At 64.4% G+C, this 56064-nt stretch carries 59 protein-coding genes (1 of these 59 only partly in view); 16 read left to right on the plus strand and 43 right to left on the minus strand.

Going from position 1 to position 56064, the window contains the following annotated elements; all coding sequences use genetic code 11:
- Positions 1 to 101: 101 nt before the first annotated feature.
- From Q0877_RS12860 to dacB, 16 genes are all read right to left on the minus strand, one after another.
- On the minus strand, positions 102 to 284 hold the full coding sequence (locus Q0877_RS12860; RefSeq protein WP_299168397.1) for a hypothetical protein: 183 nt from the start codon (positions 282 to 284) through the stop codon (positions 102 to 104).
- Positions 285 to 287: 3 nt separating this feature from the next.
- Positions 288 to 1742, minus strand: coding sequence for a lysine--tRNA ligase (gene lysS, locus Q0877_RS12865; protein WP_299168541.1), 1455 nt, complete (start codon positions 1740 to 1742; stop codon positions 288 to 290).
- Positions 1743 to 1806: 64 nt separating this feature from the next.
- A complete protein-coding gene (gene panC, locus Q0877_RS12870; protein WP_299168399.1) occupies positions 1807 to 2718 on the minus strand; it encodes a pantoate--beta-alanine ligase in 912 nt (303 codons plus the stop codon).
- Positions 2715 to 3653 (minus strand): Rossmann-like and DUF2520 domain-containing protein, encoded by a 939-nt coding sequence (locus Q0877_RS12875; protein ID WP_299168401.1) that lies wholly within the window; start codon positions 3651 to 3653, stop codon positions 2715 to 2717. The genes panC and Q0877_RS12875 overlap by 4 nt, the downstream gene beginning before the upstream one ends.
- Complete coding sequence (locus Q0877_RS12880; RefSeq protein WP_299168403.1) at positions 3640 to 5178, minus strand: PH domain-containing protein; 1539 nt, start codon at positions 5176 to 5178, stop codon at positions 3640 to 3642. The genes Q0877_RS12875 and Q0877_RS12880 overlap by 14 nt, the downstream gene beginning before the upstream one ends.
- Complete coding sequence (locus Q0877_RS12885) at positions 5175 to 5687, minus strand: PH domain-containing protein (RefSeq protein ID WP_299168406.1); 513 nt, start codon at positions 5685 to 5687, stop codon at positions 5175 to 5177. The genes Q0877_RS12880 and Q0877_RS12885 overlap by 4 nt, the downstream gene beginning before the upstream one ends.
- Positions 5680 to 6171, minus strand: a complete 492-nt coding sequence (locus Q0877_RS12890) for a DUF3180 domain-containing protein (RefSeq protein ID WP_299168408.1) — start codon at positions 6169 to 6171, stop codon at positions 5680 to 5682. The genes Q0877_RS12885 and Q0877_RS12890 overlap by 8 nt, the downstream gene beginning before the upstream one ends.
- Before the next feature lie 7 nt (positions 6172 to 6178).
- Positions 6179 to 6673 carry a 2-amino-4-hydroxy-6-hydroxymethyldihydropteridine diphosphokinase gene (gene folK / locus Q0877_RS12895; RefSeq protein WP_299168410.1) on the minus strand — a complete coding sequence of 165 codons (495 nt, stop codon included), beginning with the start codon at positions 6671 to 6673 and terminating at the stop codon, positions 6179 to 6181.
- Complete coding sequence (gene folB, locus Q0877_RS12900) at positions 6670 to 7053, minus strand: dihydroneopterin aldolase (protein WP_299168412.1); 384 nt, start codon at positions 7051 to 7053, stop codon at positions 6670 to 6672. Before folB ends, folK begins: the two co-directional genes overlap by 4 nt.
- 7 nt (positions 7054 to 7060) lie before the next feature.
- A complete protein-coding gene (gene folP, locus Q0877_RS12905) occupies positions 7061 to 7969 on the minus strand; it encodes a dihydropteroate synthase (RefSeq protein ID WP_299168414.1) in 909 nt (302 codons plus the stop codon).
- Between the two features lie 15 nt (positions 7970 to 7984).
- Positions 7985 to 8602 (minus strand): GTP cyclohydrolase I FolE, encoded by a 618-nt coding sequence (gene folE, locus Q0877_RS12910; protein ID WP_299168416.1) that lies wholly within the window; start codon positions 8600 to 8602, stop codon positions 7985 to 7987.
- Between the two features lie 50 nt (positions 8603 to 8652).
- On the minus strand, positions 8653 to 10758 hold the full coding sequence (gene ftsH, locus Q0877_RS12915) for an ATP-dependent zinc metalloprotease FtsH (RefSeq protein WP_299168420.1): 2106 nt from the start codon (positions 10756 to 10758) through the stop codon (positions 8653 to 8655).
- A 196-nt stretch (positions 10759 to 10954) separates the two neighbouring features.
- Complete coding sequence (hpt, locus tag Q0877_RS12920; protein ID WP_299168423.1) at positions 10955 to 11506, minus strand: hypoxanthine phosphoribosyltransferase; 552 nt, start codon at positions 11504 to 11506, stop codon at positions 10955 to 10957.
- 15 nt (positions 11507 to 11521) lie between these two features.
- Entirely contained in the window at positions 11522 to 12625 is a 1104-nt protein-coding gene (tilS, locus tag Q0877_RS12925; RefSeq protein WP_299168427.1) for a tRNA lysidine(34) synthetase TilS, read from the minus strand.
- Entirely contained in the window at positions 12622 to 13752 is a 1131-nt protein-coding gene (locus Q0877_RS12930) for a zinc-dependent metalloprotease (protein WP_299168432.1), read from the minus strand. Before Q0877_RS12930 ends, tilS begins: the two co-directional genes overlap by 4 nt.
- An 89-nt stretch (positions 13753 to 13841) precedes the next feature.
- Positions 13842 to 15269 carry a D-alanyl-D-alanine carboxypeptidase/D-alanyl-D-alanine-endopeptidase gene (gene dacB / locus Q0877_RS12935; protein WP_299168435.1) on the minus strand — a complete coding sequence of 476 codons (1428 nt, stop codon included), beginning with the start codon at positions 15267 to 15269 and terminating at the stop codon, positions 13842 to 13844.
- 212 nt (positions 15270 to 15481) lie between these two features.
- Here dacB and Q0877_RS12940 point away from each other — a divergent pair, with 212 nt between their 5' ends.
- Together Q0877_RS12940 and Q0877_RS12945 are read left to right on the plus strand one after the other, a co-directional pair.
- Positions 15482 to 16048, plus strand: coding sequence for an inorganic diphosphatase (locus Q0877_RS12940; protein WP_299168544.1), 567 nt, complete (start codon positions 15482 to 15484; stop codon positions 16046 to 16048).
- Positions 16049 to 16148: 100 nt separating this feature from the next.
- Positions 16149 to 16775: a hypothetical protein gene (locus tag Q0877_RS12945; RefSeq protein WP_299168547.1), complete on the plus strand. Its 627-nt coding sequence runs from the start codon at positions 16149 to 16151 to the stop codon at positions 16773 to 16775.
- On the opposite strand, the gene Q0877_RS12950 is transcribed toward Q0877_RS12945, so the two are convergent.
- Entirely contained in the window at positions 16772 to 17629 is an 858-nt protein-coding gene (locus Q0877_RS12950) for an HAD family hydrolase (protein ID WP_299168438.1), read from the minus strand. The two genes, Q0877_RS12945 and Q0877_RS12950, sit on opposite strands and share 4 nt — an antisense overlap.
- 83 nt (positions 17630 to 17712) lie before the next feature.
- On the opposite strand from Q0877_RS12950, the gene Q0877_RS12955 reads away from it, so the two are divergent.
- On the plus strand, positions 17713 to 18726 hold the full coding sequence (locus Q0877_RS12955; protein ID WP_299168440.1) for a serine hydrolase: 1014 nt from the start codon (positions 17713 to 17715) through the stop codon (positions 18724 to 18726).
- A gap of 8 nt (positions 18727 to 18734) precedes the next feature.
- Here the strand turns inward: Q0877_RS12955 and serS are convergent, their stop codons facing one another.
- A complete protein-coding gene (gene serS / locus Q0877_RS12960; protein WP_299168443.1) occupies positions 18735 to 20000 on the minus strand; it encodes a serine--tRNA ligase in 1266 nt (421 codons plus the stop codon).
- Between the two features lie 67 nt (positions 20001 to 20067).
- On the opposite strand from serS, the gene Q0877_RS12965 reads away from it, so the two are divergent.
- Entirely contained in the window at positions 20068 to 21171 is a 1104-nt protein-coding gene (locus Q0877_RS12965; RefSeq protein ID WP_299168445.1) for a diacylglycerol kinase family protein, read from the plus strand.
- An 8-nt stretch (positions 21172 to 21179) separates the two neighbouring features.
- Here the strand turns inward: Q0877_RS12965 and Q0877_RS12970 are convergent, their stop codons facing one another.
- The 4 genes from Q0877_RS12970 to Q0877_RS12985 form a co-directional block, all read right to left on the minus strand.
- Positions 21180 to 21563, minus strand: coding sequence for a hypothetical protein (locus Q0877_RS12970; protein ID WP_299168449.1), 384 nt, complete (start codon positions 21561 to 21563; stop codon positions 21180 to 21182).
- 85 nt (positions 21564 to 21648) lie between these two features.
- Positions 21649 to 22620: a DNA topoisomerase IB gene (locus Q0877_RS12975; RefSeq protein ID WP_299168452.1), complete on the minus strand. Its 972-nt coding sequence runs from the start codon at positions 22618 to 22620 to the stop codon at positions 21649 to 21651.
- Between the two features lie 33 nt (positions 22621 to 22653).
- The gene (gene pheA / locus Q0877_RS12980; protein WP_299168455.1) at positions 22654 to 23601 is read right to left on the minus strand and encodes a prephenate dehydratase; all 948 of its coding nucleotides are present in this window, start codon (positions 23599 to 23601) and stop codon (positions 22654 to 22656) included.
- Positions 23598 to 23924: a rhodanese-like domain-containing protein gene (locus tag Q0877_RS12985; RefSeq protein WP_299168458.1), complete on the minus strand. Its 327-nt coding sequence runs from the start codon at positions 23922 to 23924 to the stop codon at positions 23598 to 23600. The genes pheA and Q0877_RS12985 overlap by 4 nt, the downstream gene beginning before the upstream one ends.
- Positions 23925 to 24019: 95 nt before the next feature.
- Here Q0877_RS12985 and Q0877_RS12990 point away from each other — a divergent pair, with 95 nt between their 5' ends.
- Complete coding sequence (locus Q0877_RS12990) at positions 24020 to 25429, plus strand: amidase (RefSeq protein ID WP_299168460.1); 1410 nt, start codon at positions 24020 to 24022, stop codon at positions 25427 to 25429.
- 57 nt (positions 25430 to 25486) lie between these two features.
- Positions 25487 to 26953, plus strand: a complete 1467-nt coding sequence (locus Q0877_RS12995) for a peptide MFS transporter (RefSeq protein ID WP_299168463.1) — start codon at positions 25487 to 25489, stop codon at positions 26951 to 26953.
- Between the two features lie 63 nt (positions 26954 to 27016).
- Here Q0877_RS12995 and Q0877_RS13000 read toward each other — a convergent pair whose 3' ends face one another.
- Positions 27017 to 27187 (minus strand): hypothetical protein, encoded by a 171-nt coding sequence (locus Q0877_RS13000; protein ID WP_299168465.1) that lies wholly within the window; start codon positions 27185 to 27187, stop codon positions 27017 to 27019.
- A gap of 264 nt (positions 27188 to 27451) precedes the next feature.
- On the opposite strand from Q0877_RS13000, the gene Q0877_RS13005 reads away from it, so the two are divergent.
- Complete coding sequence (locus Q0877_RS13005) at positions 27452 to 27796, plus strand: hypothetical protein (RefSeq protein ID WP_299168467.1); 345 nt, start codon at positions 27452 to 27454, stop codon at positions 27794 to 27796.
- Between the two features lie 88 nt (positions 27797 to 27884).
- On the opposite strand, the gene Q0877_RS13010 is transcribed toward Q0877_RS13005, so the two are convergent.
- Positions 27885 to 28835: an endonuclease domain-containing protein gene (locus Q0877_RS13010; RefSeq protein ID WP_299168469.1), complete on the minus strand. Its 951-nt coding sequence runs from the start codon at positions 28833 to 28835 to the stop codon at positions 27885 to 27887.
- Between the two features lie 214 nt (positions 28836 to 29049).
- Between Q0877_RS13010 and Q0877_RS13015 the strand changes: the two genes are divergently transcribed.
- Entirely contained in the window at positions 29050 to 30069 is a 1020-nt protein-coding gene (locus Q0877_RS13015; RefSeq protein WP_299168471.1) for a LacI family DNA-binding transcriptional regulator, read from the plus strand.
- On the opposite strand, the gene Q0877_RS13020 is transcribed toward Q0877_RS13015, so the two are convergent.
- From Q0877_RS13020 to Q0877_RS13040, 5 genes are all read right to left on the minus strand, one after another.
- Positions 30070 to 31431 (minus strand): CoA transferase, encoded by a 1362-nt coding sequence (locus Q0877_RS13020; protein WP_299168473.1) that lies wholly within the window; start codon positions 31429 to 31431, stop codon positions 30070 to 30072.
- Between the two features lie 33 nt (positions 31432 to 31464).
- Positions 31465 to 32757 (minus strand): glycoside hydrolase family 32 protein, encoded by a 1293-nt coding sequence (locus tag Q0877_RS13025; protein ID WP_299168476.1) that lies wholly within the window; start codon positions 32755 to 32757, stop codon positions 31465 to 31467.
- Between the two features lie 27 nt (positions 32758 to 32784).
- Positions 32785 to 33603, minus strand: a complete 819-nt coding sequence (locus Q0877_RS13030) for a carbohydrate ABC transporter permease (RefSeq protein WP_299168549.1) — start codon at positions 33601 to 33603, stop codon at positions 32785 to 32787.
- A gap of 44 nt (positions 33604 to 33647) precedes the next feature.
- On the minus strand, positions 33648 to 34517 hold the full coding sequence (locus tag Q0877_RS13035) for a carbohydrate ABC transporter permease (protein WP_299168552.1): 870 nt from the start codon (positions 34515 to 34517) through the stop codon (positions 33648 to 33650).
- A gap of 83 nt (positions 34518 to 34600) precedes the next feature.
- The gene (locus Q0877_RS13040) at positions 34601 to 36046 is read right to left on the minus strand and encodes an extracellular solute-binding protein (RefSeq protein WP_299168479.1); all 1446 of its coding nucleotides are present in this window, start codon (positions 36044 to 36046) and stop codon (positions 34601 to 34603) included.
- A gap of 177 nt (positions 36047 to 36223) precedes the next feature.
- On the opposite strand from Q0877_RS13040, the gene pgm reads away from it, so the two are divergent.
- From pgm to Q0877_RS13065, 5 genes are all read left to right on the plus strand, one after another.
- Positions 36224 to 37855 carry a phosphoglucomutase (alpha-D-glucose-1,6-bisphosphate-dependent) gene (pgm, locus tag Q0877_RS13045; RefSeq protein ID WP_299168481.1) on the plus strand — a complete coding sequence of 544 codons (1632 nt, stop codon included), beginning with the start codon at positions 36224 to 36226 and terminating at the stop codon, positions 37853 to 37855.
- Between the two features lie 65 nt (positions 37856 to 37920).
- The gene (locus tag Q0877_RS13050; RefSeq protein ID WP_299168483.1) at positions 37921 to 39249 is read left to right on the plus strand and encodes a uracil-xanthine permease family protein; all 1329 of its coding nucleotides are present in this window, start codon (positions 37921 to 37923) and stop codon (positions 39247 to 39249) included.
- Positions 39250 to 39292: 43 nt separating this feature from the next.
- Positions 39293 to 39985, plus strand: coding sequence for an aspartate/glutamate racemase family protein (locus Q0877_RS13055; RefSeq protein ID WP_299168484.1), 693 nt, complete (start codon positions 39293 to 39295; stop codon positions 39983 to 39985).
- Positions 39986 to 40093: 108 nt separating this feature from the next.
- Entirely contained in the window at positions 40094 to 41260 is a 1167-nt protein-coding gene (locus Q0877_RS13060; RefSeq protein ID WP_299168485.1) for a thermonuclease family protein, read from the plus strand.
- Between the two features lie 55 nt (positions 41261 to 41315).
- Positions 41316 to 42326, plus strand: a complete 1011-nt coding sequence (locus Q0877_RS13065) for a phosphotransferase (protein ID WP_299168486.1) — start codon at positions 41316 to 41318, stop codon at positions 42324 to 42326.
- A gap of 3 nt (positions 42327 to 42329) precedes the next feature.
- Here Q0877_RS13065 and Q0877_RS13070 read toward each other — a convergent pair whose 3' ends face one another.
- From Q0877_RS13070 to Q0877_RS13085, 4 genes are all read right to left on the minus strand, one after another.
- Positions 42330 to 42776: a MarR family winged helix-turn-helix transcriptional regulator gene (locus Q0877_RS13070; RefSeq protein WP_299168488.1), complete on the minus strand. Its 447-nt coding sequence runs from the start codon at positions 42774 to 42776 to the stop codon at positions 42330 to 42332.
- A gap of 23 nt (positions 42777 to 42799) precedes the next feature.
- The gene (locus tag Q0877_RS13075; RefSeq protein ID WP_299168490.1) at positions 42800 to 43018 is read right to left on the minus strand and encodes a hypothetical protein; all 219 of its coding nucleotides are present in this window, start codon (positions 43016 to 43018) and stop codon (positions 42800 to 42802) included.
- 71 nt (positions 43019 to 43089) lie between these two features.
- Positions 43090 to 43857 carry a glycerophosphodiester phosphodiesterase gene (locus Q0877_RS13080; RefSeq protein WP_299168491.1) on the minus strand — a complete coding sequence of 256 codons (768 nt, stop codon included), beginning with the start codon at positions 43855 to 43857 and terminating at the stop codon, positions 43090 to 43092.
- Positions 43858 to 43863: 6 nt separating this feature from the next.
- Positions 43864 to 44670: an HAD family hydrolase gene (locus tag Q0877_RS13085; protein ID WP_299168493.1), complete on the minus strand. Its 807-nt coding sequence runs from the start codon at positions 44668 to 44670 to the stop codon at positions 43864 to 43866.
- A gap of 286 nt (positions 44671 to 44956) precedes the next feature.
- On the opposite strand from Q0877_RS13085, the gene Q0877_RS13090 reads away from it, so the two are divergent.
- Together Q0877_RS13090 and Q0877_RS13095 are read left to right on the plus strand one after the other, a co-directional pair.
- Positions 44957 to 46057 carry an acyl-CoA desaturase gene (locus tag Q0877_RS13090; RefSeq protein ID WP_299168496.1) on the plus strand — a complete coding sequence of 367 codons (1101 nt, stop codon included), beginning with the start codon at positions 44957 to 44959 and terminating at the stop codon, positions 46055 to 46057.
- A 127-nt stretch (positions 46058 to 46184) separates the two neighbouring features.
- Positions 46185 to 46430: a hypothetical protein gene (locus tag Q0877_RS13095; RefSeq protein WP_299168498.1), complete on the plus strand. Its 246-nt coding sequence runs from the start codon at positions 46185 to 46187 to the stop codon at positions 46428 to 46430.
- A gap of 83 nt (positions 46431 to 46513) precedes the next feature.
- On the opposite strand, the gene Q0877_RS13100 is transcribed toward Q0877_RS13095, so the two are convergent.
- The 8 genes from Q0877_RS13100 to Q0877_RS13135 form a co-directional block, all read right to left on the minus strand.
- Complete coding sequence (locus Q0877_RS13100; RefSeq protein WP_299168500.1) at positions 46514 to 47227, minus strand: GAF and ANTAR domain-containing protein; 714 nt, start codon at positions 47225 to 47227, stop codon at positions 46514 to 46516.
- Positions 47228 to 47236: 9 nt separating this feature from the next.
- On the minus strand, positions 47237 to 47923 hold the full coding sequence (locus Q0877_RS13105) for a GAF and ANTAR domain-containing protein (protein WP_299168502.1): 687 nt from the start codon (positions 47921 to 47923) through the stop codon (positions 47237 to 47239).
- 292 nt (positions 47924 to 48215) lie between these two features.
- Positions 48216 to 49952: an alpha/beta fold hydrolase gene (locus Q0877_RS13110; protein ID WP_299168504.1), complete on the minus strand. Its 1737-nt coding sequence runs from the start codon at positions 49950 to 49952 to the stop codon at positions 48216 to 48218.
- Positions 49953 to 50126: 174 nt separating this feature from the next.
- Complete coding sequence (locus Q0877_RS13115; RefSeq protein ID WP_299168506.1) at positions 50127 to 50354, minus strand: zinc-ribbon domain-containing protein; 228 nt, start codon at positions 50352 to 50354, stop codon at positions 50127 to 50129.
- A gap of 30 nt (positions 50355 to 50384) precedes the next feature.
- A complete protein-coding gene (locus tag Q0877_RS13120) occupies positions 50385 to 50912 on the minus strand; it encodes a YbhB/YbcL family Raf kinase inhibitor-like protein (protein WP_299168508.1) in 528 nt (175 codons plus the stop codon).
- Entirely contained in the window at positions 50909 to 51838 is a 930-nt protein-coding gene (locus tag Q0877_RS13125; RefSeq protein WP_299168510.1) for a carbohydrate kinase, read from the minus strand. The genes Q0877_RS13120 and Q0877_RS13125 overlap by 4 nt, the downstream gene beginning before the upstream one ends.
- 42 nt (positions 51839 to 51880) lie before the next feature.
- Entirely contained in the window at positions 51881 to 52315 is a 435-nt protein-coding gene (locus Q0877_RS13130; RefSeq protein ID WP_299168513.1) for a PGPGW domain-containing protein, read from the minus strand.
- Positions 52316 to 52358: 43 nt separating this feature from the next.
- Positions 52359 to 53123: an alpha/beta hydrolase gene (locus tag Q0877_RS13135; protein ID WP_299168515.1), complete on the minus strand. Its 765-nt coding sequence runs from the start codon at positions 53121 to 53123 to the stop codon at positions 52359 to 52361.
- 43 nt (positions 53124 to 53166) lie between these two features.
- Between Q0877_RS13135 and Q0877_RS13140 the strand changes: the two genes are divergently transcribed.
- Positions 53167 to 54252, plus strand: a complete 1086-nt coding sequence (locus Q0877_RS13140) for a GTP pyrophosphokinase family protein (protein ID WP_299168555.1) — start codon at positions 53167 to 53169, stop codon at positions 54250 to 54252.
- Positions 54253 to 54264: 12 nt separating this feature from the next.
- Here the strand turns inward: Q0877_RS13140 and Q0877_RS13145 are convergent, their stop codons facing one another.
- The gene (locus Q0877_RS13145; protein WP_299168518.1) at positions 54265 to 55917 is read right to left on the minus strand and encodes a cytochrome b/b6 domain-containing protein; all 1653 of its coding nucleotides are present in this window, start codon (positions 55915 to 55917) and stop codon (positions 54265 to 54267) included.
- 3 nt (positions 55918 to 55920) lie between these two features.
- Positions 55921 to 56064, minus strand: partial view of an electron transfer flavoprotein subunit alpha/FixB family protein gene (locus Q0877_RS13150; protein WP_299168520.1) — the 3' portion only. Its footprint extends 843 nt past the window's final position; 144 of the gene's 987 nt are visible here — the last part of the coding sequence; the start codon falls outside the window, past its right edge — the gene reads right to left on this strand; the stop codon is at positions 55921 to 55923.

Here is a 56064-nt window from a genome sequence, read left to right on the forward strand (position 1 = left end):
CAGGCTAACCCATTCGCGGGCATTCCTACCTGAGGCACCGATCAACTTTCACGGGCATATTGACTTGAGGCACTACGAGAACGAAAACCATACTGAACGATTTACTGCTCCCGCGGCGCCTCATCGGAAGGCGGTTGCGGTTTTGCTATTGCATTGTCACGGTTGCTTCGTTCTGCGGACTCAGCTTCACGCTCGGCGCGGTCGGCGTTGAAGATCGACTTCATAACGAAGTAGAAGATAAGCCCCACCGCAACGGAGGGCAGAAGAACGGCCAGATACTCCATGAATTAACCAAGCTCCGGCTTCAGCAGCGGAAATAGGATCGTTTCCCTGATTCCGGCGGAGGTGAAAAGCATCACCAGGCGGTCGATACCCAGACCGATTCCTCCCATCGGCGGTGCACCGTATTCAAGTGCCCGCAGGAAGTCCTCGTCCAGCTGCATCGCTTCCTCGTCTCCGGCAGCCGCTTTCTGTGACTGCTCAGTAAGGCGTTCACGCTGAATCACCGGATCAATCAGTTCGGAGAAGGCGGTCCCCCGCTCCATGCCGCCGATGATGAGGTCCCAGGCCTCAATCAGCTGCGGTTGATCGCGGTGCTGGCGGGCCAGGGGCTGTGCCGACGGCGGATAGTCATAGACGAAGGTGGGCTGCAACAAAGTGGGCTCGACGATTTCCCCGAAAAGCTCCAGGACAAGCTTTTCCGCGTCCCACCCGGGATCCACCGAGATATCCCGTTCTTCGGCGATTGCCAGCAGGATTTCCCTGTCAGTATCCGGAGTGATTTCACGGCCGACGGCTTCCGAGAGTCCGGGATAAACTCCGAGCCAACGCCATTCGCCGTCAAGGTCGATGGTCCCCGCCTCGGTTTCAATCTGTCGTGAGCCGAGGAGATCAGCACAATTGAGGATGATCTCCTTCATTCGCTCGGCCATCACGAACTGGTCGGCATAAGCCTCGTAGCACTCAAGCATGGTGAATTCAGGACTGTGGGTTGAATCCACACCCTCGTTGCGGAAAATACGCCCGATTTCATAGACCCGGTCGATTCCACCCACAACTGCGCGCTTCAGATAGAGCTCCAACGCGATCCGGAGTGTCATTTTCTGGTCAAACGCATTGACGTGGGTTTCGAATGGACGCGCCGCGGCACCGCCGTGGACAAGCTGGAGAATAGGTGTTTCCACCTCGATGTAATCGCGGGCGTGGAGCGTCTCGCGGATGCTGCGGGTAATCATCGCCCGGGTTCGGACCATCTGCCGCGCTTCCTCACGCACGAGCAGGTCAACGTAGCGCTGGCGGACCCGGGTCTCCTCATTCACGCCTGCATGCAGCGTGGGCAAGGGACGCAGCGCTTTCGACGCCATCGACCACCCCGAGGCCATGACGGAAAGCTCGCCGCGGCGCGAGCTGATAACCTCGCCCGCAATCTGCACGTGGTCACCGAGGTCGACTGTCGCCTTCCACTCCGCCAGCGACTCCTCGCCCACGGCGGCCAGGCTCAGCATGGCCTGCAGACGCGTCCCGTCACCCTCCTGCAGGGTGGCGAAGCACAGTTTGCCGGTGTTCCGGAGGAAAACCACCCGGCCGACAACGCTGACGTTTTCGCCGGTTGAGCCACCCGCTTCCAGATCCGGGAAGCGTTCGCGGATCGCGGCCAGGGACGAGGTGCGCTCCGGCTTGACCGGGTAGGGTTCCTCACCGCGCTCCAGCAGGCGTGCGCGCTTTTCCATGCGGATGCGCATCTGCTCGTTGAATTCTTCAGTGGAGAGGGCTGGCTCAGTGGTCACGATATCCAAGGTTACCGGTTCAACCTTGCGGGCCGGCCGGGTCCGCTTTCAGCGGTTGATTGTCAATGAGCCTCACGCTGCCGACCCGCGCGGCAATGAGCGCCAACCCTTCCCCGCTGAATGGAGTCTCACGGCAGTTGAAGCCGAGCGGCTCCAGGGTCTCATGATCGACCACCTCGAAGTACTCCAGCTCTACAAGCGGCTGGCTTTTGACCAGCGCGACGGCGGAGTCCAGGTCGAGCGGTTCGCAGCGGGAAGCCTGCCCCGCCAGAAGGCGCAGTGCGCGGGACAGGACGAGGGCAGCCTCCGATTCCTCCTCATTCAGAAACCGGTTCCGGCTCGAAAGGGCAAGCCCTTCGGGCGAGCGGACCGTGGGCACTGCGCGGATTTCGGCTGCAAAGCTGAGGTCGCTGACCATCCGGCGGATCAGTGCCAGCTGCTGCACGTCCTTCTGCCCGAAGTAAGCCCGGTACGAGGCATCGGTTGCGGGCCAGGCGAGGTGCAGCAGTTTGGCTACGACGGTGAGCATGCCGTCGAAGTGGCCGGGCCGGAACTCACCCTCAAACTTCTCGCCGAGGCGGCCGGCGGAGAGCCGGATCAGCGGTTCGCCGCCTGGATAGACCTCGTCCCGGGACGGAGCAAACACCAGGTCGACGCCGCACTGCCCCAGCATTTCCACGTCCGCTTCCAGCGTCCGCGGATAACGTTCGAGGTCCGTCGGGTCGCCGAACTGCAGCGGATTCACAAAGATGGTGGCAACAACGACGTCGTTCTCTCCCCTGGCTGCGCGGGCGAGCGCAGCGTGGCCCTCATGCAGGGCACCCATGGTGGGGACCAGCCCAAGACTTGCCCGGCCGGAGTCCAGCGCGCCCAGCAGTTCAGTGGTTGCCGCACGGAGTTCGGCGGCGGTGGTGACAACCCGGGGGCTCATTCGCTTCCTTCCTGCTCGGACGCCGTGAGTGCGTCGAGAATGGCGCGTGCCTGTTCGGGGGTGAGCACTCCGCGCTGCACAGCGCGGCGTGCGGTCACACCTGCGAGCCGGGTGTAGGCATCATGGATATCCTCCGGGGCGTCAGCAAGCGCCCCCGCGTGCGCTGCGACCGTTCCCGCATCGCCGCGGGCAACGGGTCCGGTGAGGGCGCCCTCGCCGGCGGCAAGCGCGTTCTCGAGCGAGGCACGCATCAGTGGCCCCAACAACCGGTCGGGCCGCTCCACGCCGATGCTCCCGAGCAGCTGGGTGGACTGCGCTGCCAGCGTCACCAGATGGTTCGAGGCATGCGCCAGCGCCGCGTGGTACAGCACCCGGTCCTCCTCCTCGATGACGACCGGCTCGGCGCCCATCTCGACCACCAGCGCCTGTGCCACGGGCAGGACGGCGGGGGGCGCAGTGACACCGAACATGCTGTCCGGCAGGCGCGTCAGGTCCAGACTCATGCCGGTAAAGGTCATCGCGGGATGGAGCGCGAGCGGGATGGCTCCGAGCTTCCGCGCAGGTTCGAGCACAGTCGTTCCGAACCGGCCGGAGGTGTGCGCGACAAGCTGCCCGGGCTGCCAGGCACCCACGGTCGCGAGGCCGGACACCAGGTCCGGGAGGGCGTCGTCGGGCACTGCCAGCAGCACCAGCTCCGCGCGCTCCACGATCTGCGGGATTTCAAGCACCGGCACTCCGGGCAGGAGGTTCTCGGCGCGTTCCCTGCTGGCTTCGGAGACAGCCGAAACTCCGACAACGGCGTGTTCAGCAGCGCGCAGCGCAGCTCCGAGCACAGCACCGACCCTGCCTGCGCCGATCACACCGACCCCCAGCCTGCCGGGCTTCCTGCGCGAACTTTCAGTCCGCGGGCGCGCCGGGAACTCAGGAACGCTCATGAGCGGGCCCTTCCAGGTAGGACGGCGGTGCGGGCATCACGGCGTTCTCGGGCAATGCACCCGGTTCTTCAGCCGCCCCCTCGACCGGTACGGGACGCATCCACTGCTCGGGGCCGCTGCGTCGTCGGGCGTCGGCGGCCCGTTCGGCCTGCTCGGAGAAGAGCCGCCAGGCGTCCTGCTCCGGGATCTGGCGTACACGGGGCGACACCGGCCCGGGAGTTGTGTGGAAGATAAGGTCGGCCACTCCGAACCTTTTCGCCAATGGCCCCTCGTGCAGCGCCAGTGACTGGGTCCGCTCGTGGGGTACGACGGCGAGCTGGCGCCACCATGCACCGGAGCGGGCCAACAGGGCGGTGCCGGTTACGGCCACCCCGTTACGACGCCAGGCCATTGGGGCAATCAACCGAGCGCGGCGCGGGGTGGTGATGAAACCGGCGTCGGAATCGCGCCCGGCAAGGCCCGCGGAGAACACCTCGAGCGGCTTATCCGTTCCGGGATCAGGCAGTACCAGTGCGATCACCTTGAGAACCTCATCGAGCGTTCCGACCGGGAGGAGCGTTGCGCGGGCCTGTGCCTCACCGCTCGCGGAGGCGCCGTAGCCGGCGACATTCACGGTGACCTTGTACCAGCCCTTCAGCCGCCAGAGCGGCGACTGGATGACACCGACCGCCTGCACCCGGCCCGGCGGTACCGTCTGGGTCCGCGTGTCCAGGAGGCCGTAGCGGATCCGAATCCCGTCGGGGGAAATGGCTGCTCGGAAGTTGAATCCCGTGTTGAGAACGTTCCAGTAACCGCTGACCACGCCGATCAGGATGGGCACGAAAGCGGCAAGCAGCGCGCCCGTGTCCAGGACGAAGGCGAAGACGACAACGCCGATGGAACCAAGTACGACGGCCACGGTGTTGCCGGACAGCGCTGCCGCACCGATAACGCGGGCGGGGGCGAGGGCCAGGACTTCGCGCTCGGGCGCCTCGGGAATGTCCTGGGGGTGCTCGGGGTCGACAGCGACGCCGGCAGCACGGGCGAGGATTGTTGCACGCAGCTTTTGCGCCTCCCCGAGTTTCAGGAAGGAGAGCCGCACCGCTGATTCGCCGGCGTCAGCCACGTCGAACTTCAGTTCCGCAAGCTCGAACACCCGCGCGAGGAAGGGCTGCACAACGTCGATGGCCTGCACGCGGTCCAGCCGTGCCTGCCGGTGCTGCCGGAAGATCACCCCTGAGTTGACCCGGACGTGCTCCTCGGTGACCTGGTAGCGCGTGTAGTACCAGGAAAGAAAGAACCCGCCCGCGATGAGCAGCACGACGCCGACGATGATTGCGATGGCGATCGGCAGATTGCTCACTGCTTCCCCACGGAAGCCGCCGGGGTTTCCGGTCAGGAGCCCCTCGAACCAGTCGCGGCCGCCGAAGAAGATCAGCGCCGCAATGGCAATCCAGCCGCGGACCAGCGGTGAGATGATGTGGACGCGCTTCCACTCGCCGGGGGAGGCGGACAGCAGCGCCGGGTCAGGTGCGGATTCGGTCACAGCCCCGCCAGCTTCGCTTCACCGCGTGCCGAGAGCTGTTCACGCAGACGCGCTCCCTCGCTGGAAGGAAGTCCGGGGATTTCAGCGTTGGTGCCCGGCGAGGCCGTGTGCAGCTTGAGGGTGCATAGGCCTAGGGCGCGCTCAATGGGCCCTACCGCCACGTCGACATACTGCATCCGGCCGTACGGCACCACCATGGTGCGCTGGAAGAAGATGCCGTGACGGACCAGCAGGTCTTCGTTGCGTTCGGCATAGCCGATTGCCCGCACCTGGCGGGGAAGCAGGAGTCCGCGCCACCCCGCGAAAACAACGACGACGGCGGGCAGCAGCCACGCGAGCAGCGACGGGAAGCGCGGCAGGACACCGGTCAGCAGCAGCACGAGCGGCACCGAGAAGATGATGAGGAAGATCAGACTGCCGATCGCCCAGCCCGCCAGGCGGACCTTGAGATACTTCGGTGACACGCGGGTCCATTCGATACCCGCCGGATCTATCGGTTCCCTACGCATACTCCCCCTCGCCGCTCTCCCGCGGCCTGTCAGCGCCGCCCTCGTCATCCGGTGGAAGCTTGCAGAAACTCTCCACGATCAATCCGGTTGCAATCATGACTATGCCACCAGCTATCACCGCCAGCGAACCCCAGATCGGGCCAAGGTTGCTGCGCACTCCGAGCAGGGTTAACTGATCCGCGAGAATCCCCACGTGCCAGCCCGTTGTCAACGCACCGGCATAGGCGGTGGCCTGCGCCAGAACGACCGTTCGTGCCGCGAGGATGGGGTCCAGAACCCGCTTGCGGCTGCCGGCGCGCCAGCGTTTCACCCGGAGCCCGAAAACAAGCGTCACGGCGACGACGGCGACGATGGTCAGCAGCGAGCTGAGCGGCAAGGCAGGAGTGGGATAGCCGTTACGCGTAACCCACCAGTTGATCAGCCACCCGGCGGCGCCGAACACCAGCCCGATGAGAACGAGCCAGCTTATCCGGATGGTTCCCACGGGCCTGCTAGACCCCCTCGAACGGTACGAGCCCGGGGAGGTCTTCTGCCTGTTGGACAAGTTCGGCGACCGGTCTGCCGGCCAGGGTGGCAGAGCCGTCCATCCAGGCCCACGGCTGCAGGACAAATGCGCGCGTTGCGGCACGGGGGTGCGGCAACGTCAGCTTCTCGTCGTCCGAAACGAGGTCGCCGTACGTGATGATGTCGACGTCGAGGGTGCGTGGTCCCCACCGCACCTCGCGCACCCGGTGATGCTTGTTCTCCACACCCTGGCAGTGTTCGAGCAGCTCATACGGGCCGAGGTCCGTGTCGATCTCGATCACCATGTTCAGGTAGTCCGGCTGTTCCGGTCCGCCAACGGCTTTCGTCTGAACAATCGGCGAGACTTCCCGCAGCCTGACATTCGGCGAATCGACCAGGTCCGCCACTGCCAGGGACAGGGTGTCGCGGCTCTCGCCGAGGTTGCTGCCCAGTGCGAGGACGACGCGCACAGTACCGCTCATGTGCGCTCCCGGAAGATCGACACCGCAACGTCGCCAAACGGAACCCCGATGGGCGCCTTCGGCTTGTGCACGGTTACCTCTACGGCCGTCACAGCGAAGGAGGAAAGGATTGAGGAGGCTATCCGCTCAGCGAGTGCCTCGATCAGGTTCAGCGGTTCGCCTGCAATGAGTTCCGCGACCTGTTCGGCGAGTTCCCCGTAGTGCGCGGTTTGGGTGAGGTCATCGCTTCTGCCTGCCGGCCGCAGGTCAAGGTGCAGCACCACGTCGACGATGAATGGCTGGCCATCGCGCCGCTCGTGTTCGAAAACGCCATGGTGGCCGACGGCGGTGATCCCCGTGAGGGTGATCGTGTCCTGCCGCGCCGGGAGACTGGAGCCCATGATCTGCCTACGTCGTCTTCCAGGCTGCGGCAACCTTGACCGCATCCAGGTTGGAAGCGACATCGTGTACCCGCACGCACCAGACGCCGCTGGCAGCAGCGAGGGCGGAGACGGCGACGCTGGCGTCACTGCGTTCGGCGGGAGCTGCTGCTTTGCCCGCGGTACTGAGCAGCGTTCCCAGGAACCGCTTGCGGGAGGCGCCGATCAGAACGCGGTTACCAAGATCGTTGAAGCGCTCCAGTGAACGCAGCAGGGCCCAGTTGTGGGCTTCCGTCTTGGCGAATCCGATGCCGGGGTCGAGGATGATCTGTTCCGGAGCTACCCCGGCCGCGCAAAACGTGTCCCGGATGCCGGTGAGTTCGGAGATCACGTCTTCAACGACGTCGTCGTAGTCCGCAAGAGAATCCATTGTCTGCGGATTGCCGCGCTGGTGCATCAGGACGTAGTGGACGCCGCGTTCGGCGATCAGCGCCGGCATGGCGGGATCGAAGTCCAGTCCGGAAACGTCGTTGACGATCGCGGCGCCTGCATCGATCGCTTTGGCGGCCGTGGAGGCGTGCATGGTGTCGACGCTGACCAGCGCACCGGCCTTCACCAGGGTCTCCACAACGGGGATGATTCGCTTTTGCTCCTCCTCCACCGAAATGCGGTCGGCGTTGGGACGGGTGGATTCACCGCCCACGTCGACAATGTCCGCTCCCGCGTAGTGCATCCGGAGCCCCTCGGCGATGGCGTCATCCGCTGTGGCGAACCTGCCGCCGTCGCTGAAGGAATCAGGGGTAACGTTCAGGATTCCCATCACCAGCGCCCGGTCGGTGGGCAGGTCTGAGAAGGACTTGCGCACCCGGGTTGGCCGCAGGACGGGAATGGGAGAGGTCGCCGGTCCGGTTCCTGGGGCTGCCGCGAGTGAATCCATAAAAGTTGCTGTGTCCTATCTTCCGAGTATCAGGCTCATGGCCTCGGCGCGCGTGGCGGCGTCCCGCACCTGTCCGCGTACCGCCGAGGTGACCGTTTTTGCTCCTGGTTTGCGGATGCCGCGCATCGACATGCACATGTGCTCACATTCGATGACCACAATGGCTCCCTTTGGCTGCAGATGTTCCATCATCGCATCGACGATCTGCGTGGTCAGGCGTTCCTGTACCTGCGGGCGCCGGGCGAAGATCTCCACCAGCCGCGCGAGTTTGCTCAGGCCGGTGATCTTCCCGTCGTCAGAGGGAATGTACCCGATATGCGCTGATCCGTGAAACGGTACGAGGTGGTGCTCGCACGTTGAGTAGAACGGGATGTCCTTGACCAGCACCAGCTCTTCGTGGTCCAGGTCAAAGGTGGTCGAGAGGACATCCTTCGGGTCCTGGTGGAGGCCGGCGAAGAATTCCGCGTACGCCCTGGCCACGCGCTTGGGGGTCTCCAGCAGGCCGTCCCTGTCCGGATCCTCGCCGATGGCGGCAAGAATCTCGCGGACTGCCCGCTCGATTCTCGGCTGGTCCACCGTTGAACCGCTGGCCGCCAGGGCCGCATCAACCATCTGATCGTCAAAATCGGTCACGCCAAGAATCCTATCCCGGCCCCTGTGGCCGCCCTGCTGGTCGTTACGACCTAGTCGTTACGACGCCGGCCATGCCCGTCCTGGTCATTGCTTCCGGATGTTCCGGTTGTTCCGCCCTTGTCATCAGGCTCGGTTTCCGGCTCCGGCAGGCTGTCACCCTTCACATCGAAGTCACTCGGCAGGTTGGCATCAGCGATCTGATCCTGTGGCGAGACCTCGTCCGGGTCCGGTTGTCCTGCTGCTCCGGCCTCTTGACGTTCCTTGTCCGTGACCACGGGCGGCAGCGAATGCACTGGCCTGCTGTCCTTTGAAAGCCAGATGCTGCGCGCATCGCGCTTTCGGATGTCGGTGAAAACCTCAGCGATCTCGGCCTGGTTCAGCGTCTCGCGCTCAAGCAGTTCGAGAGCCAGCCGGTCCAGCACGTTCCGGTTCTCCGTAAGAATCGCGTATGCCTCATCATGGGCGTTGTCGACGAGCCGCCGAACTTCCTCATCGACGATGTAGGCAATGTGGTCGGAGTAGTTGCGCTCATGTCCCATGTCGCGTCCGAGGAACGGTTCACCGCCCCCCTGGCCAAGCTTCACAGCGCCGATCCGCTCGCTCATGCCGTACTGCGTCACCATCTTCCGGGCGGTCGCCGTCGCCTTCTCGATGTCGTTGGACGCTCCGGTGGAGGGATCGTGGAAGACGATTTCCTCCGCCACACGGCCGCCCATGGCGTACGCCAACTGGTCGAGCAACTCATTGCGCGTGATGGAGTACTTGTCATCAGCGGGCAGCACCATGGTGTATCCCAGGGCCCGCCCACGCGGAAGGATGGTGACCTTGGTGACCGGGTCGGTGTTGCGCAGCGCAGCGGCAACCAGGGCGTGACCACCCTCGTGGTAGGCGGTGATTTTCCGCTCCAGCTCCTTCATGACCCGGCTGCGTTTCTGCGGTCCGGCAATGACGCGATCAATCGCCTCATCCAGTGCGCGGTCATCAATGAGCTGGGCGTTGGAGCGCGCGGTGAGCAGCGCCGCCTCGTTCAGGACGTTCGCGAGGTCAGCACCGGTGAATCCCGGGGTCTTCTTGGCGACCGACTCGAGGTCCACACCGGGAGCCATCGGCTTGCCCTTCGAGTGAACCTGCAGGATGCGGTTGCGGCCGCCCATGTCCGGTGCCTCGACGCCGATCTGGCGGTCGAAGCGGCCGGGACGCAGCAGTGCCGGGTCAAGGACGTCGGGACGGTTGGTCGCAGCGATGAGGATGACGTTGGTGTTCGCGTCGAACCCGTCCATCTCCACCAGGAGCTGGTTGAGGGTCTGCTCGCGCTCGTCATTGCCGCCGCCCACGCCAGCGCCGCGGTGGCGGCCTACGGCGTCGATCTCGTCAACGAAGATGATTGCGGGAGCGTTGGACTTGGCCTGCTCGAACAGGTCACGGACACGGGAGGCGCCGACGCCGACGAACATCTCGACGAAGTCGGAGCCGGAGATCGAATAGAACGGCACACCGGCCTCACCGGCCACGGCACGGGCGAGGAGGGTCTTACCGGTTCCGGGAGGGCCGTAGAGGAGGACACCCTTCGGGATTTTGGCGCCGAGTGCCTGAAATTTGGCCGGCTCCTGCAGGAATTCCTTGATTTCGTGGAGTTCCTCCACGGCTTCGTCAGCACCGGCGACGTCGTTGAACGTCACCTGGGGCATGTCCTTGTTGATGAGCTTGGCCTTGGACTTGCCGAACTGCATCACCTTTGAGCCGCCGCCCTGCATGCGGCTGAGCAGGAACCAGAAGATCACGCCGAGGATCAGGATGGGCAGGATCAGGCCGAGGATACTGGTGAACCAGTTGTTCTCGACCGGCTGGTCTGTGAAGCCATCGACGTCCGAGCTGTTGATGGCATCGACGACGCCCTCGGCACGCGCGGCGCTGAAGAAGAATGAGACGCTGCGGCCGAGGTCTTCATAGTCCTCGCGCAGCGTGAGATCAACGCGTTGTTCGCCGTCGTAGATCTTTGCCTGCTCTACCTGGTTGTCCGCAAGGAGCTCCAGGCCGATGTTCGTGTCCACGCGGGCACCGCTGGTGTTGAACACGGAGGGCAGAATGACCAGAAGTGCGGCTACCGCCAGCACGATCCAGAAAATGGGCCCTCTGAAAATGCTCTTCAATTTCATTCAACTCAGGGCTGAATGCCCTGTCCCTCCTGATTAACTGCCAATTGGCCCTGGTCCACATAACTGCGGAATGCCCGATGCGCCCCAACCTGCTACCAGCTTTACATTCCCTGCAGAATCCACGCACACGCTCGGCCGAAAGTTCCCTCTGGGCGTACAGGTGAGCAGGCAGGGCGGGCTGACCAACCTGCGGCGGTTACTCGTAGACGTGCGGAGCCAGCGTTCCGATGAAGTCGAGGTTGCGGTACTTCTCCGCGAAGTCCAGGCCGTAACCGACAACGAACTCGTTGGGAATGTCATAGCCGACGTACTTCACGTCGATGGCGACCTTCGCGGCGTCAGGCTTGCGCAGCAGCGTGCAGATTTCAACCGATGCCGGTCCACGGGAGAGGAGATTGGCCTTGAGCCAGGACAGGGTGAGCCCTGAGTCGATGATGTCTTCGACAATGAGGACGTGCTTGCCCATGAGGTCCGTTTCGAGGTCCTTCAGGATCCGCACTACACCCGACGACTGCGTACCCGAGCCGTAGGAGGAGACGGCCATCCAGTCCATGGTGACGTGCGAGTGCATTGCTCGGGCAAGGTCTGCCATGACCATGACGGCACCCTTGAGCACGCCCACAATCAGCACGTCCCGGTCAGCATAGTCGCGGTCGATTTCCGCGGCCAGTTCCTGCACCCGTTGCTGGATCTCTTCCTTGGTGTAGAGAACGTGCTTGAGGTCGGACTGGACGTCGTGTGAATCCACCTATTACTCCCGGATTTAGAGGTTCTTTCCAAGGACAAGACTGCCATAGCTTGGGTCGCCTTGGGGAACCCGGGCACCCCTTACCTGCCGGTAGGCGCTCACGTTGCCGCCGAGCTGCACAGGACCGGCTGATCCGGTGCGTCGAAGCAGGTTCTCGGCGGCGAGCAGCCGCTCGAAGCTGGGCTGCACCCCTCCCAGTTCGACGACGGCGAGTGCCAGGACCCGTTGCCGAAGAGCAGGCGGCAGGGCACGCAGGGCATCCTCGGACAGGAGGATGCGCGCAACGCCGTCGTGCCTTCCGCTGCCCGGCTGCCCGCTGTTGTCTGCCTCGATATTGTCCGCCTCTGTGCTGCCGACCGGCTGTCTCAACCTGCCGTACTCCGCGGAGGCGAGCTCCTCGAGGTACGCCGCATCCTGCGCGAGGATGCGCGAGGTCCGGTGAAGGGACTCCGCGATACCGGGGCCCAGTGCGTCCTCGAGGTACGGCAGCACCTGGGTGCGCACGCGGGAGCGGGTGAGCGAAGGATCGGCGTTTGTCGGATCATGCCATGCGTCGAGGCCGCTGAACCGGCAGATCTCTTCGGTCTCCGCCCGTCGCAGTGCAAGGAAGGGCCGCAGGTAGATCCCCCGGCGGGACGGCATGCCGCTCAGTGATCGGGTGCCGGAACCGCGGGCGAGACCAAGAAGGACCTGTTCGGCCTGGTCATCGAGGGTGTGGCCGAGCAGGACTGCGCCGGCGGCGTGGCCGTGAACGGCGGCATCGATCGCTTCGTATCGGGCAGTCCGGGCGGCGGCCTCGGGACCCATTCCGGAAGCCGCGACCTCGACCCGGCGTACGTCCACCGGCTCGAGGCCCAGCTTCACCAGCTTGGAACGCGCCGCCTCCGCTACGTCTGCGCTCTCCGGCTGCAGGCCATGGTCGACGACGACGGCTCCGACCCTGTACTGCCCGCTCTGTGCGAAGTAGGCGGCGGTCGCCGCGAGGGCGAGTGAGTCGGTTCCGCCGCTGCAGGCGACCAGGATGAGCGACCCCTGCGGCAGGCCCGCTTCATCGAGTGAAGCCCGGATCAGGTTTCTCGCCGTGCCGACCGTTGGGCTGAGCCGTGGCCGCCGGCTCACAGCCCCATCCGGCTGATCCACTCCTCGGGCGCGTGGATCTCCTTCTCCGTCGGCAGGTTCTCCGCCCGCTCCCACACCCGGTTGAAGCCCTCCATCCCGACGGCGTCAACGACCGCACGGACGAAGCGTGCTCCGTCGCTGTACTGGCGCATCTTGGCATCGAGACCCATGAGCCTGCGGATGAATTTCTCGACCGGTCCGCGGGACTTGCCGCGCGCGTTGAACCGGCGGCGGATGGTCTTCACGGTGGGGACGATACTGGAATCAACGGCGTCCATCACCACATTCGCATGCCCTTCGAGCAGGCTCATGACGGCGGTGAGATGGGAGAGCCGGGCCTTGTCTTCCGGCTCCTGGAGAAGCGAGAGGATACCGCCGTCGCTCGGGGGTACACCGTCGTCGTTCTGTTCCCTGCTGCCGCCAGCCCCATCGGTGGACTGCTGGCCTCGCGTGGGCAGCGATTTCAGCGCGTTGGTGAGACGCTCCGCGAGCGTGTCCGCCTTATCAGCGAGCCCGACGGTGAGCTGTGAGATGTGCTCCATCATGTGGTCCTTGAGCCACGGCGCCGCCGCGAACTGCACCCGGTGCGTCTGTTCGTGCAGGCATACCCACAACCGGAAATCGGCCGGCTCGACGTTGAGTTCCCGCTCGACCGACACAATGTTGGGCGCCACAAGCATGAGGCGCCCGCCCGGTCCGCGGCTGGAGGCGACGAAGGGATCATACTGGCCGAGCACTTTGCTGGAGAGGAAGGCCAGGATTGCACCCATCTGGGCGCCGGTGACCGAGCCGCCCAGTGCGGCGTTGGCTGCCTTCAGCTGCTCGGCCTTCGTCTCCATCAGGTGCTCGATGGCTGGCGCCATCAGCATCTTGAAACTCTGTGTGTTCGCTTTGGCCCACGATGCGCGGTCCACGATGATCAGTTCCGAATCCCGCAGGTCGCGGGCCGCATCGAGGCCGGTGATCCGGTGAACGTGCTCGACAGAGAGATCCGCCAGTTCACGGAGATTGCCGACGACGTCCCGAACCTCCGCGGCAGTCAGTTTGGGGCCGGGAGGCGTGAGTTTTGCCGCGCTGCTGGCGGCGAGATCCCAGTTGACGAGCTGAAGGGGGGCGTTGCTGTCCATGATGGCCATTCGACCACATTAGTCTGGGAGGCCGCTCGGCAACGCCCGTCCACAGGGACCGAGGCGAGCAAGGTGTGCCGACGCCCGGTTCAGCGGCACCCGCATGTCGCCAGGACTGCCGCTGCCGAATCGACGGCGGCGCGCGCCGGCTCGGTGGTGCCCTCGAGCCCGCTCGCGATGAACGAGAACACGAGCAGCCGACCGTCCGTCGACACCACATGGCCGGTGAGGGCGGTGACGGCGTTGAGGGTTCCGGTCTTGGCCCGGACCACGCCGGCGCCGGAGAAGGTGGGTGCGTCGCCGTCGTTATAGCGCTCAGCCAGCGTCCCTGAGAGGCCGGCCACCGGCAGTCCGTGGAGCACATGCCGCAGGGCGCGGCTGTCGGAACGGAGCAGCGTACGCACCACGTCGGTGAGCTGACGGGGAGTGACCCGGTTGCGCGGGGAAAGGCCGGAAGCGTCGCCGAGCACCATGCCCTCCGTCGGCACCCCCAGTTCCGTGATCACCTCGGCAATGGTTTCCAGGCCCCCTCCGAACGACGCCGGCCGGCCGCTGGCTTCCGCCGCCAGCCGGGCGAGGACTTCGGCAAGGTAGTTGTCCGACGTCAGGAGCATGTGCTCCACCTGCGCTTCGACGGTGGCCGATTCCACGGTCGCCAGCACCACCGCGTCCTCGCCGGCCGGCTGTCGCTCAATCCCCTCCTGCACCTGAACGCCTGCCGCTATCAGTGCCTCCCGGAAGGCAGCGGCGGTCACGAGTGCTGCGTCTGCCGCCCTGGCACCGGACCGCTTCGACTCGTCCAGCCAGGACGAGTTGATGGCGAGGGGATAGATCGGCGCAACCTCCCCCGCCTCCACGTCACCGGGCTGCCAGCTGGGATTCAGCACATCGCCGACGAAGAAGGTGTCATCGAGGACGAGGCGGTAGGAACCGCCGTCGTCGAGCTTGGCAGCTGTCTGCTCTGCGAGCGTAGCGAGGCCGGCGTGCCCGACGACGGCGTCTGGGTTCGACTGACCTGTTCCGAGCAGTACATCCCCTTCCCCCCGCAGCACCAGAACGCCGTCTGCGCCGACCCCGCCGGTAAGCACGGACGTGCTCAGGCGCTGGTCGGGGTCGAGCTTCGCCAGCGCCGCCGTGGCGGTGAGGATCTTGATGTTCGACGCCGGAAGCTGCAGTTCGCCGCCTCCCCGCTCGAAAAGCACCTCGCCGGTCAGTGCATCAAGAACGACGCCGGTCACCGGAGTTTCGCCCGGGACTTCCAGTGCAGCAGCGAGCAGCGGAGCAAGGACATCCGGTGTGGGCGTCGGCGCCTGAGCGCTCAGCTGGCTGACAAGCGTCGGTGGGGCAACGTCGTCGGGAGGTTGCTGGATCGGTGGAATTTCCGGCTCGGCTTCGTCCGGTGGAGCAGTGACCAGTTCAGCGATCTGCGGCCCGTAGTGAAGACCGAAGGGAATCGCCAGCGCTGCAAGCATCAGGGCAAGCAGCAGGGCAGTCAACACCCTGGCGCTGCGCTTCATGGTTTCCTCTTGCTGGGACTCATTGGAACTGGCTCGGTCGCCTCCGGTCAGAAATCGGTGATGACGGTCGGCGGCCTATATCTTTAACAGTAGATCGGGGCCGTGGGTGGTTCAGTCATGTCAATTGAGTCATGTCATTCCAACCTCTCCGCTGCCCACCAGGAAGTTTCACCCGCTTTCCAACCAGCTGACCGCAGGAGTTCCACATGGCCATGAAGCTCGACGTCACCATCGAGATCCCCAAGGGATCACGCGTCAAGTACGAGATCGATCACGAGACCCACCGCCTCCGCCTGGACCGAGTGCTTTTCACCTCAATGCAGTACCCCACGCACTACGGCTACTTCGAGAACACCCTTGGCGAGGACGGCGATCCGCTGGACGCGCTGGTGCTGCTGCAGGATTTCGACCTCATTCCGGGCGTTCTGGTGGAATCGCGCCCGATCGGCGTTTTCAACATGGTGGACGACGGCGGCGGCGACGCCAAGGTGCTGTGCGTTCCGGTTGACGCACGTTTCGATCACATCCAGGACCTCGGGGATGTCTCCAAGTTCCTACTGGACGAGATTGAGCACTTTTTCCGCAAGTACAAGGACCTTGAGCCCGGCAAATGGGTTGAGGCGGCTGACTGGGAGGGCCGTGAGGCTGCCGAGGCGGAGGTTGAGGCGTCACTGAAGCGCTTCGAGGCTCTGGGCGAGGCCAGTGAAGAGGACGAGCCGCAGGGCCGCTCCGTCGACGCCGACACCGACAACGCAGACATCACCCCTCAGGGCCGCTAGGCACTGAGCAGGCGCTGCCGCTAGGTACTGGGTAAACACAGCCGCCGAATCAACGTAAATCGGTTGATTCGGCGGCTCCCTCCGTCATACTGAGGTCATGCTGTTCGTGGTGACCATCAATCAGCGCGACTCCCGCGATGTGGGTGATCTGGTGCCTGAGTTACTGCGTGAGTTCCGGTTCGTCGACACCGTCATACCCTTCCAGCGATCCGTCGGAGACGAACTGCAGGGCGTCGTCGGGAGCGCGCGAGTCGCCGTTGACGTGGCGCTCAAGGCCATTCGGTTTCGCCGCTGGCACGTGGGAATCGGTGTGGGCGAAGTTCATTCGCCGATGCCGGAGCGCATCACGGACGCGGAGGGATACGGGCTGGTGTACTCACGCAGGGCGGTGAACCGGGCCCAGAAGACAGGCGAGCGCATACCGCTGGCTGTCGAGGGCCCGGACGCGGAGGTCGCCGCCGAGGCGGAAGCGGTACTGCGCCTGCTTGGGCAGATCGTATATACCCGCACCGACGCAGAGTGGAATGTGCTGGACCTGATGACGCCCGGCGCGCGCGGGCAACAGAAACTGATCGCCCAGGAGTTGGGAATCACCACGCAGGCGGTGAGCAAGGCTGTGATCCGCTCGCATTGGGTGGAAGAGTGGGCCACCCGCCCCGCAGCCGCACGGCTCCTTGACCTCGTCTACGGGCCGGTGGCCCTGCCGCCTGCAGCGCTGGCTTACTAGCGCTCCTCCTGGCCCGCGCGGGTAAGGGAACGAAGGATCTTGGCAGCGCCGTCGTCGTATACCGACGCCGTCACCTCCGAAGCAGCCGCAAGCACCTCATCCGGTGCCTGACCCATCGCAACCCCCCGTGCGGCCCAGGAGAGCATTTCGATGTCATTGCGGCCGTCACCGATGGCGACTGTCTCGGAGGGGTCAACGTCCACTCTCCGGCGCACCAGTTCGAGGGCGCTGGCCTTGGTGACGCCCGCCGCCGCAATATCCAGCCAGGCCGTCCAGCCGACCGAGTAGGTAACACCATGGAGGCCGATGGACTCGACGGCGTCGCCGAACTCCTCGGCTGTGCTGTCGGTGCTGAAGACCACCACGCGAACCGCGCGGGCACGCAGCATCCGCTCGAAATCGACGCTCTCCGCTTCAGAGCCGAAGCTCGCGTCCTGGAACCGTTCAGTGGAGAGGAAGCGGCCCTCGTCATCCTCAAGTGCGAATTTTGCCGTAGGGAGGCTCTTGCGAAGGGCGACCAGGGCCGGCTGCGGGTCAAACACGACTCGGTTGATTACCTCGTAGCCGTCCTCGAACTCGTCCACATCGATCCGGAGAGTTACGCCGCCGTTGGAGCACACGGCGTGCCCGCGGGTCAGCCCGATCTTTTCAATGATGGGCAGGGTAGCGCCGAGCGACCTGCCGGTGGCGATCACCACCTCGTGGCCGGAGTCTACGACGGCGGTAGCCGCCGCTCGGACCTCGTCCGACATTTGCCCCTCGTGATCCACCAGGGTTCCGTCAACGTCGAGTGCTATCAGTTTGCGTGTGGTCTGCTGCTGGTCATCGATGCCAGCGGGAAACGTAGTTGTCATCGTTAAAGTGAAACAGAAAACCCGGTAATCGCGGGTAGGTTTTTGATCACAACTGGGCCAACGCGCGGTTACGGAGAACAGAAATGCACGTAGACAAGCGAAGTATCGACGAAGCCATCACGGAGGGATTGTTCACCGGCGTCATCACAATCGATGTCGGAGACGTGCGCACCCTGGAGCGCTGCGAGGGCTTCATTCATCGCGCGCTGGGCGCCCCCATGACGGCCAGTACACGCATCGCGGTCGCGAGCGGCAGCAAAGCGTTCACCGCCCTCGCGGTCATGCGCCTGGTCGAGGACGGTCGTCTGCAGCTCGATCGGCGGGTACGCGCCCTGCTGGGTGACGACCTGCCGCTGATCGCCGACGACGTCACCGTAGAGCACCTGCTGTGCCACACGTCGGGCATCGGCGATTACCTGGACGAGGACGCCGGCTGGGAGGTGTCCGACCATGTGCTTACCCTGCCGGTTCATACGCTGACCACCTCGAAGGCTTTCCTGCCGATGCTCGACGGGCACCCGCAGAAGTTCCCTCCCGGCGATAGGTTCGAGTACTGTAACGGCGGCTACATGGTGCTTGCGCTGCTGCTGGAGCGGCTCACCGGACAGATCTTCCATGACGCCATCCAGCAGCTCGTGTTCCGACCGGCGGGCCTGGAGCGCACTGCCTTCCTGCCGCTGAATGACCTTCCGGCTGATGCCGCGCCCGGCTACGTCCTCGACGAGGGGAACCTCGTCAACACGTTGCACTTGCCGGTTCTCGGCAACGGCGACGGCGGGGCGTTCACGACGGCATCTGACCTGCACCGCTTCTGGCTTGCTTTCCTGGAAGGACGGATTGTCTCGCACGAAACGGCTGCGGAAATGGTCCGCCCTCGCCATGATGTACCGGCCGAGCAGATGCGGTACGGGATGGGATTCTGGGTCCACAGGGCGCACCCGGCTCTGATTCTCGAGGGGTACGACGCGGGCGCATCTTTCCGGTCAACGCACATCCCGGAGACTCAAACCACCGTCACCGTCCTCGGCAACAGCTCAGAGGGTGCGTGGCCGGTGATCTCGACGCTTGCACAGATGATCGATGCCGAGCTCGCTTGAGGCTGCGCCTATAGGACCGGCAGCACCTCGAGACCGCCCAGGTAGGGGCGCAGCGCGGCCGGCACGTTGACCGATCCGTCAGGGTTCTGGTGATGCTCAAGGATGGCGACGATCCACCTCGTTGTCGCGAGGGTGCCGTTCAGCGTGGCGACGGCGCGGGTGGACTTCGCTCCGGCAACCCTTTCGCGGATGTTGAGCCGCCGCGCCTGGAAGCTGGTGCAGTTCGAGGTGGACGTGAGCTCGCGGTATGCGTTCTGCGTGGGCACCCAGGCTTCACAGTCGAACTTGCGCGCGGCGGACATGCCGAGATCTCCCGCGGCGGTGTCGATGACGCGGTAGGGCAGCTCCACCTTAGCCAGCATCTCCTCTTCCCAGGCCAGCATCCGTTCGTGTTCCGCCAGGGATTCCTCGACGGTGGTGTAGGTGAACATCTCCACCTTGTTGAACTGGTGCACGCGGATGATTCCGCGGGTGTCCTTACCGTGCGATCCGGCCTCCCGGCGGTAGCACGATGACCAGCCCGCATACCGCAGCGGCCCTGCCGAAAGGTCCAGGATTTCATCCGAGTGATACCCTGCGAGCGCCACCTCGGAGGTTCCGGTGAGGTAGAGGTCGTCTTCGGGGAGCCGGTAGATTTCCGCGTCATGGGCGATGTCGAAACCTGTTCCCTGCATGGTCTCGGGCCGCACAAGCGTGGGGGTGATCATGGGGGTGAAACCGGAGGCGATCGCCTGGTCCATGGCCATGTTCAACAGCGCCAGCTCAAGCCGGGCACCGACGCCCTTCAGGAAGTAGAACCGCGATCCTGAGACCTTGGCGCCGCGCTCCATGTCGATAGCACCAATAAGCTCGCCGATTTCCAGGTGGTCGCGCGGCTCAAACTCGAACTGCCGCGGCTCCCCCACCGTCTTGACGACGACGAAGTCCTCCTCACCGCCTGCAGGCACGCCGTCCAGGATGGCGTTGGGCAACCGTCGCAGCAGGGACTCAGCCTCGGACTTCGCTTCCTCCGCCTGGGCTGCGGCAGCCTTCACAGACCCTGCCAGTTCCTTGACCTCCGCGAGGAGGGCCTGCTTCTCGTCGCCCTTTGCCTTGGCAACCCGCTTGCTGAAGGCATTCTGTTCCGCTCGCAGCGTCTCCGCGCTGGTAACCGCTTCGCGACGCCGGGAATCTGCTGCGATGATCGCATCGACCAGGGATTTATCCGCCTTCCGCGAGCGCTGTGAGAAGCGGAACTTTTCAGGATTTTCGCGGAGTTCGTTTACGTCGATCACCCCTCCAGACTACCGAACACGCACCCGGGTGCCCGCACGCTGACGCCGAAGGCTAGTCTGGGGAATCATGCCCCTCGAGTGGATTATCGTCGCCCTTGCGGTTGTCGCCGCAGCCGCGTCAGCGTTCAGCTGGTGGGGCGTACGAAAGTTGCGCCGGGAACGCTCCCTGCGATGGGAGGAGCCGCGCCCCGCGCTTCAGACTTCAGGTGAGCGCCAGCGGGTTGCATTGGTACTCAACCCGGTCAAGCTGCACGCGCCGATTGCGCGGGAGCAGGTTGAGCAGGCCTGTTCGGACGCGGGGTGGGATCCGCCCCTGGTACTTGAAACGACGGTGGCGGAGCCGGGCGGCGCCCAGGCAAGGCATGCCGTGGAAGAAGGTTACGACGTCGTGATTGCAGCGGGCGGCGACGGCACCGTCCGTGCCGTGGCAGCCGCACTGGTGCACAGTAACGCCGCACTGGGCCTGCTGCCGTTGGGCACAGGCAACCTGCTGGCCCGCAACCTCGGCATTGCCGTAAATGACGTGCCGCGCAGCGTCCGGCAGGCGCTTCACGGTGCCGGTCGCCGGATCGACATGGGCAGCGTTGAGCTCCGCAACGAACGGACCGGGGTCAGCGGAAATCACACCTTCCTGGTGATGGGCGGCGTCGGGCTTGATGCAGTGGTGGTCGCCGCTACAAAGGACGCGCTCAAGAAGAAGTTCGGCTGGCTCGCGTACAGCGAGGCGGGGGTGCGAAGCCTGCCCGGCAAGCGGCAGCGCATGTCGATCAGCATCGACGGCGGACCGGCGCAGACCCGCAAGGTCCACAGTGTTCTTTTCGCAAACTGCGCCCGGCTCCCAGGCGGCATCACGTTCGTTCCGGACGCCACGATCGACGACGGCTATCTGGACGTCGTCATCACCAGTCCGCGCAGTATCTTCGGCTGGCTCTGGGTCGCAGCGAAAATACTCTTCCGGCATCCCGGGCCAATCCCTGTCATTACCTATCACCGGGTGAAGCGGGTGGACGTCCGGGTTACCGAATCGACAGGCACACAGCTCGACGGCGACACCTCCGGCGATGTGACATCACTCAGTGTCGGCGTGGTGCCCGCTGCGCTGACGGTCCGGGTGCCTGGAAGGGCGACCGGACCATCAGCGGGGATGTTCAGCGACGCTCCCTGGAAGTAGCGGAGCTGCTAGCGGCGCGCGGTACCCTCCCCGTCATCGCCGCCCTCCTGAAGGGAAGGCACCGAGTCGGCATCGGTGTATCCTCCCTCAAGGTTCGAGTCCGCGTCCGTGGTCCCGTCCTTGTCCGTGTACTCACCCTCGTCAACCTGGTCCTGGCCTTCGGTGTATTCACCCACACCGTCTGCCCGCTGTGCGCCGGTGTAGCCACCCGTCACGCCGTCTGCGTCAGTGGCAGGCTCGGCGTTCTGTGACTGGCTGTTGATCAGCTGTTGCTCCTCCGCGAAGCGCAGGTCGTTTCCCTGGTCTCCGGCGTCGCCGTGCCAGTTTGGATCCGAAGTTGATCCGTCACCCTTGTTCGGGTTGACCTCGCTGTTGCCTGGCTGCTCGCTCATGGTGCCTGCCTTTCCTCAGAAGTCGCGCCACTGGCCGGGCGCTCATCATCAGCCTACTTAGCAACCGGGCTGGGGGAAAGGATTCCTAATCTTTAAGCAGCTCGCGAACAGCCTTTTCCGAAGCGGAGTAGCTCGCCACCGGGATAACCTCTCCGGACATGAACCGGTCCACTAGGCGCGGGTCGACATAGGAACTCCGGGCGATCGCCGGAGTGTTGCCCAGATGCTCGGCGACAGAGCGCATGGTCGCAGCAACCGCCTTCTGGCGTGCCGTGCGGCTCGTCGCCTTCAAATCCATTCGCGCGAGCTCCATGGACGCTGCGACGGTGGCCTGCCAGGTACGGAAGTCCTTCGCCGTGAAGCCTCCACCGGTGACCTGGCGGAGAAACTCATTGAGCTGGGAGGCATCGATTGAATGCCAGGACTCATCCGCGGCCCGGTACGCCAGCATGGTGTCCGCATTCTCCCTGCGCACCATCGGTCGCAGCGCCGCCGCCAGGTCCGAATCCTCGATGGTGGTGTCCCACTGCTGGCCGCTCTTGCCCGGAAAGCGCAGGGTGATGACCGGTCCACTGAGCGTGACGTGCTCAACCCGCAGCGTTGTGACCCCGAAGGAGTTGTTGTCCGCAGCGTACTGCGCCGAGCCGATCCGCAGCGCGCCGGAGTCCACAATGCGCAGCGCGGCGGCGAAGGCTCGTTCCTTGCCGCTGCCGTTACTGCGCAAGTGCTGGGTGATGACCCGCCGCGCACCGGGGAGCCGTTCGCCGAATTCCAGAGCGCGGTCGAACTTCTCACGGTCCTTCTTCTCGCGCCAGGCGGTGTGGTAAATGTACTGGCGGCGGCCGGCGTCGTCGGTTCCCACCGCCTGGATGTGCCCGTGGGGATAGGGACTGATCCAGACGTCCCGCCAGGCGGGCGGAATCACGAGTTCCTTGATCCGCTCGAGTTCATCCGGTTCCAGGGGTTCACCCTGCTGGTTGCGGTAGCTAAAGCCCTTTCCATGACGACGGCGCGTATAGCCGGGCTTGTTGCAGTCGCTGCGTCTCAATCGCGGCACGCCGCCTCCTCTGGTGTCCCTGGCAGGGAAGACCTAGCCTATGTCCTCCGGATCCGCCGTGGGGGACTGCCGCAACGAATCAACCCACTCCTGCGCTGCCTCGAACGCCTGGTCCGAGGTGTGCCGTGCCACTTCGTATTCACGTCGATCGGCACGAGCGTAGGAGCCGAGGAAACGCAGTCCTGGACTGATGCGGTGCAGGCCCTGGAGGGCGTCGGCAACACGGGCATCCGCGATGTGTCCGTCCGCGTCGATGCTGAAGAAGTAATCCCCGAGAAACAGGCCTGTAGGGCGGGATTCGATTCTGCTGAGGTTGACGCCGCGGGCCGCGAACTGGTCCAGAATCTCCATCAGGGCACCCGGGTGGTCTTCCGGGAGGGGGATCACCAGAGTGGTCTTGTCAGCTCCGGTCCGCTCAGGAAGGACATCCGGCCGACTGACCAGGATGAACCTGGTGACCGCGTCGGCAACGTCACCGATGTGCTCAGCCAATATGCGCAGACCCAGCCGGTTCGCTATCAACGGCGAGCAGATCGCCGCATCGTGGCCGACGCCGTCGTCGAGCAGTGCGTGGGCTGCGGCTGCCGTGGATGAAGTCGGAACGTATTCCGCACCCGGTATATTCTGCTCCGTCCATCCCCGGCACTGGGCCCAGGCGTGTCCGTGCGTCGCTACAAAACGGATCTCGCCCAGTTCCATGCCGGGGCGGGCGACAAGAACGAAGGAAACTGGAACAAGCACCTCACGGATGATCCGTAGCGGCTCTCCGTTGGCAATGGCGTCCAGGGTGGCGGAGACACCGCCCTCCACGGAGTTTTCAATCGGCACCATCGCCGCTTTCACCCGTCCGCCACGCACGAGATCCAGAGCGGAACTCACCGTCGTGGCGGGCACCCGTTCCGCTGTCCCGGCACCGGGAACCTGAAGGAGCGCGGCTTCCGTGAAGGTTCCCTCGGGGCCGAGATATGCGTACGAGCTCATAGGACGCGCGGCTCCTTGCCGGTTTCGGAGACCATCGGCCTCGAGGCCTCAATCCAGGCGTCCATCCCGCCGCTGACGTTCACTGCCGAGTACCCGTTGCCCACCAGCCATTCGGCCACGCGGAAGGATCGGCCACCTGTCCGGCAGATGACATGCAGGTCCTCATCCGGATCAAGCTCGTCCAGGCGGGCCGGGATCTCATTCACGGGGATGTGCAGGGCACCCTCGATATGCCCGGCCTCCCACTCGTAGTCCTCGCGAACATCCAGTACGGCAGTGTCCTTCCGGATGGCCTCGATGGAGACGTTTTCGCTGTCGGTCATTGCCAGCCCCGTTTCTGTTTCTCGTCCGATTCCGCCAGTTGTTTCCAAGCCTATAGTGGGACCGGACCCAACCCACCCGTCAGGAAGGCGTTGCCATGAGCTCCCTCCATGAGCTGACCGCGCTCGAACAGCGGGACCTCCTTCAACGCGGTGAGCTCAGCTCCCGTGAACTCACGGCGCACTATCTGGAGCGGATCGAGGCGCGGAATCCGGCGTTGGGTGCGTTCGTCACCGTGACCGCGGATTCGGCGCTGGCGGAGGCAGCCGCCGCCGACCAGCGGCGGGTGAGCGGGGTTGACCTGCCGACCCTGCACGGGCTGCCGCTTGCGCACAAGGACCTGACCGACGTCGTCGGCGTTGTCACCACACATGGCAGCGCAGCGCTGGAGCACACCGTTGCGGCCGCTGATTCCCCGCTGGTGGCCATCCTTCGCCGCGCCGGCGCGATCAGCGTCGGGAAAACACAGGTGCCCGAGTTCGGGCTGAGCTGCTACAGCGAGAACCTGATCGCGCCGCCGTCACGCAATCCCCTCGATCCGACGCGGAGCTCAGGCGGTTCCTCCGGCGGCAGTGCAGCCGCGGTGGCGGCCGGTCTGATTTCGTTAGCCCCGGGCACCGACGGAGGTGGCTCGGTCCGGATTCCGGCTGCCGCCACCGGGCTTATCGGCCTCAAACCCAACCGCGGCCGGGTGCCCTCCGGCTCAGGCCAGAGCGATCTTGGCCAGTTCGTGGTTGCCGGTCCACTTGCGCGCACGACGGCGGACGCCGCCCTGCTGCTCGATGCCATGGCGGCCGAGCCGAACTTCCATGCAACCAGCGCGGCCGCCCACGGCCCCTTCCTCAACGCTGCGCTGCGTGCAGACGGTCGGTTCCGGATTGGCTTCAGCACCGTTTCGCCCTTCGCTGCGGCCTTTCCCATTGAGCTCGACGACGACGCGCGGACCAGTTTCGACGCCGGCTTGCGCGCGCTCGGCGCGGTGGGACACGACGTAGTGGAAGCGGACCTTCGCTACGATTCCCGGTACCACGAGGCCTTCCAGACCGTGTGGACAGCCGGTCTCGCGGTCGCGCGAATCCCAGCTGACCGGGAAGAAGACCTCACAACGCTTGCGCGTACCCTGCGCCGCCGCGCTCAAGGCAGGTCGGCAACCGACCTTGCCACCGCCGTCGACATCCTGCGCCAGTTCGAGCAGGACACGATTCAGCAGTATTCCGCCTTCGACATCATTGCCACGCCGGCACTGGGCATGACGCCGCGGCCGATCGGCTGGTACACCGACGCCGATGCCGACACAGACTACCTGCGCCAGTGCCAATACTCGCCGTACACGTCCATGGTGAACGTGTGCGGGCTGCCCGCTATCTCGGTGCCCATATTCACGACGGCCGACGGGCTGTCCATGAGTATCCAACTCATCGGCAGACCGAGCGCCGAGGCGGACCTGCTTACCGTGTCAGCTCAGCTTGAGGACTATTTCCGAACTAGCCAAAACCGATCAGCATAACTGTTTGGTCGCACTTTGGATATGACAGTCCAAAACGTGGCTGGCATCATGGAATGAATGAGCACAACTCACAATCAAACAGCCGCAACGGAGGGCAAGACGTTTCTAAGTCATCCCCGGATGCTTGCAAACCTGTTCAGCGTAGAACTCTGGGAGCGCTTCTCCTTCTACGGCATGCAGGGCATCCTCCTCTACTACATGTACTACTCCGTGGCCGATGGCGGCCTCGGCATCGACCAGGGAATCGCCACCGGCCTGGTGGGCGCGTACGGCGGCGGCGTCTACCTCTCCACCATCCTTGGTGCCTGGCTGGCTGACCGGGTCATGGGTTCCGAGAAGGTACTCTTCTATTCCGCCATCATGATCATGTTCGGCCACATCGCCCTGGCGCTGCTGCCCGGCGGAGTGGGTCTCGCCGTCGGCCTGGTGCTTGTCGGGGTGGGCTCCGGTGGCTTGAAGGCCAACGCGACCTCGCTGGTTGGAACCCTCTACGCCGAGGGTGACGAGCGGCGCGACGCCGGTTTCTCCATCTTCTACATGGGCATCAACATCGGCGCGCTCATCGGCCCGCTGCTCACCGGCCTTGCCTGGACTGAATTCGGCTTCCACTACGGCTTCGGCCTGGCCGCTGTCGGCATGGGGATCGGCCTGACGCAGTACGCGCTGACCCGCAAGAACCTACCGGCGACAGCCCACGCGGTGACGAACCCGCTTCCCTCCGGCCGCCTGGCGCGAATGGGCCTGATTGCTGCGGCTGCGGTCGTTGTCATCATCCTCGCCTTCACCACTGGCCTGGTTACCCCCGCGAACCTCGCCCAGACCATGGCTTACCTGGCCATCGCGGCGTCGATTGCCTACTTCGTGGTGATTCTGCGCAGCAAGCGGGTGAACGCCACCGAGCGCAAGCGGGTGTACTCGTTCATTCCGCTGTTCATCGCAAGCGCCGCGTTCTGGGCGCTGTTCCAGCAGCAGTTCACCGTCGTCGCTATCTATGCTGACCGCAGCCTTGACCGCAACCTGTTCGGCTGGATCATGCCGCCGAGCTTCGTGCAGTCGATCAACCCGATCTTCATCATCATCTTCGCTGCCGTGTTTGCTGCGCTGTGGACAAAGCTGGGCAGCCGGCAGCCGTCGTCGCCGCTGAAGTTCGCTTTGGGGCTCGTGTTCATGGGCGTGGCGTTCCTGCTGTTCATTCCGTTCTCCGGCGGCGGCCCTAACAGCACCCCGCTGATCGCGCTCGCGGTCATCCTGCTGTTCTTCACCTGGGCGGAACTGTTCCTGTCACCGATCGGGCTTTCAGTTGCAACGAAGCTTGCCCCGAGCGCCTTCCGGACCCAGATGGTGGCGCTGTTCTTCCTGTCGATCTCGCTGGGAACCACGCTCGCCGGCATCCTTGCGGGCTACTACAACCAGGACAATGAGGTGCCGTACTTCTCCTTTAGCGGCATCACAGCGATTGTGCTCGGCATCGCGCTTGCCCTGGCTACGCCCGCCATCAAGAAAATGATGAGCGGCGTCCGCTAACCCTGTCGAGCGAACGATGACGGCGCCCTCCTTTCGTGGGAGGGCGCCGTCGTCGTTTGTGCTTTAAGAGCCGTCTTCTTCGGAACCGGCCTTGCCGGTCTCGTTCTCCGGGCCCGGTCCGCCGTAGTCGCCGCCACTTTCGGTGTTGGCCTTGCCGGCAGCCTGCTCGGCGTCCTGCTCCAGCTTTTCGTCGTCAGTTTCGTCAATCTCGTCGCTGGTGGGGTTCTCGCTCATGACACAACCTTTCGTTGACGGGTGTTCTCAACGTACCGCCCGGGTAGGCCTGTGCACTAGGGCCGGCCGGTGCCACACTGGGCGCATGGGGAAGTACTTGCCGGGCGCCGTCGTCGTTATGTCATCGATACTGCTTGCGGGGTGTGCCGGGCCTGGCGGGCCGTCCGTCGCCTGCCCTGCGATCGGTTGGCTGAACAGCCTGACGGTCGAGGTGGAAGGTGACAGTCTGACGGTTGCGGAAGTGCAGGCGTGTGTTGACGGCGAGTGTCCGCCCCCGCCCCGACGCCGGTAAAACCGGACACCGCCCCCGCCTCGATCCTCCCGCCCGAAACGCCAGGCGGAACCGGCGGGCAATCGGGCAACGTGCAGCACCCGGTTCCCCCCACCCAGCGGACCATCATGCCCTTCAGCTCAACCCGCGTTGAGAGCGATCGCTGGAGAATCGACGTCGGAATGTCCGCACCTGAGCAAGTGACGCTACGGGCACTGGATGCGGACGGCGATGTCCTCGCGGAGGAGGATTTTCCGCTGGAATGGGTCCGGGTAGGCGGCTCAGAGCAATGTGGGGGACCAGGTGAAGCCGGTCCGGTGACGCTCTCCGTTCCGTAGGAGCCGTCGTCGTCGGCTTTCATCGCCTCCCCCCCAATCCCTCAATCGAGTGGGCGCTGGCGACCTTTCACTCGAGGAAAGCCGGTCATCAGCGCCCACTCGATGCACGGGCTGACGCAATCGCCGACCTTATTCGCGCAATCGATGCTCGCTCGTTATCAGGCTCGAGGTGTTTCTTCGTGAAGCGAAGCACCGTCCAGCCCATCGCCCGTAACCGATCGTCGCGGTTGATGTCGCTGTGCCACTGTTCAGCGTTCATCAGATGGTGCTCACCCTCATATTCGATAGCGATGCGCAGTTCTCTGTACATCAGGTCAGGTCTCGACACCCGGCGCGCGTTCTGGTCCAGGACCCATTGATTGACCTCAGGCTCGGGCAGCCCCGCCCGTGTAATGAACAGCCGCAAACGCGACTCGCGACCGGAATCAACCCCGCTCCTCAACAAGGGCAGCGCCTCCCGCGCACGCCGGATACCGCGGACGCCGCCGCGTCGATCGGCTGCTTCCGCAATCTGGGTCAGTGAAGCGAGAGGGTCCGGGACGTTCAGGTCGCAACGGCGTCGCGGAGCATCCTGCCTGCGCAAAAGTGAATCCCCGGCAGCCACCAACTCCTCCAGCGATAGCGACGGCGCCAGGTCCGTCCAGGTCCAAGCCGGGGAGGTAACGGTAGCACCATAGATTTCGACGACGTCCAGGGAGGTAAGGGGCGCACGGTGACCAACGATGCCTGGACGACGAACGCGGTTACTCCCCTTCCATCGGGTCAGGTGAAGCTCATGATCCTCCTCGAGTCGGAACGGGAGGATAATTCCCCACAGCCGGGCGGCTGTCGAATGGCTGACGGCGTCCGGGCAGCCGAGTCTTGTCAGCGGCGCCACCTCATCAAGGAGCGACGGACCGGAACCGTTCACAAGCCGGACGCCGCGGCTCGGGATGGTCAAATCCGAGCGTCGCAACCTGCTGTACGGCAGTCCATGTCCGAGCGCCTCCTGAATTGTGAAGGAGTACCGATGGGGCAGAGGGACGGATGAGGAGCTCACCCGTTCATGATGCCGTCGAGAGGGCGGCAGAATTCCGTTATCCACAGGGCGTATTTGTGGGTCTCCGTCCCTTCGGGAATCGAGTGGGCGCTAGCGACCATGCCCACGCCCACAACCCCGTCCTCAGCGCCCACTCGATGCAAGAGAGGAATGACGACAGCCCCTCTGACACGTATTAGCTAAACTGGCTGAACAGTTCCAACGAGGGGGATTCATGGCAGCACGCAAGGCAACCGCGCTCGATGTTGCGAAGGTGGCCGGTGTGTCACGCAGTGCCGTGTCCATGGTGCTCAACGGAAACATCAAGGGCAACGTTTCCAAAGACGCGCAGGAGCGAATCCGCGCTGCCGCCAAGGAACTCAACTACCTGCCCAACCCGGTCGCCGTGAGTCTGCGGAACCAGCGCACGGCGACGCTGGGCATCGTCACGGATGAGATTGTGACCAGCCCTTTCGCGGGCCGCCTGGTCAGCGGTGCCACTAATGCCGCTTTGGCTCGTGGGCACATGATTCTGGTGGTCGACACCGAGCACATACCGGGACGAGACGAAATCGCCATCGAGGCCTTGCGGCACCGCCGGGTGGACGGGTTGATCTATGCGACCGGAGGGCTGAAACCGTACAGTCCTCCCGAGCCATTCCGGGCACAGCCGGCTGCGCTGGCTAACTGTTTTGATCCGGAAGACAGGCTACCGGCAGTCGTCCCGGATGAAGTGACGGGAAGCCGCCGGGCAACGGAGCTGCTCCTGGGACTGGGCCACCGCCGCATCGCCCTCCTCGGCGGCGATGATGACAACGCCGCCCTGCTCCGTGAGCAGGGCTACCGGAAGGCAATGGACCGCGCCGGCCTGCCGGCCAGCGATCAGCAGGTCGTCGTCACGGGTTGGGACATCAACCAGGGATATTGCGCAGCGGAGTCGGTGCTTCACGACCCGAACCGTCCCACCGCAATCCTGGCCGCGAACGACCGCGTTGCCACCGGCATCCTGCTCTACGCGGCGGCCGCGGGGATCAAGGTGCCCCAGCAGTTGTCAGTGGTGGGATACGACGATCAGCAGAACGTTGCGGCGAACCTCGTACCTGCGCTAACCACCGTTGCACTCCCCCACGCGGAGATTGGCGCCATCGCAGTCAACCGGGTTCTCGACGAGCTGGAGGGCAGCAAGCGCCGCACCGAGCGGGTCCTGGTGCCGTGCCCCCTCATCACCAGGCAGTCCACAGCTCCGGTACCCTGATCACCTCCACGAAAGGGCATCGCTGCCATAGCGCCGGGGAGGGTGGGGGTATTCCACCTGACGGCCATCGACCACCAGCGGCGGCGGAACGAAGACGAGTTCGCCGTAGTCGCTTGCTGCCCGTCTCAACCGCACCTTCAGGTTTACCGGCCCTGCCTCCCCTGTCCGCGGCATCCGCAGCAGTTCCGCCGCCGTCTGCGCCAGGGAAAGGTGCGCGGAACCGCTCATTCCGTTCCTGCGCGCGGACACAAGCACGACGGCGGCAGCCGCCATTCCGAGGCCGGTCGCGTAGTCGAGCGCCTGGACCGGCAGCGCACCGGGCTTGAATTCCTGCCCTGAGCCCGTCCCGTAGAGGTGGGCGATGCCGGTAGCCGCCTGCACGATGCTGTCGAAGCCCCGGCGGCCGGCCCACGACCCGCTGTCTCCCCAGGCGTCGAGGGAAACAACGGCCAGCCCGGGGTAGTCAGCCCGCAGAGCCCCGACGTCCAGTCCATGCCGGGCCAGCGCGCCGCCGCGGTACGCACCGAGCACCACATCAGCCGCGGGAAGGAGGCTCCGCAGGCGGGCGAGTGCCTCAGGATCCCGAAGATCGGCCACGGCGCTCCGCTTCGCGAACCCGGTCTCCACATGCTGGTGTTCCAGCTCGGGCAGCGCAGGCGGGTCCACCCGCAGAACATCGGCACCCAGTGCGCCGAGGAGCCGGCTGGCCGAGGGACCGGCGATAACCCGCGTGAAATCAAGAACGCGCACGCCCTCCAGCAATCCCTTGCCGCCCCCGATGGTCCTTGTCCCGCGGCGGAAAGTGCCCGTCGACAGCCGCACCCATGGCTCGTCAGCGACTGCCTGCCCGGCCGGCGTTGCCGCCCAAGCCTCGGGCGTCCGGACGGCCGCGGCCAGCCCGCCCCGAGCGGTGACAGCCTCTTCGATGACAGCTGCCGGGCGTTCCAGCAACGCATCGTCGACGTCCTCGGCCGCGGACACGCCGAGCGCTTCCAGCAGCGCCCGCCCATGGTGCGGATAGTTCCCGTGAATGCGGACCCACCCGTCGGCGGCCTGGCGGAAACCCGATAAAGCCCCGAACGCCTGGATCGGGGACCCGTTGATGCGAAGGTGGGCGAACGAATCGAACCACGCGGCAACCCTGGAGGACGTGAACGTTACGGGGAGCCCGGGCGAGGAGGCGGCAAGAGCCGTGGCGACCGCCTGCACAGCCCCGAGCGCGAGTCCCTCAACGTCAAGGCGCCCTCCCCACCACCTTCGAGGCCCGGACCAGGACGCCCCCTCCGTCCCGTCCGGCAGCAGCGAAGCGAAATGACGCCACAGCTCAGGCACCGGATCATCGCTGGGCAGGGAGTAATCCATGAGTGCATTATGGATGCCGCCGGCCGGTGACGGCTACGGTAAACCGAGCTCCCAGGCCTCGACGACGGCGTTCCCGGTGACGGTCAGCTCCCACTTTTCGTCCCGCGAGGGATAGGCCCGAAACGTCACCGGAGTTGAACCCTCCCGGTACACCTCGACGATCGACGCATCCAGCAGCACCCGCACACCATGCTCGGTCTCCGCCGAATACACTTCACGGGATCCCGACGGCGAGACAAGGGTCAGCGAAACCCGCACGCCGCCGCGCGGCGAAACCACAGCTTCGGCAACCGCGGGCAATTCGGTGACGGCACCGGCAACCCGTGCACGACGGCGGTAGCCCACCAGTTCCCGCGCGGGCTTCACTACCAGCTCACCATCAATGACGCGCAACTCGCGAGGGAAGGTCAGCACCCCGGCCCAGCCGACTGCGTCTGCCTCCTCCTCGGCGCGCGATTCCCAGGACCAGCCCCACAGCATTACCCGATCGCCGCCCTGAACGGCCTGCGGCGCGTAGAAGTCGGGACCGCCGTCAGTCGCAGCACAGGTCTCCGGTTCGAAAACCGGCCGACCGCCGTCGTCGTCGTGCATTGATCCGATCAGGTGGGCCACACCGGAGAGATGATGCGCACCGTCCCGACGCTTCCACAGCGAGACGATCAGTATCCACCGACCGTCCACCTCGACCAGTTGCGGGCACTCCCAGATGTTCGCCTGTGCCCCGGAAGCGGCGGCGGGGTGCTCGGTAGTCAACCAGATCCCAAGGTATGTCCAGGCCGACAGGTCTGTGGCGTCGTAGAGCAGCAGGGCGCCGCGCCCGTCCTCCAGCCCCGCCCCCTGAATTGCGTAGCGCGTGCCGTGCCAGGTGAAGAGGAACGGATCGCGTACGTCGGTGACGGACGGGTCGCCCGGAATGCCCGCGGCTACCTCGCCGTCCTGCCGCCAGCTCCGCAGGTCCGCAGACCCCCGGGCAAGCGTCACCTGCGCGTGGCCGCTGGCGTCCTGCACGCCGCTGTAGACGGCGGTGGGGATGCCGTCGTCGTCGGCCATCACACCGGACCAGCAGCCCAGGGCATCCGGCCCACCGGACTGGGGTCGCAGGGCGACCGGCTCCTCCTCCCACCGGAGCAGATCCGGAGAGCTGACGTGCCCCCAGGCAATGGCGGCATGGCGGGCGGAATCGGGGTTGTGCTGGAAGAAGACGTGCCAGCGGCCGTCGCGGTAACAGATCCCGTTCGGGTCATTCAGCCAACCCTGCCGGGGCCGAGGGTGCAGGGTGGGAAAGGCGCGGTCGACGGCGACGGCGGGCGTTACGAGGGAGTTCATGTATTCCTTTGCGTGTGGTTAGGTCGGTTACTTGCTGGCGCCCGCGGTCAAGCTTTCACGGAGGGTCCGCTGGCCGAAGATGAAGACCACCAGGGCGGGGATCATCGACAGGATGACGCCGGCGAGGACCACGGAGATGCTTCCGGTGCCAAGGTTGCCCTGCAGCGTGACCAGGCCCAGCGGGAGTGTGTAGTTCTCCTGCGAGATGGTGAGGATCAGCGGCCGGAAGAACTCGTTCCAGTGGAAGTTGAAGGCGAGGATTCCCACGATCGCCATGCCGGGGACCGCCAGCGGCGCATAGACCGAGCGGAACGTGCGCCATGGGGAGGCGCCGTCGAGCGACGCCGCTTCCGCGAAGTCGTTCGGCAGGCCCAGGAAGTACTGGCGCATCAGGAAGGTACCGAATGCGGTGGGGATTGCGGGGAGGATCAGGGCGAGGAGCGTATCGGACAGGCCCATGCCGCGGATGAGCATGAAGACCGGGACGATCGTCACCTGCACCGGAACCATCATGGTGGCCAGCACCACTGAGAACAGTGCGTTCTTGCCCTTGAAGCTGAGCCGGGCGAAGGCGTAGCCGGCCAATGCCGCCGTCGCCATCTGGCCCACGGCGATCAGGAGGGTAACCAGTGCGCTGTTAACCACCAGGAGCACCATGTTGACCTGCTGGAACACCTGGACGTACGAGGAGAAGTCGGGGTTGAGCGGCAGGAACTGGGGCGGGAGGTTGAACGATTCCGACGGCGTACGAAGCGACGTCGACAGGGTCCACAGGACGGGACCGAGCGTCAGAGCCGCGGCCACCAGGAGGACCAGGATCCGTGCGGCTGTGCCGGGGCGCGGCATGCGGGTCTTGCGGGTTGCGGTAAGGGTGCTCATGGTCGGGTTCCTCACTGGTAGAAGACGAATCGGCGGCTGAGCCGGAACTGGAGGGCGGTGATGGCCATGATGAGCATCATGAGTACCAGCCCGATCGCAGAGGCTCGCCCGAACTCGAGGCGTTGGAAGGCCGATTCGAAGATGACCATTACCGCCGTCCGTGTGCTGTCCCCCGGTCCGCCACGCGTCAGGACGTAGGGTTGGTCGAAGACCTGCAGGGCACTGATGATCGCCATGACGGAAGCCACCAACACGGTGGGGCTCAACAGGGGCAGCGTGACATTGACGAACTGCCGCCAGCCGGTGGCGCCGTCCAGCGCGGAGGCCTCAAGGAGTTCCTTCGGGATGGAGGCCAGTCCACCGATGAAGAGCAGGAAGGAGAACCCGAAGTTCTGCCACACATACACCAACACGACGACGGCGGCAGCCCCGCCTGACGTGGTCAGCCACGGCACCGCTGGGATGCCGACCAGTGAGAGCAGCCAGTTCACGACGCCGAACTGCTCATTGAACAGGTACCCCATGAAGATTGAAACCGAGGCGGCCGACAGTATCAGCGGAAAGAAGAAGGCCGAGCGGAAGAATACGCGCAGCCAATTGGGCATCCGACCCTGGATTGCTACGGCGAGCGCCATCGAGATCCCGAGCTGCAGGGTTACCGCCACCACCACGAAGACGATGGTGTTGAGGAATGAGACCCGGACGGTGGGGTCGCTGACGATGTCCGCGAAGTTGCTGAACCCGACAAATTCCGGAGCGGAGATGATGTCCCACCGGAAGAAGGCCAGGAGGATCGACCCGAGAATGGGCACGATGGTGAAGATCGCCATGCCGATCACCGTGGGCGCGAGGAAAAGCGGCGCGATCAGGCGCTCCGCCATGGAGCGCTGCCGCCGGGCGGCGGGTCGGGAGAGGGCGGTGGGAGCCGCCGTCGTCGTTGGTGGGTTCTTGAGTGTTGGAGTGCTCATGGTGTGCTCCTGAGTGCCAGTTCGAGGTCACGCTGCAGGCTCCCCATGGCCGAGCGCACCTGGGCGGATGAGCCGCTGACGGCAACCGAGACGTTCTTCATGAGGGCGGTTTCCACGGCTGCCTGCTGTGGTGGGGCCGGGATGGGGCCCGAGGTCGGGAAGCGGTCAAGGGTGTCGTAGAAGACCTTCCAGTGCTCGGGTCCGGTGTCGGAGTAGAGCGACTGGTTCACCATGGAGCGCCGGGTGGGCGTGGTGTTCGGGGTTGGGAACGCCAGCTCCATGGCCGGTTTGGATGCGCAGAACTTCACCCATTCCCAGGCGGCGTCCTTGTCCTTGGCCGTGCGCATGATGGCATAGCCGGCGGCGCCGAACTGGTGGCGCTGGGTGCGCCAGCGGGGGAAGAACTGCACGTCGAAGTCGTCGGCGCCCATGCCTGCCTCATGCAGTCCCTGAACCCAGTAGCCGCCGGCAGGAGTTGCGCCGATGCGGCTGCTTGCAAAGAGGCCGACGAGGGCGTTGCCGCCGCCGCCCTCGGGTCGCACGCCGAGGCCTTCGGCAACGAGTTCGCGCAAATAGTCGAAGGTCTCGACGACGCGCGGAGCTTCGGCGTTGGGCGCTTCCCAGAGGTAGCCGCCGCTGCGTTGCGCCCGGGTCGGATCGCTTGCGTAGAACCGGTCCCAAAACCAGTCTCCGCCTGCGGCCTTCTCCTCCGTGAGGAAGCTTGTGTCATTGGCATAGAGCCACGGCACCACGCCGCCGAAGAGCCGGTTGGTCCAGTAGTACGGGGTGAAACTGCCGTCGGTGGTGGACTTCATGGCGCGCATGGTGGCGGTGAAATCCTCGTGGGTCCAGTCATCTGCCGGCCGGCTGAGCCCTGCACGTTCCAGCGCGCTCGTGTTCAGGTACATGTTGGCGGCGTTCCAGTCCAGCGGCAGCTGGTACAGGCTGCCGCGGTACATGAACGCTTCGATGAGGCTCGGGTGGACGTCCTGGAAGTACTCCTGAATGTCCGCGGCATCCCGCGTCAGGTACGCGTCCAGCGGCTCGGCGAGCTTCTCCGCGAACAGCTGGGCACCCTCGGTGGCGACGTAAACGACGTCTGGCGGATCGCCGGCAGCGACCATGGTGAGGATCTTGGAGAAGAAGTCGCGCCAGTCAGCTCCCTGAATCGCTTGAATGCGAACCGGGATATCCGGATGGAGGCTGGTGAATTCATCGACCAGTGCCTGACGTGCAGCCGCATCGGCGGCAGTACCGAGGATTGCCACATTGAGGGCGGTGCTGTTGCGCCCCGGGATATCGGTTCCTGTGAGCCGGGGCCAGGCACCGACAGTGGCTCCCACTGCGCCGATGCCGAGAGCACCAAGGAGGGTACGGCGGGATAGATCCCCGACTCTGGCGCGGAGTTCGTTGTCCTGACCGGGAAAGTACGTAGACCTCATCGTCGATTCCTTTCTAACACGTGTCAGGAAGCCTACTTTGCCAACCTGACACGTGTCAAGGGTCACACCCTACCGATTCGCGTGCTGGGTGAGAGGCCGGTCGAAACGTCCTCGCACGCTCACTTCCACTACGAAACGAGAACCCGAATATTGTTGGGTAGTGGCATGCTTGGTCCCATGGCTAACCGAGCAGGCACCGTTGCCCAACCCAGTGATCTTGTCGATGTGGGCGCCCTATTGGACGCGTACTTCGATTCCACTCCAGATCTCTCCGACCCCGCGCAGCGCGTAGCGTTCGGGACCTCCGGCCACCGCGGATCGTCGCTGAAGTCGTCCTTCAACGAAGGGCACATTGCCGCGATCACGCAGGCGATCGTCGAGTACCGGGCCGGTCAGGGCATTACCGGGCCGCTGTTCATGGGCAAGGACACGCACGCTCTCTCCGAGCCTGCCCAGAACACGGCGCTCGAGGTACTCGCCGCCAACAACGTGGCCGTGCGCATTGACGCCCGCGGCGCCTACACGCCCACGCCGGCGCTTTCACACGCCATCCTCGGCTACAACGGGTCACGGACAGACCGGTCGGACGGCATCGTGATCACGCCGTCCCACAACCCCCCGGCCGACGGCGGCTTCAAGTACAACCCGCCCCACGGTGGTCCCGCCGATTCCGACGCAACCAACTGGATCGCCGCGCGCGCCAATGAACTGCTGGAGAACGGGCTTCGCGACGTCAAGCGAATTGCCACCGCTCAGGCGCAGCAAGCCGATTCCGTCAGCACCTACGATTTCCTGCAGCACTACGTCGAAGACCTTCCGAACGTGCTGAACCTTGAGGCGATACGCAGCGCCGGCGTGCGCATCGGGGCGGACCCAATGGGCGGCGCCTCAGTGGACTACTGGGGTGCCATCGCCGAACGCCACAATCTCGACCTCACGGTCGTCAACCCAACCGTCGATCCTCAGTGGGCGTTCATGACCCTGGACTGGGACGAGAAGATCCGCATGGACTGCTCCTCCCCCTACGCCATGGCTTCCCTGATCAAGCGGGCTGGGGACTTTGACATCTCCACCGGGAACGACGCCGACGCCGACCGACACGGCATCGTCACCCCGGATTCCGGGCTGATGAATCCGAACCACTATCTTGCCGTGGCGATTGATTACCTCTACCGCAACCGCCCGCAGTGGCGCTCGGATGCCATGGTCGGCAAGACCCTCGTGTCGTCGTCGATTATTGACCGGGTGGCTGCAGACCTTGGGAGGGTACTGGAGGAGGTACCCGTGGGATTCAAATGGTTCGTGCCGGGGCTGCTCTCCGGTGAGGTGGCATTCGGCGGGGAGGAATCTGCCGGGGCATCCTTCCTTCGCCACGACGGATCAGCCTGGAGCACTGACAAGGACGGCATTCTCCTTGCGCTGCTCGCCTCCGAAATCACCGCGGTCTCAGGACGCACGCCGTCGCAGCACTACGACGGGCTTACCCAACGGTTTGGGGCACCGGTCTATGCGCGGATCGACGCCGCGGCGACGCGGGAGCAAAAGTCGGCGCTGAGCAAGCTGTCGCCGTCTGATGTCACCGCCACAACGCTGGCCGGAGAAGACATCACCGCACGCCTTACGGAGGCGCCCGGGAACGGTGCACCAATCGGCGGGCTGAAGGTCACCACCGAGAACGCGTGGTTTGCAGCCCGCCCCTCGGGTACTGAAGACGTCTACAAGATCTACGCCGAGTCCTTCCTCGGTGAAGACCACCTCAAGCGCGTGCAGGAGGAAGCGAAGGCCCTGGTGGACGGTGTGATCGCCTAACTTTCCCGGAGTCTTTGTCGCGTAGGATTTCCTCCAGATCCCCACCATCTCTGGAAGGCACAGCCATGAGCAGACTCGGAACGAACTGGACGCTGCACGGAGACGGGCGGAATGTGCAGCCGGGGCGGTTCGTGGCACCCGATGAGAGGCTGAGCTGGCCCCGGACCATCGGTATCGGTGCCCAGCACGTGGTCGCGATGTTCGGCGCCACCTTCCTGGTGCCGCTGCTGACCGGGTTCCCGCCGTCCACCACACTGCTCTTTTCCGGGCTCGGCACAATCCTCTTTCTCATCATCACCGCGGGGCGTGTACCCAGCTACCTGGGCTCGAGCTTCGCGTTCATCGCGCCGATTGCCGCAGCGCAGAGCCAGCACGGGCCTGCAGGGGCGCTGGGCGGCGTCGTTCTGGCCGGCGCGTTACTGGCACTGATCGGACTGGTAGTGCACTGGGCGGGTGCGCGCTGGATTCAGATCCTGATGCCACCGATCGTCACCGGTGCCATTGTTGCCCTGATCGGCCTGAATCTCGCGCCGACCGCCAAGTCAAGCTTCGAACAGGCGCCGATTACCGCGCTGGTCACGGTGGTCTCGATCCTGCTGGTCACGGTGCTTTTCAAGGGGATTCTCGGGCGCCTGTCCATCCTGATCGGTGTGCTTGTCGGGTACCTTGTCGCAGTGCTTCGCGGCGAGGTGGACTTCACGGCCATCAACGACGCCGCATGGTTCGGCCTGCCGCCCTTCATGGCTCCCGAGTTCCACCTTTCAGTCATCGGGCTGTTCGTCCCTGTGGTCCTCGTCCTGGTGGCCGAGAACATCGGCCACGTGAAATCCGTGGCCGCGATGACCGACCGCGACCTTGACCCCATCACGGGGCGGGCCCTCATGGCGGACGGGCTGGCCACCGTCCTGGCCGGTTCAGGTGGCGGCTCCGGCACCACGACGTACGCCGAGAACATCGGGGTCATGGCCGCCTCACGGGTGTACTCCACTGCCGCGTACTGGGTAGCAGGAGTCATCGCCGTGCTGCTGAGCCTCTTCCCCAAGTTCGGCGCTCTCATCGCAACGGTTCCGGCTGGAGTCCTGGGAGGTGCCGGCGTCGTTCTCTATGGCATGATCGGCATCCTTGGCGTGCGGATCTGGGTGCAGAACCGTGTCGATTTCTCGAATCCGATCAATCTCTCGACGGCGGGCGTGGCGCTCGTGGTAGGTATCGCGGACTTCACGTGGACGATCGGCGACCTGATCTTCGCGGGCATTGCCCTGGGCACGGCGGCTACCCTCATCATCTTCCATGGCATGAGCGGGATTGCCCGTATCCGCGGTAGCGAGCACGTTGCCGGGCCGGAGGAGCTCGAAGCGGAAGACCACGGCAGCCGCCCTTCCAAGCTGGGCTAGTCCCGCCCTCACGCCAAAGCGCGCCGACTGCCATGATGAGACCATGTTGCGTATCGGCCTGCTCGGCGGCATAAGCTGGGAAAGCACCGCCCAGTACTACCGCCTCCTCAACGAAATGGTGCGGGACCGTCAAGGCGGCCTCCACTCAGCGGACTGCCTCCTCAGATCCGTCGACTTCGCACCCATCGAAGAGCTCCAGGCCCAAGGTCTATGGGAGGAAGCCGGAACAGCGCTGGCTGCTGCCGCCGTCGAGCTCGAACGAGGCGGAGCCGAGCTTCTCGTTCTCTGCACCAACACCATGCACAAGGTGGCCCCGGCCATCGAGCGGGCCATCAGCATCCCTTTCATCAACGTCATCGACGAGACCGCACGCGCAGTAACGGCAACGGGCACCGCCACGGTAGGCCTGCTGGGGACGGCCTTCACGATGGAGCAGGATTTTTATCGCGACGGTCTTGCCGCGCATGGCCTGGAGGTGCTTACTCCCAATGCCGAAGACCGCGCGACTGTCCACCGGGTCATCTACGAGGAACTGTGCCTCGGGGTCGTCTCGGACGATTCCCGGAAGGAATACCAGCGCATCATCGCCGAGCTTGTGTCGCGCGGTGCGGAGGGAGTGATCCTCGGCTGCACCGAGATAGAGCTGCTGATCTCGCAGACAGATGCGGACATTGCCCTCTACCCGACGACGTCGATACACGCACAGGCGGCAGTGGACGCTGCCCTGGCCGGCTGAGGACCCGTAGCGTCGGGCGATCCCTTCACCCCTTAGATTTCAGGGGCTGGTCCACGGCCGTACAATTCAGGGAATCGTACTTGAATCTTGAACAAAAATGGGGGAACCGTGTTCACACCGGTTATCAGAAAGTGGTGCGCCCTTGGCGTCGCCATCGGTGCGCTGTCCGTAACAGCCTGCAGTCCTTCTGCTGATGCTACGACCGGCCAGGTAGTCCGCGTTGTTGACGGCGACACAGTGATTGTGAAAATTTCCGACGTCGACACGACAGTCCGTCTGCTCAACATCGATACGCCCGAGACGAAGCACCCGGACAAAGCGGTGGAATGCTTCGGTCCGGAAGCGACGGCCTTCCTTGCAGAAACGCTGCCGGCAGGCACTGAAGTGGGATTGGACTTCGACGTTGAGCGGGAAGATCAGTACGGAAGGACTCTTGCCGCACTATTCCTCGAGGATCGCACTCTCGTGAACGCCGAGATCGCGCGCCAGGGGCTTGGTTCAGCGGTCATTTTCGAACCAAATGAGAAGTACTACGACGCCGTCAAAGCCGCCCAGGAGGAAGCACAGCAAGCGGAGCTCGGGGTATTCAGCGTTGACGCAGAATGCACCCTTCCCTCAGAAGTCACTGCGGCTGTCGATTCACTGGCCGCTGTTCTGGAGCAGCCCGTCGCCTCCACATCCGGCGCGGCGGCAGCCGGTGCGGCCGCCGTGGCAGGTGCTCTGGCGACGGCCGAGGGACTCCGTGCGGCGCTCGAAGCGGGCGAGGACTCTATCCGCTGGGCTGCCCTGGGAACCGCAGGTACCGCCGCTCTGAGTGCCAGACTTGGAAATTCGATTGATTCGGGCCGAGGCGCGCTAGCCGAGCTGGAGCAGGAAGCCACCCTCCTCAAGGCAGCGGAGGACAAGGCAGCGAAAGAAGCAGCCGCGGCCGCGAAACGTGAGACTGAGCGAGTAGCAGCAGAAGCAGAAGCCCGACGCATCGCGGCCGAAGCAGAAGCAAGAGTCGCGGCGGAAGCGGAAGCCGCACGGCGTGCCGCCGAGGCAGCAGCGGCGGCCGAAGCAGAGAGGATCCGGAATCTTCCGGCGCCGGCTCCAGCTCCGTATGTACCTCCCGCTCCGGCACCCGCACCGTACGTTCCTCCCGCTCCGGCACCCGCACCATACGTTCCACCGGCACCAGCACCGGCACCACCGGCGGAGCAAAATCCGTACCCGGGCTATAACGGACCGCGCTGCTATGCGCCGGGAGGCAAAACCTGGAAGCCCTGCCCGTAAGGTGCCCGTGAAAATTGCTGCACTCTGCACCATGCGGCGGTGACAGAATAATCTGGTGACCTCCCCCGCATCCCACCCGATCGAGCGTTGGAAAAGTGCTGCCTGGCAATCCCAGGTGCAGTCATGGGTGGCGCAGGTCCTTGCCACCTTCAACATCGAGCAGACCGGTCCGCTGAGCGAACCCAGGATTCGCTTTTGGTCCGTGCTGCTCACTGTCCCCACGGATCACGGGAAACTGTGGTTCAAGGAGAACAATCCGGGCCAGTTCCAGGAGGCTTCGATTATCGCCGCACTGGCGGAAATTGCCCCGGAGCACGTCGTGACGCCGCTCGCGGTCGAACCGACCAAGGGCTGGATGATCTCCCCGGATCACGGCGCAACGCTCGCCAGCCTCAAGACAACGGACTATGCCCTGTGGGCACGGGTGGTCGCCGATTTCGCCGACCTGCAGCAGCAGGCAGCGCGGCACGGACAACGGTTGACGGATGCCGGCCTGGCGTCACTGGACCCAGGCATCGCCGGAAACTTCGTCAGCAACCAACTCCTCCTCCACACAGGCCTGCCCGAGGAGCACCCGCTGCACCTCAATGCCGAGCAGGCTGACCGCGTCTACGCCAGTGTTCCTGCCATCGAGGAGGCCGCGGCGCAGCTGAGCGTGCTCGGTGTGCCGCTATCCCTCGAGCACAACGACCTCCACCCCAACAGCGCCTTCATTCCGGGCTCAAGCACGGATCCACTGCGGTTCTTCGACTTCGGCGACTCCTACTGGGCGCACCCGTTCAGCTCGCTTTTCGTTCCTCTCGGCGTCATGCGGGAGAACTGGGAAGCCGGACCCGACGACGCCCGCATCAGGCGTGTTCTCACCGCGTACCTTGAGCGGTGGACGGCCTACGCGCCGCTCCCGGAGCTGCGTGCTGCGCTGGAACCCGCACTACAGCTGGGGCGGCTCAACAGATACGGTTCCTGGCTGCGCCTGCTTATCCACGCGGACGACGATTCCATGCGCCAGTACGGTCCGCACGCCCTGCAGTACCTGCAAACAATTACCGAACCGGTTCTTCTGTAGGAGTCAGGAGCCCTGCGTTGCCGCAATTACGTCCCGCATTACCCGGTTGAGGCTTTCCGCCTGCTTTCGGGAAAGACCGAGCTTCGCCATCATGGTGCCGGGAACGGACAGTGCGCGCTTGCGCAGTTCACGCCCCTCTGTGGTGAGGCCGACGGCGAGGGCCCGCTCATTGCCGGCCACCCGTTCCCGCGTCACAAGGCCGTTGGCCTCCAGGCGCTTCAGCATCGGTGACAGGGTAGCCGGCTCAATGGCCAGCGCATGGCCGATTCCGCGGACAGTGCGTGGGCTCTTCTCCCACAGCGCGAGCATCACCAGATACTGGGGATGGGTGAGGTTGAGCTCCTCCAGCACCGGCCGGTACGCACCGATGACGCTCCTCGAGGCAACCGACAGCGCGAAGCACAGCTGCCGCTCAAGCAACAGATCCTCATCCGGGGAGGATTGCGGCATGGACTGATGAAAGGCCGCATCGGTCATTTGCCGCCGCCCTCCCGCTTGACCAGATAAGTTGATCCGTCCGCGTTCCTGACCACGTCCCACTGCTGAAGCTCCTGCTGGCGCTGCTGGTGGGCCGCCCCGTCCTTGTATCTGACTGGGCCTTCCAGACCGCCCTGATCTGCGGGACCGAAAACCATCCGCAACTTGCCCGTAGCCCGCATGAACCGCTGCGACAACGGTTTCCTCTCCGCCATACTGGAAGCCTTTCTCATCAAGGCAAACACTGCCTATGAGAAGCTTAGGGCACTAACTATGAGTGCCCTAACTAAGCAGGCCAGTGTCCGCGCCCGCGCATCGCCTCAGCCAACAGGTCAGCCCGATCTGACACCAGGCCACCCACTCCCAACTCCAGAAGCGCCTCCATCTCCGACCGCTCATTGATGGTCCAGACGTGAACCGGTATGCCGGCGGCGGTGCAGCGCCGAACAAAACCACGAGTGACCACCCGAAGCCCGCGGTAACGCCGCGGAATCTGCAGGCAATCGACGCGGGCCAGCCGCGCGATCAACCGCGTCAGCCCCAGCGGAGACACCACCTTGATGAGGGCGTTCACCGCCATTCCGGCTGACGACGCCGTTGGCTGGCTCAGTCGCGTCAGAATCCGCAATCGGCGCCGGTCGGAGAAGGAGGCAACCAGAACGCGGTCATGAGCCATCGCCTGCTCAATAACATCCACGAAAGGCTGCACTGAGGCGTCGTCCTTGATGTCAACGTTCATCCGCACGTTCGGCCACCGCTCGAGCACCTCGGCAAGGGTGGGTATCGGTTCTTTCCCCCGAACCCGTATTGAGCTCAGCTCAGCATGGGAGTGATCCGTAAGCCGGCCCTTCCCGTCCGTCACGCGCTCCAGTCGCTCATCATGAAAAACCATGACGACGCCGTCGCGCGTGGTGCGCACGTCGATCTCCAGATAGCGGAAACCGAGATCCAGAGCCGCCTCCAAAGCGTTCAGCGTGTTCTCAAGGCCGTCCGGTGAAAAGCCGCGGTGCGAGAGTGCGATCGGCCCGTCGGCATCAAAGTACGGCTTGCCCACTGCAGCTCAGGCTGACTTCAGCGCGGCCAGCCGCTCCTCGAGAACCTGGGCCACGCCGTCGTCGTCGAACGCTGGTGCGCGGAGATTTGCAGCAGTGAGCGCATCGGGGTGACCGGACGCCATGGCGTAGCCGGAGCCGGCCCAGCCGAGCATCTGGATGTCATTGGGCATGTCGCCGAAGGCGATCACGTCTGCCTGCTCCACGCCCAGTTGCGCCGCGTACCTGGCAAGCGTGACCGACTTGTTGATCCCCGGAACGCTCATTTCCAGGAGCGGGACGCTCGGCGCCGAGTGAGTGGTCGCGACCAGGTGTTCGACTGCCGGGGCCACCCCGTGCAGAAATTCGTCCGGAGTGATGTCCCGCTCGCGTGCGAGGAACTTGATGACACCGGAGCCGCTGAGCGACTCACGCAGCGGCTGCGGCTCAGCGGCGCCAAGCAATTCAACCGATCCCTGGGGCGCGAAGCCCGGCTCGATCAGGAAGCTGTCCACGGTCTCAGCCGCGAAGGTTGCGGCAGGGTAGAGCTTCCGGATGATGTTCTGCGCCTCGAAGATGCTTTCACCATCAAGCAGATGCGAGGCGAGCACTTCCTCACGCCCAAGGTCGTAGGTCAGCGCGCCGTTGGAACAGATGACGGTCCCCTTGAAACCGAGGTCCCGTAACGGCTGAAGCCAACGCGGCGGGCGGCCGGTCACGAAGACCACCTCAATGCCGGCATCAAGGCAAGCCTCAAACGCGCGAACTGTCCGCTCCGAGATCCGGCCGTCATGTCCAACGATCGTTCCGTCCATGTCGCTGGCGACCAATCGCATGCGCAAACTCCTTGCCTGGGTGAGTATCCAGCCTACCCAAGAGCCGCAGCAGGATGAGCGGCGGGAGCTGTGTTACTGGTGGACTTCCGGCCAATTTCGCCCTCGGTCATTGGAGTTTCGCCTCAGGTGCGGAAGGGAACACCTCATGGCGTGGTCAACTTTTCGATCCGGGCACGCGCAAACCGGAAGTGGAAAGCTGGACGCTGCTGCTCTTCGGTGCGTAGGCTGGACTTGTTGCCCCAGACCTCGGCAGCGCAGTTTCGCGCTCGTTCCGAGGAGGCAAGCCATGACGCTCACTAATCACCCCACGTCTTCACCAACGCGGGTGGAGCGGCCCAAGATTCGGGCCAATGAAGTGGTCAACAGCTATTCAGCGCTACTGAAGTCTGTTCGTGCAGCTGGTTTGCTGCGGCGGCGGCGGGGTTACTACGTCGTCCTGCTGTGCATTCTCGGCTTGGCCGGAGCGGTCTTATGGACGTCTTTCTTCCTTATTGGGGATGCGTGGACGCAATTGCTGGTTGCCGCCGCGCTGGGCATCCTGTACACGCAGTTCGCCTTCGTAGGGCATGAAGCGGCACATCAACAGGTGTTCGCCTCCAGGGTGGCGAATGAGTGGACGGCCCGGTTGATAGCCACGTCCCTGGTAGGTATGAGCTACGCCTACTGGACGGACAAGCATGGTCGGCACCACGTCCGCCCCAATGGGGTCAACGAGGATCCGGACATCGCCCCGGGGGCGGTCATTTTCCACAACGAGGTTCCGGCGAATCGAGGATTCATCGGGCGGGCTTTCGGTACGCGGCAGGGCTACTTCCTGTTCCCGCTGCTGCTCTTTCTGGGTTATACCTTGTACGCGGATTCAGTGAAATACCTTTTCCGGGCCGCATCAGTAGCTCATCGGTGGCTTGAGGTCGCCCTCCTGGGCATGCGGTTCGGCGTGTACCTTTCCGTAGTCTTCCTGTTCCTCTCACCGGGGGTAGCTGTGGCGTTCGTCGCCGTGCAGACAGCGGTTTTCGGGCTGTACATGGGCGGATGCTTCGCACCGAACCACAAGGGGATGCCGGTTCTACCCGAGAGGAGCCGTGTCGACTTTTTTACCCGGCAGGTCCTGACCTCCCGCAATATCGGCGGCGGCCGGTTCATGACCGTATTCATGGGAGGCCTGAACCATCAGGTCGAACACCACCTGTTCCCGGACATGCCGCGCCCGCACCTGCGAAAGGTGCGCCGACTCGTCAAAACACACTGTGCCACTGCAGGAGTGCCGTACACGGAAACGGGACTGATCCGCTCCTACGTCATTGTCATCCGCTACCTGAACCGGGTGGGCATGAAAGCGGCCGACCCCTTCACCTGCCCTATCACCGATCGTTACCGCCCATCGTGAATATCGGTCCGGGTGTGGGCGGTGGCTCGACTCAGGCGCCCGCGCCGATGGCAACCCGGAACGCCATCTCTCACATCCAGCCGACGTGACAACCGAATACAACCGAATACAACCGAAAGGAGCAGCCATGAACTACTGCAGCAAAATCCACCCCGGAGACCCATTTCCCGAGGACCTCACAACACTCGACGAGACGGCCATAGAAGTGCTCAACAGCCGCGTCCACCGCGCGCTTGACGCCGAATACCTGAGCCTGGACGGACCGAACCCTGAAACCACGTTCCGCCAGGAAGAAGTAACGATCGAACTGGACCGAAGAGACAAAGCCATGCAGACCGGCGCCCGGAAACTACTCCGGTTGCGGCCCGCATAATCTGTCGGCAGCGGTTCGATTGGTTGAGCTTACAGGGCGAGTCGTGCAAAGATCACCAGCCTTCTGGCTAGCTGGTCTCATAGCTAGATGGTGACTTCGCGCCTGACGACGCGCTCGGCGACGTCGTGAAGATTCTGGTGAGTGGACCGTGCATGGGTTCTCAGCAGCGAGAAAGCTTCACTCATATCCACATTCTTCGTTTGGGCGATCACGCCTTTGGCCTGCTCGATGAGAACGCGACTGGCCAGGGCACGCTGCAACTGTTCATTGATCACCGTGCTTTCCCTGACGGCGCGTTCCTGCAGCAGGCTGATCGTAGCCACATCCGCCATAGCCTGGGCGATGGCGGCGTCTTCCTCGCTCAGGGCACCGGTACTCGTCCCGAGCAGGCCCATCGCCCCGATCACTTTGGCATGGACGCGCAGCGGGACGGCGTGCACCGACTTGAATCCCATCGAGAGCGCCGACCGCTGAAACTCCGGCCACCTATCGCCCAGGCCACTGATGTCGTCGACGGTGATCACCGAGCCCGTGTGATAGCACTCCACGCAGGGTCCCTCGCCGGCCTCGAGCTGCAGTATCTCCACTAGTTGGCTCTGCTCACTCGTTGAAGCCAACACTTGGAGGTTGCCTTCAGGATCGGCCAGCAGAAGACCAGCATGGGCCGCATCGAGTAAATTCACTGACTCCTCGACCAGCGTATGGAGCAGGTCAAGCACGTCGTAGTCAGCGACGAGGGTGTCGGTGAGTTTCACAAACGCGGCACTGAGCCGCTCGGGCCTGCTCTTGGTCACCATGACAGCATTTTACTGTAGCCCGTCTACACCGGGGGCGGCGGCTGGGGTGAAATCCAGCTGGCGGCCGACCACGTCGGCGGCGGTCTCGCGCAGAGTACGCCCGCTGGTGAAAGCGTGCCCCCGCAACAACAGCAGCGCCTCTGCGGCTGTACTACCGGTTTGCACCAACACCATCCCCGTCGCTTGATGAATTTCGCGGCGGGCCAGCGGGACTTCAATAGATCCGCCCTCGCCCTCGTTCATGAGTCGGCGCAGCAGTGTCCATGCTGTCCTGCTGGCCAGGTAGGTTGTGAGGCTGATCTGGGCGTCAGTTAGCTCGCGGGGCGAGGAGCAGTACATCTCCACTATTCCCACGGACAGCCCGCCGGCGAGCAGTGGGAAAACGAAGAGAGATGCCGCATCTATGTCGGTGGCGGCTTTCGAGAACGCCGGCCAGGAATGGTCTCCTGTTTCCTGGAGATCGGGGACCAGGACCGGTGTTTGGGTGCGAATCACTTCCCAGCGCGGGCCGTCGCCGAGGTCGTACTGAATCTCATCGAGCCGCACCGATGTCTCGTCGCTGGCGCACACGAGCGTCTCTGCAAGGGAACCGCCGAAAACGGACACCGCAGCGCCACTAATCGGCAGGGCTTCCAGATACGCTGCGCAGAGGCCCTTCAGCGCCTCGTCAGCACTAGGCTGGGTTGCGTCAAACATTGATCACCGGCGCTCTGCCTCGCGGTTCCTTGGTTGAACGAAGTTCACTAAGCACAACGAGCCTCGGTTCCTCACTACCTCCACTGATTCGTCAGCTTCTTACTCAACCATAGTCCTGTTGTTCGATCCGGTTACGGCGCTTCTGCCCTGCGGCAGCTTAAGACACTGGTCAGCCGATAATCGGCAGGACGCGCATGACGCTTTCGATGGTGATCGCCGTTCCGGCTTCCACGGATTTTCACTTCGCCGTCAGTTGGTACGGGATGGGGCCAGACAATGCTAGACCCACAGGTCAACTCACTGAAATGTCTGCGCACCGGCCTGTAGACCGGACCGGTTCTGAGGACCACGAGGTGCGGTGAAGGAGTGTGGTGATTGCGGTGGTCACGAGATCGGGGGCGCTGTGATGCGCTGCGTGCGGGACACCGTGGATGGTGTCCGCTTCGCCCTGCAGGGAGGTACTGGCAAGACGCTCAGACCAGGCGGCGCCGGCGACTGCATCGCGTGAACCGCGCAGCACAAGGACAGGTTGTTGGGCTAGGGGCAACCGATCTTCGAGCGGGTAGCTCATCGCTTGCTTCAGTTGAGCCAGGTACCAGCGCGGTCCACACCGCAGGACGTCAAGGGATTGCACGAAGTTCAGCAGCGGTTTTTCAAGGAAGGAGTTTGCCCCCAGGGTCAAAACTTGCTGATGGACAGTGCGGCGCTTCACGTCAACGGCCGCGCCGATCAGAACGAGGTGGGACACCAGGTCAGGACGTTGTATAGCGAGTTCCGTGGCGCTTTGGACTCCCATTGAATGGCCGATGACCACGCAGGAAGACACTCCAGCTTCCTCGAGGAGGGCACCAAGGAGCTCTGCAGTTGCCTCGTTGGTTGTTTCCTGCGCAGGTCTCTTGGTCCACCCGTACCCTGGTAGGTCGATGAGGTGGACATCGCCGTAGGCAGATAGCAGGGCGCCGAGGCGGCGAAAGTATCGGTGGGACATTCCAATGCCGTGAACGAGCACGAAGACCGGAGCCGGGATTCCGTTCGCCGGGTTGATCCGGCGAGAGGCCCCGCCGTGACCGATGAAGTATGAGCGGCATTGCCGATCCTGGACCGTGATGCTGAGCAGCTCAAGGACCTTCATCGCGGAGCGTGGCCCTGAAGTGGATTTGCCCGAGCGATCCGAGTAGGTGGGCGTAGAAGTCGGCGATAGCGACTCGAACCCATCCGTGACGGTAGGTATCAGGGGTGCGCTTGGATGCTTGCGCAGGAGTTGGAGGACTGCTTCCGCGATGGGGGCAGCACCTCCCCGGTGGGCGGCGTGCGGCTGACCCGGTATTTCAGTGAGGTGGCCGTTTTGGGCGTTGTGGCTGAGCTTCTCGCACCAGTCATGGCCAGCGATGATGTCCCGGGTTCCCCTAATGACCAGTACCGGGCAGCCGACCAGGGGCAGCCGGTAGTCAAGGCGATAGCCCAGCATGACTGGCAGTTCCTGCAGATACCAGGGGATCCCGCATTGCGCGTACGCGGTGGCGACCATCAGATTTGTTCGCGGTTGCTCGATGAGCGTGTCCGCGGCGAGCATGAGGGCGTGTCTGATCGAAGAGCGGTGCGCGGTGTCAGTGACAGGACCAATCAGCACCGCATGAGACACCAGATCAGGACGAATGATGGCAACCTCCGCCGCGAACTGCGCACCCATGGAATGACCGATGAGTACGCACTCCTGTACACCTTCGTCGTCCAACGTGCCCGCGATCAGCGCTGCATAGTCCTCGACGCTGAGTTGCCGCCCGGGTTTGGGTGTACCTCCAAAACCCGGCAGGTCCAGAATGAGAGTGTCCCCGTAGTCGATAAGCGTGCGCTGCAGCTTGTCGTAATAGCGGTGAGACATGCCGATCCCGTGCACCATCACAAAAACCGGTCTGACCGTCCCCGGCTTCGGGGCTCGCCAAGATCGGTGTACTCGACGGGAAAGACCATCCTTTGCAGCCTTCTCATCGATTGTGGGAAAGGGCGGCGAGATCTGTGCTTGGCTCATTGTGCCTTCAAGATTGACGGAAGCGGCTGGTCAGAAGGAGGTCGAGCGGTCGGCAGTTCAACCGGAAACGGTTTGCCCCAGACTGCTCCGGGGAGGACCTCAGTCAGGTCTGGGCTCTGGTCTGTCCGTGAGCGGGCCGACTGATCCGGTCGCCCGGCCGGAGGATGGAATTGGCTAGGCGAGCGCGTTCTTCTCGCTCTTCGACAGCTCGGCCGTAACGCCGCAGTACGCGCAGGTCCGCAGATAGCGGCGGCGGGTGGTGAAGAGCGGAATGAAGAACAGCGTGAACTTCGAGGAGCGCTCATCAACCCGCTGGGAAGCGCGCTGTCCGCAGTTGGGGCACACCGCCTGCCTGCGGAACAGCTCCTTCATCGCGGTCTTGAATCCGAACAGAATCAGCATGCCGGGCCCTCCTGTGAATCGTGTGCGAACCTACTGTTCGTAGGTGCCCACAATACGCGCGCGGCCGAGCGTGTGGGAGAAAAGGTTGAAACCGAGGTATGCGTTGGACGCGTCAGCGGGAATCTCCAACTGCTCCACATCCACGGCGTGCACCACCACGTGGTAATGGTGGACGCCGTGACCGGCGGGCGGTGCTGCGCCCACGAAACCGGGGAAACCGCCGTCGTTCTTCAACTGCACCGCACCCGCAGGCAGACCCGCGCCGTCCTCGGTACCGGCTCCGCCGGGCAGCGACGTGGTTCCCACGGGGATGTTGAATACCGCCCAGTGCCAGAATCCGCTGGCCGTAGGAGCGTCTGGGTCGTAGACCGTGACGGCGAAGCTCCTGGTCTCCTCGGGGAACCCGCTCCAGCTCAACTGTGGCGAAACGTCATGTCCGCCTGCTCCCATTCGACCCGACGCCTGCAACACGTCAAGCGGCTGGTTGTCGGCGATGTCGCTGCTGGACAGCGTAAACGACGGCACCTCGGGAAGATCTGCGTAAGGATCGCGGGTCATGCGTACACTCCTTGTGCTCTCAGTTCATCTCTGGTGGGCGGGTTGGCTCCGGCACGTGACACGGTTACTGCCGCAGCTGCTGCGGCGAAGGCCAGGACGCCTTGTGTTTGTTCAACGGACAGGGTGCGCAGCTCATTCCGCCGCTGCCCGCCGTCCAGTTCCCGGTCCACCAGGGCGCTGAGCAACGCCGCCATGAAGGAGTCCCCGGCGCCGACGGTGTCCACCACGGAGGTAGCCGGTGCAGGAACCTCACACTCCCCGCGCCCCACGACGGCCCACGGACCTTTTGAGCCACGCGTGACAACGACGACGGCCGGGCCCAGTTCCAGCCAGCGGCGCGCCGATTCGCGAGGGTCCAGGCCCGGATACAACCACTCGAGATCCTCATCAGATGCCTTGACCACATCTGCGAGCGCGACGAACTTTTCTGCCTGCTTCCGTGCGTAGTCGACGTCGTTGATGATGGTCGGCCGGCAGTTCGGGTCATAGCTGATGGTTGCAAACGGCCGGGCATGCTGAATTGCGGCGAGCACATTATGCGCGCCGGGAGCCAGCATCGAGGCGATGGATCCGGTGTGCACGAGGGTGGTTCCGTTGAACACTTCGTCGCGGGCGGAAAGGTCCGGCAGTTCCCAGGTGAGCTGGAAGGTGTAGCTTGCTCCGCCTGCCGGATCGAGTCTGGCTGAGGCGACGCTGGTCGGGTGGGAGTCCGCCGGCAAGGGCGCGAGCACCGAGTTGTCGGCAAGATGGTGGTGGATGCGCCGGCCGAATTCGTCATCCCCGAACCGGCCAAGAAATTGCGTTGAGTGCCCAAGCCGGGCCAGCCCTACCGCTACGTTCAGGGGGCTGCCGCCGACGTGGGCGCGCGGTGGTGCAGTATCGCTGAGAACTTCGTCGATGAGGGCTTCGCCAATGACCGTGAGCACCGTCTCAACCTAGCATTTGCCCAGGCCGGTTCGCGTATAGGGCTAGCGGAACCGGCGGATGCTGTAGATGAGCAGGGTGAGAGCGATGATCGCGGAGAGCACCAGGCTGAGCCCCGCGCCCCAGCCGCCGAACAGCCACCACTTTTCCTCCACCGGCCACCAGTCCGGCGCAGGCGGTTGAAGCATCCAGAGAATTCCCAGTGCCATGAAGCCGAAGGCGCAGAGCGCGCTGACCGCTATCCGGGGCCAGGTCTTTACACCAATACGTGCCGCCTGGTAAGCCCGTTTCTTGAGGGGGTGCAGCTTTCGCTCAGCCCATTCGTACTGCTGGGACAGGACGGCAAGGCCGCCAACCAGCATCAACAGGCCAGGCCCGGGCAGTACCAGGGCTGCGATTCCGAGCACAACGAGGGTCCAGCCGAGGATTTCCAGGCCGGTACGGTGGGCAGCCCGGTGGAACCGGGATCGCGCGCTCATTGGTGCAGGATTTCACACTTCCCTGAATTCCCCATTAACACAGTTATGTGAGACGCTCCACCGCAGCCACAACCTGCGTCCATGCAACCGTGCCCGGAGTGATCATCGCGAAGTGGTCGCCGGGGATCTGCACCAGTTCGGCTGTGGCGTCTGCCGCGCGGGCTGCATCGACATACGACGCGGACTGGCTGAGCGGAACCGTGGTGTCTTCCTCGCCGTGAAGCGCGAGCACCGGCACGGGAAGCGGGAGGGCTCTCATGGGATCCGCGAGCTGATACTTCGTACCGTTGGGTTCACCAAGGAAGTCCCGCACCGCTCCGTCACCCAGCCGCTCCTCATCGGCGAGTTGCAGGTTCAGCACACCGGACTGACTGACGACGCCGGTGATCGGCACGGCAGGCACCCCTCCTCCCGGCGCATCCGCCGGAAGAGACGATCGCCCGGCCGCCCACACAGCAAGGTGCCCGCCTGCGGAGTGGCCGAGCGCCGTCGTCGTGCTGGTGTCCAGGCCGTGCTCCTTCGATGCGGAGGAGAGCAGGTCGATGCCTGCGGCGATATCCTCGAAAGTCTGCGGCCAGCCGCCGCCGTTACCCACCCGTCGGTACTCGAGGTTCCAGCATGTGGATCCCCGGGAGGACAGATCTTCGGCGAGGGGGACGCCAAGCTCGAGCGTGTACCGGCTGCGCCAGAATCCGCCGTGAATGATGACGACGACGCCGGGACTTGCCTGCCCCGCCGGCAGATACAGGTCAGCGAACTGGCTGGGGTCCTTGCCGTAGGTGTAGCGCTGTCGGGGGATGCCGGTCATCTTCGACAGCGTAGCCGGTGTCGGCGCCGGGTGTTTAGATGGGTTGGTGAGTGCATGGGATGAGTTGGATGAGCGGTTGCGGCCTGCCGTCGAGGAAAGCGTTCGGGAGTATGAGCGCGTCCGGCCGGCGCTTGAGGCCGTGACGGTTGATTCCCGGCTGAGAATCGAGAACATCTTCATCGGCACGGAGGTTCGGCCGCTGTTCGTCACTGCCCGTACCAAGACCGTCGAGTCTTTCCGGGACAAGGCGTCCCGGGTGCTCGTGGGCGATGGACCGCCGAGCCTTGTTTTCCCGGATCCGTTGCGGAACCTGACTGACCTCGTTGGCGTGCGCGTGATCACCACGCTCCCCCACGAGGTGGATTACGCCGCCAACCTGATCAAACGCCAGCGGCACGAGTTCGACTGCCGCGGCGACCGTGAGAAAGACATCGGTTCGATCGAGTCGGGAACGTACGGCTATTCCAGCCGGCACCTGATCCTTCGGACTATCCAGAACGACGCCGTCCGCGCCTACCAGCAGCTGCTCGGTTCCGATTCGGGCAGCTACCTGTTCGAGACGCAGATCCGCACGGTCCTGGCGCACGCCTGGTCGGAGATTGAGCACGACATCCGGTTCAAGTCCTTCAATCCCAAGGCGTGGAGCCCCTACTTTGACCGGCAGTTCACCGCCACGGCAGCCATGCTGGAGAGCGTCGAATCCACGTTCGCGGATCTGCATACGAGGTACCAGAAGGTCACCGGATTCTGGGAGCCGGAGGGCGAGGGCAGCGTTGAACTCACCCCCGACCGTATCCGTGAGGTGTGGCAGACGCTGCTGCCGCACGTGGACCGCAAGTCGGACGATGACTGGCGCTGGGCCGCGGAGCTGCTCTCCGCCCACGGACTGACGACGACGACGGCCCTCGCCTCACTGCTGCAGGCCGACACCATCACCTCGGTTCGGCGCGCGCTCGATCACCGCTATTCGCCGGGGCCGGACCGCCTGCTGGACGACGTCCTGCTCTGGAACTACGGCGAACGGCATATCGAACTGACCGCTGATCCGTCGTCTGAATCCGGGGCATCCCGCCGCGACAGCCTGGTGCGCAGGTTCCGACAGATCCGCACATTCCGTGCGCGCGCGTAACCGCCGTCCGGCTTAGCGGGAGCTCACCCTGCCGAAGAGCCCCGCGATGGGTGCCAGCACAATGGGCCGCGCCGCGATCCAGGCCCCGATGACCAGCAGCAGCGACACGAAGAAGATCCAGAAACCTGCCCAGTTCACGGCGTCCTGGCCGCCATACATGTGGTTGAGGTTGCGGAGGGCGCCGGTTGCAAACACCAGGGCAACGTGGCCGATGATGAAGACCACGAAGTAGAGCATGACCGGGAAGTGGACGGCCCGCGCCCACTCGACCGGATACGCCCTGTTCAGCGCCTTGGCATCCTTGGGCCAGATTCCCGACATGCGTGCGCCGCTGATTGCTGCCAAGGGAGCGGCAATGAAAATGGTGACGAAGTATGCGAGCATCTGGAGGCTGTTGTAGTTCACCCAGCCGTTTTCGGTCGGCCAATCCAGGGAAACGTACTGGATCAGAGCCGATAGCGCGTTCGGGAACACTTCCCAGGTGGTGGGCACCAGACGCCCCCAATGGCCAGTGACGAAGATCAGCACCACGAAGACCAGCCCGTTCAGCAGCCACAGAATATCCAGGGCCTGGTGGAACCAGAGGTTGATGCTGATCTTTCCGTCGCCGCCCTTGGACCAGCTCGGCGTCCAGTATCCCGGCGGCCTTGTCTCCCTGCGGACCTGTAGCCCGGACCGGATGATCAGCACGATGAGGAAGAAGTTGAAGAAGTGCTGCCACTGCACCCACGCGGGGAAACCCGGCTCTGTGGCGGCCGGCAACGGGGTTTCACCCGGGTAGGTCCGCAGGAAGTCCTGCATGAAGCCGAGCGTGACGAGCCAGCGCGTGAAGAATACCGCGGCCAGCGCGAGCACAAGGAGTCCCAGCGCGCCGAGGAGCAGATCGGTTGTGCGGCTGCGTGGTTTGCTGGTCCTCGCTGCCTTCGCGGCCCTTGCTGGGTCTTCGCCGGCGGGAGGTTCGTTGACCGGCGGCGCCGGCGTTCGCGGTGTTGCGTCGGCCGGTGTCACGTCCGCTGGTGACGCGGCTTCTGCCGGCGCTGGTGTCCCCACCTTCGCCGGTTCAGCGAAGGTCTCCAGCTGTTCAGGTGCTGCAGGGGTCTTGACGGCGACGGCGGTCTCGGGAGGCCAGGGCTCGCCACCCGGCACGCGCGGCAGTCCGCGTCGAAGCAGTATGGATCCGGCAGCTACTGCCGCCACGGGGGCAGGATCGACCGTCTCGACTCGCGATTTCGGTTCGTCTGTTGCTGCTTCAACAGCTGTTTCCGCGGGCTGTCCGACAGGACCGACTGCCGAAGCGGGAGGCAGCTCGACCTTTGCCGGGTCGTGAGCGGCAGGCGCGGACGGAGCTGTCACAGGAAGGTCATCGGCGGGAGGCCAGGGCTCTCCTCCCGGCACCCGGGGAAGACCGCGGCGGACCGCGCGCGCTTCCGTTTGTACCGTCGTCGCCTTCGGAGGAACTGCCGATTCCACCGGTGGGGTCGGCTCCACAGGAGGTGGTGGCGCAGTTGTCACGTCCACACCGTCGCCGTTCGCGGGAGCAGGTTCGGGCGCAGGTTCGGCAGCAGCTTCGTCCAGGTCAGCGGGCACCGCGCCTGCCGGCGGCCAGGCTTCCCCTCCGCTTTGCCGGGGCAGTCCACGGCGGATCGTGCGACTGTACGTCGCCATGCCTTACTCCTTCCGCGCCGAAAGCGACGCGATCAGCTGCGGGACCACGTCAAAGAGGTCGCCAACCACTCCGAAGTCGGCGATCTCGAAGATCGGCGCGTCAGGGTCCTTGTTGATTGCGACAATCGTCTTGGCGGTCTGCATACC

Source organism: uncultured Arthrobacter sp. (assembly GCF_947495145.1).
Taxonomy (GTDB): Bacteria; Actinomycetota; Actinomycetes; order Actinomycetales; family Micrococcaceae; genus Arthrobacter_D.

Bases quoted from the DNA above. Each gene is read 5' to 3' on its own strand.
- pgm (WP_299168481.1), top strand. From the start codon at position 36,224: ATGGCTAACCGAGCAGGCACCGTTGCCCAACCCAGTGATCTTGTCGAT.
- Q0877_RS12985 (WP_299168458.1), bottom strand. From the start codon at position 23,924: ATGACCGACAGCGAAAACGTCTCCATCGAGGCCATCCGGAAGGACACT.
- Q0877_RS13120 (WP_299168508.1), bottom strand. From the start codon at position 50,912: ATGACCCGCGATCCTTACGCAGATCTTCCCGAGGTGCCGTCGTTTACG.
- Q0877_RS13075 (WP_299168490.1), bottom strand. From the start codon at position 43,018: ATGGCGGAGAGGAAACCGTTGTCGCAGCGGTTCATGCGGGCTACGGGC.
- Q0877_RS13100 (WP_299168500.1), bottom strand. From the start codon at position 47,227: ATGGTGACCAAGAGCAGGCCCGAGCGGCTCAGTGCCGCGTTTGTGAAA.
- folB (WP_299168412.1), bottom strand. From the start codon at position 7,053: ATGGGCTCCAGTCTCCCGGCGCGGCAGGACACGATCACCCTCACGGGG.
- lysS (WP_299168541.1), bottom strand. From the start codon at position 1,742: ATGCGCATCCGCATGGAAAAGCGCGCACGCCTGCTGGAGCGCGGTGAG.
- folP (WP_299168414.1), bottom strand. From the start codon at position 7,969: ATGGATTCACTCGCGGCAGCCCCAGGAACCGGACCGGCGACCTCTCCC.
- Q0877_RS13025 (WP_299168476.1), bottom strand. From the start codon at position 32,757: ATGAACTCCCTCGTAACGCCCGCCGTCGCCGTCGACCGCGCCTTTCCC.
- Q0877_RS13070 (WP_299168488.1), bottom strand. From the start codon at position 42,776: ATGCCGCAATCCTCCCCGGATGAGGATCTGTTGCTTGAGCGGCAGCTG.
- pheA (WP_299168455.1), bottom strand. From the start codon at position 23,601: ATGAGCTCGTACGCATATCTCGGCCCCGAGGGAACCTTCACGGAAGCC.
- Q0877_RS12940 (WP_299168544.1), top strand. From the start codon at position 15,482: ATGAAGCTCGACGTCACCATCGAGATCCCCAAGGGATCACGCGTCAAG.
- Q0877_RS12995 (WP_299168463.1), top strand. From the start codon at position 25,487: ATGAGCACAACTCACAATCAAACAGCCGCAACGGAGGGCAAGACGTTT.
- folK (WP_299168410.1), bottom strand. From the start codon at position 6,673: ATGAGCGGTACTGTGCGCGTCGTCCTCGCACTGGGCAGCAACCTCGGC.
- Q0877_RS13050 (WP_299168483.1), top strand. From the start codon at position 37,921: ATGAGCAGACTCGGAACGAACTGGACGCTGCACGGAGACGGGCGGAAT.
- Q0877_RS13055 (WP_299168484.1), top strand. From the start codon at position 39,293: ATGTTGCGTATCGGCCTGCTCGGCGGCATAAGCTGGGAAAGCACCGCC.
- Q0877_RS13015 (WP_299168471.1), top strand. From the start codon at position 29,050: ATGGCAGCACGCAAGGCAACCGCGCTCGATGTTGCGAAGGTGGCCGGT.
- Q0877_RS12885 (WP_299168406.1), bottom strand. From the start codon at position 5,687: ATGCGTAGGGAACCGATAGATCCGGCGGGTATCGAATGGACCCGCGTG.
- dacB (WP_299168435.1), bottom strand. From the start codon at position 15,269: ATGAAGCGCAGCGCCAGGGTGTTGACTGCCCTGCTGCTTGCCCTGATG.
- panC (WP_299168399.1), bottom strand. From the start codon at position 2,718: ATGAGCCCCCGGGTTGTCACCACCGCCGCCGAACTCCGTGCGGCAACC.
- Q0877_RS13110 (WP_299168504.1), bottom strand. From the start codon at position 49,952: ATGAGCCAAGCACAGATCTCGCCGCCCTTTCCCACAATCGATGAGAAG.
- Q0877_RS13130 (WP_299168513.1), bottom strand. From the start codon at position 52,315: ATGAGCGCGCGATCCCGGTTCCACCGGGCTGCCCACCGTACCGGCCTG.
- Q0877_RS13085 (WP_299168493.1), bottom strand. From the start codon at position 44,670: ATGCGATTGGTCGCCAGCGACATGGACGGAACGATCGTTGGACATGAC.
- Q0877_RS13115 (WP_299168506.1), bottom strand. From the start codon at position 50,354: ATGCTGATTCTGTTCGGATTCAAGACCGCGATGAAGGAGCTGTTCCGC.
- Q0877_RS12970 (WP_299168449.1), bottom strand. From the start codon at position 21,563: ATGAGCGAGCAGCCAGGCAACAGCGAGGTCAACCCGAACAAGGGTGAC.
- Q0877_RS13105 (WP_299168502.1), bottom strand. From the start codon at position 47,923: ATGTTTGACGCAACCCAGCCTAGTGCTGACGAGGCGCTGAAGGGCCTC.
- Q0877_RS13090 (WP_299168496.1), top strand. From the start codon at position 44,957: ATGACGCTCACTAATCACCCCACGTCTTCACCAACGCGGGTGGAGCGG.
- Q0877_RS12990 (WP_299168460.1), top strand. From the start codon at position 24,020: ATGAGCTCCCTCCATGAGCTGACCGCGCTCGAACAGCGGGACCTCCTT.
- Q0877_RS13030 (WP_299168549.1), bottom strand. From the start codon at position 33,603: ATGCCGCGCCCCGGCACAGCCGCACGGATCCTGGTCCTCCTGGTGGCC.
- Q0877_RS13035 (WP_299168552.1), bottom strand. From the start codon at position 34,517: ATGGCGGAGCGCCTGATCGCGCCGCTTTTCCTCGCGCCCACGGTGATC.
- Q0877_RS13135 (WP_299168515.1), bottom strand. From the start codon at position 53,123: ATGACCGGCATCCCCCGACAGCGCTACACCTACGGCAAGGACCCCAGC.
- Q0877_RS13020 (WP_299168473.1), bottom strand. From the start codon at position 31,431: ATGGATTACTCCCTGCCCAGCGATGATCCGGTGCCTGAGCTGTGGCGT.
- Q0877_RS12950 (WP_299168438.1), bottom strand. From the start codon at position 17,629: ATGACAACTACGTTTCCCGCTGGCATCGATGACCAGCAGCAGACCACA.
- Q0877_RS12955 (WP_299168440.1), top strand. From the start codon at position 17,713: ATGCACGTAGACAAGCGAAGTATCGACGAAGCCATCACGGAGGGATTG.
- Q0877_RS13040 (WP_299168479.1), bottom strand. From the start codon at position 36,046: ATGAGGTCTACGTACTTTCCCGGTCAGGACAACGAACTCCGCGCCAGA.
- ftsH (WP_299168420.1), bottom strand. From the start codon at position 10,758: ATGAAATTGAAGAGCATTTTCAGAGGGCCCATTTTCTGGATCGTGCTG.
- Q0877_RS12860 (WP_299168397.1), bottom strand. From the start codon at position 284: ATGGAGTATCTGGCCGTTCTTCTGCCCTCCGTTGCGGTGGGGCTTATC.
- Q0877_RS13145 (WP_299168518.1), bottom strand. From the start codon at position 55,917: ATGGCGACGTACAGTCGCACGATCCGCCGTGGACTGCCCCGGCAAAGC.
- Q0877_RS12930 (WP_299168432.1), bottom strand. From the start codon at position 13,752: ATGGACAGCAACGCCCCCCTTCAGCTCGTCAACTGGGATCTCGCCGCC.
- Q0877_RS13095 (WP_299168498.1), top strand. From the start codon at position 46,185: ATGAACTACTGCAGCAAAATCCACCCCGGAGACCCATTTCCCGAGGAC.
- Q0877_RS12965 (WP_299168445.1), top strand. From the start codon at position 20,068: ATGCCCCTCGAGTGGATTATCGTCGCCCTTGCGGTTGTCGCCGCAGCC.
- Q0877_RS12875 (WP_299168401.1), bottom strand. From the start codon at position 3,653: ATGAGCGTTCCTGAGTTCCCGGCGCGCCCGCGGACTGAAAGTTCGCGC.
- Q0877_RS13000 (WP_299168465.1), bottom strand. From the start codon at position 27,187: ATGAGCGAGAACCCCACCAGCGACGAGATTGACGAAACTGACGACGAA.